Annotated in this window: 66 protein-coding genes, 1 tRNA gene and 1 pseudogene (1 of these 68 running past the window's edge); 52 read left to right on the top strand and 16 right to left on the bottom strand. The window is 40.7% G+C overall.

Annotated elements, in window-relative coordinates; translation table 11 throughout:
- The 16 genes from rplE to rplQ all read left to right on the top strand — a co-directional run.
- A protein-coding gene (gene rplE, locus G6W43_RS05010) for a 50S ribosomal protein L5 (protein WP_002941643.1) crosses the window boundary here: on the top strand, window positions 1-378 show its 3' portion. 168 nt of this gene lie to the left of the window's left edge; only the last 378 of its 546 coding nucleotides appear in the window; its start codon lies off the left edge, out of view; it ends in the stop codon at window positions 376-378.
- A gap of 1 nt (window position 379) precedes the next feature.
- The gene (locus G6W43_RS05005) at window positions 380-565 is read left to right on the top strand and encodes a type Z 30S ribosomal protein S14 (RefSeq protein ID WP_002941532.1); all 186 of its coding nucleotides are present in this window, start codon (window positions 380-382) and stop codon (window positions 563-565) included.
- A gap of 9 nt (window positions 566-574) precedes the next feature.
- On the top strand, window positions 575-970 hold the full coding sequence (gene rpsH, locus G6W43_RS05000) for a 30S ribosomal protein S8 (RefSeq protein ID WP_009295261.1): 396 nt from the start codon (window positions 575-577) through the stop codon (window positions 968-970).
- A 197-nt stretch (window positions 971-1,167) separates the two neighbouring features.
- Window positions 1,168-1,704, top strand: coding sequence for a 50S ribosomal protein L6 (gene rplF, locus G6W43_RS04995; RefSeq protein WP_002941606.1), 537 nt, complete (start codon window positions 1,168-1,170; stop codon window positions 1,702-1,704).
- Window positions 1,705-1,714: 10 nt separating this feature from the next.
- Complete coding sequence (gene rplR, locus G6W43_RS04990; protein ID WP_002941658.1) at window positions 1,715-2,071, top strand: 50S ribosomal protein L18; 357 nt, start codon at window positions 1,715-1,717, stop codon at window positions 2,069-2,071.
- 15 nt (window positions 2,072-2,086) lie between these two features.
- On the top strand, window positions 2,087-2,530 hold the full coding sequence (gene rpsE / locus G6W43_RS04985) for a 30S ribosomal protein S5 (RefSeq protein WP_002941646.1): 444 nt from the start codon (window positions 2,087-2,089) through the stop codon (window positions 2,528-2,530).
- 15 nt (window positions 2,531-2,545) lie between these two features.
- Window positions 2,546-2,947, top strand: a complete 402-nt coding sequence (gene rplO, locus G6W43_RS04980) for a 50S ribosomal protein L15 (protein ID WP_103576381.1) — start codon at window positions 2,546-2,548, stop codon at window positions 2,945-2,947.
- The gene (gene secY / locus G6W43_RS04975; RefSeq protein WP_009295263.1) at window positions 2,947-4,209 is read left to right on the top strand and encodes a preprotein translocase subunit SecY; all 1,263 of its coding nucleotides are present in this window, start codon (window positions 2,947-2,949) and stop codon (window positions 4,207-4,209) included. The genes rplO and secY overlap by 1 nt, the downstream gene beginning before the upstream one ends.
- Window position 4,210: 1 nt before the next feature.
- Window positions 4,211-4,969 carry a type I methionyl aminopeptidase gene (gene map, locus G6W43_RS04970; RefSeq protein ID WP_103617600.1) on the top strand — a complete coding sequence of 253 codons (759 nt, stop codon included), beginning with the start codon at window positions 4,211-4,213 and terminating at the stop codon, window positions 4,967-4,969.
- A 32-nt stretch (window positions 4,970-5,001) separates the two neighbouring features.
- Complete coding sequence (gene infA / locus G6W43_RS04965) at window positions 5,002-5,220, top strand: translation initiation factor IF-1 (RefSeq protein WP_002848031.1); 219 nt, start codon at window positions 5,002-5,004, stop codon at window positions 5,218-5,220.
- A 189-nt stretch (window positions 5,221-5,409) separates the two neighbouring features.
- The gene (gene rpmJ, locus G6W43_RS04960; RefSeq protein WP_002941545.1) at window positions 5,410-5,523 is read left to right on the top strand and encodes a 50S ribosomal protein L36; all 114 of its coding nucleotides are present in this window, start codon (window positions 5,410-5,412) and stop codon (window positions 5,521-5,523) included.
- A gap of 3 nt (window positions 5,524-5,526) precedes the next feature.
- Window positions 5,527-5,895 (top strand): 30S ribosomal protein S13, encoded by a 369-nt coding sequence (rpsM, locus tag G6W43_RS04955; protein WP_012140556.1) that lies wholly within the window; start codon window positions 5,527-5,529, stop codon window positions 5,893-5,895.
- A 22-nt stretch (window positions 5,896-5,917) separates the two neighbouring features.
- Window positions 5,918-6,310 carry a 30S ribosomal protein S11 gene (gene rpsK, locus G6W43_RS04950; protein WP_002941551.1) on the top strand — a complete coding sequence of 131 codons (393 nt, stop codon included), beginning with the start codon at window positions 5,918-5,920 and terminating at the stop codon, window positions 6,308-6,310.
- A gap of 25 nt (window positions 6,311-6,335) precedes the next feature.
- A complete protein-coding gene (gene rpsD / locus G6W43_RS04945; RefSeq protein ID WP_002941501.1) occupies window positions 6,336-6,962 on the top strand; it encodes a 30S ribosomal protein S4 in 627 nt (208 codons plus the stop codon).
- Between the two features lie 14 nt (window positions 6,963-6,976).
- Complete coding sequence (locus tag G6W43_RS04940; RefSeq protein WP_002941564.1) at window positions 6,977-7,993, top strand: DNA-directed RNA polymerase subunit alpha; 1,017 nt, start codon at window positions 6,977-6,979, stop codon at window positions 7,991-7,993.
- A gap of 11 nt (window positions 7,994-8,004) precedes the next feature.
- Window positions 8,005-8,361 carry a 50S ribosomal protein L17 gene (gene rplQ, locus G6W43_RS04935; protein ID WP_002941584.1) on the top strand — a complete coding sequence of 119 codons (357 nt, stop codon included), beginning with the start codon at window positions 8,005-8,007 and terminating at the stop codon, window positions 8,359-8,361.
- A 1,006-nt stretch (window positions 8,362-9,367) separates the two neighbouring features.
- Here the strand turns inward: rplQ and G6W43_RS04930 are convergent.
- Window positions 9,368-9,508, bottom strand: a complete 141-nt coding sequence (locus tag G6W43_RS04930) for a hypothetical protein (RefSeq protein ID WP_194169298.1) — start codon at window positions 9,506-9,508, stop codon at window positions 9,368-9,370.
- A 23-nt stretch (window positions 9,509-9,531) separates the two neighbouring features.
- On the opposite strand from G6W43_RS04930, the gene G6W43_RS04925 reads away from it, so the two are divergent.
- A complete protein-coding gene (locus tag G6W43_RS04925; protein WP_103617601.1) occupies window positions 9,532-9,780 on the top strand; it encodes a hypothetical protein in 249 nt (82 codons plus the stop codon).
- 13 nt (window positions 9,781-9,793) lie between these two features.
- On the opposite strand, the gene G6W43_RS04920 is transcribed toward G6W43_RS04925, so the two are convergent.
- Window positions 9,794-10,720, bottom strand: a complete 927-nt coding sequence (locus G6W43_RS04920) for a formylglycine-generating enzyme family protein (protein WP_103617602.1) — start codon at window positions 10,718-10,720, stop codon at window positions 9,794-9,796.
- Window positions 10,721-11,117: 397 nt separating this feature from the next.
- Here G6W43_RS04920 and G6W43_RS04915 point away from each other — a divergent pair, with 397 nt between their 5' ends.
- The 14 genes from G6W43_RS04915 to G6W43_RS04850 all read left to right on the top strand — a co-directional run bounded on the left by G6W43_RS04915 (window position 11,118) and on the right by G6W43_RS04850 (window position 22,518).
- Window positions 11,118-11,729 (top strand): hypothetical protein, encoded by a 612-nt coding sequence (locus G6W43_RS04915; protein ID WP_194169297.1) that lies wholly within the window; start codon window positions 11,118-11,120, stop codon window positions 11,727-11,729.
- 23 nt (window positions 11,730-11,752) lie between these two features.
- Complete coding sequence (locus G6W43_RS04910) at window positions 11,753-12,475, top strand: ABC transporter permease (RefSeq protein ID WP_242040039.1); 723 nt, start codon at window positions 11,753-11,755, stop codon at window positions 12,473-12,475.
- Window positions 12,472-13,164 carry an ABC transporter ATP-binding protein gene (locus G6W43_RS04905; protein ID WP_194169295.1) on the top strand — a complete coding sequence of 231 codons (693 nt, stop codon included), beginning with the start codon at window positions 12,472-12,474 and terminating at the stop codon, window positions 13,162-13,164. The genes G6W43_RS04910 and G6W43_RS04905 overlap by 4 nt, the downstream gene beginning before the upstream one ends.
- A gap of 74 nt (window positions 13,165-13,238) precedes the next feature.
- Complete coding sequence (locus G6W43_RS04900) at window positions 13,239-14,159, top strand: ABC transporter substrate-binding protein (RefSeq protein WP_194169294.1); 921 nt, start codon at window positions 13,239-13,241, stop codon at window positions 14,157-14,159.
- Window positions 14,160-14,296: 137 nt separating this feature from the next.
- Window positions 14,297-14,572, top strand: a complete 276-nt coding sequence (locus G6W43_RS04895; protein ID WP_009295267.1) for a NifU family protein — start codon at window positions 14,297-14,299, stop codon at window positions 14,570-14,572.
- A complete protein-coding gene (locus G6W43_RS04890) occupies window positions 14,559-15,113 on the top strand; it encodes a hypothetical protein (RefSeq protein ID WP_009295268.1) in 555 nt (184 codons plus the stop codon). The genes G6W43_RS04895 and G6W43_RS04890 overlap by 14 nt, the downstream gene beginning before the upstream one ends.
- Window positions 15,091-16,374, top strand: a complete 1,284-nt coding sequence (locus G6W43_RS04885; protein ID WP_103569883.1) for a UDP-N-acetylmuramoyl-L-alanyl-D-glutamate--2,6-diaminopimelate ligase — start codon at window positions 15,091-15,093, stop codon at window positions 16,372-16,374. The genes G6W43_RS04890 and G6W43_RS04885 overlap by 23 nt, the downstream gene beginning before the upstream one ends.
- Window positions 16,375-16,392: 18 nt before the next feature.
- On the top strand, window positions 16,393-16,962 hold the full coding sequence (locus G6W43_RS04880; protein WP_103569882.1) for a hypothetical protein: 570 nt from the start codon (window positions 16,393-16,395) through the stop codon (window positions 16,960-16,962).
- A 17-nt stretch (window positions 16,963-16,979) separates the two neighbouring features.
- Window positions 16,980-17,327, top strand: coding sequence for an aspartate 1-decarboxylase (panD, locus tag G6W43_RS04875; RefSeq protein ID WP_002941539.1), 348 nt, complete (start codon window positions 16,980-16,982; stop codon window positions 17,325-17,327).
- 3 nt (window positions 17,328-17,330) lie between these two features.
- The gene (locus G6W43_RS04870; RefSeq protein WP_002941513.1) at window positions 17,331-17,645 is read left to right on the top strand and encodes a YbaB/EbfC family nucleoid-associated protein; all 315 of its coding nucleotides are present in this window, start codon (window positions 17,331-17,333) and stop codon (window positions 17,643-17,645) included.
- Entirely contained in the window at window positions 17,642-18,751 is a 1,110-nt protein-coding gene (locus G6W43_RS04865) for a DUF7488 domain-containing protein (protein ID WP_194169293.1), read from the top strand. The genes G6W43_RS04870 and G6W43_RS04865 overlap by 4 nt, the downstream gene beginning before the upstream one ends.
- On the top strand, window positions 18,748-19,647 hold the full coding sequence (locus G6W43_RS04860; protein ID WP_149712527.1) for a polyprenyl synthetase family protein: 900 nt from the start codon (window positions 18,748-18,750) through the stop codon (window positions 19,645-19,647). Before G6W43_RS04865 ends, G6W43_RS04860 begins: the two co-directional genes overlap by 4 nt.
- A 108-nt stretch (window positions 19,648-19,755) precedes the next feature.
- Window positions 19,756-21,666, top strand: a complete 1,911-nt coding sequence (gene tkt, locus G6W43_RS04855) for a transketolase (protein ID WP_194169292.1) — start codon at window positions 19,756-19,758, stop codon at window positions 21,664-21,666.
- Between the two features lie 57 nt (window positions 21,667-21,723).
- Window positions 21,724-22,518: an undecaprenyl-diphosphate phosphatase gene (locus tag G6W43_RS04850; RefSeq protein WP_103598708.1), complete on the top strand. Its 795-nt coding sequence runs from the start codon at window positions 21,724-21,726 to the stop codon at window positions 22,516-22,518.
- Window positions 22,519-22,587: 69 nt separating this feature from the next.
- On the opposite strand, the gene G6W43_RS04845 is transcribed toward G6W43_RS04850, so the two are convergent.
- The 3 genes from G6W43_RS04845 to moaC are packed head-to-tail and all read right to left on the bottom strand — an operon-like array spanning window position 22,588 to window position 24,553.
- The gene (locus tag G6W43_RS04845; RefSeq protein ID WP_194169291.1) at window positions 22,588-23,826 is read right to left on the bottom strand and encodes a hypothetical protein; all 1,239 of its coding nucleotides are present in this window, start codon (window positions 23,824-23,826) and stop codon (window positions 22,588-22,590) included.
- A 9-nt stretch (window positions 23,827-23,835) separates the two neighbouring features.
- On the bottom strand, window positions 23,836-24,102 hold the full coding sequence (locus G6W43_RS04840) for an HP0495 family protein (protein WP_103617612.1): 267 nt from the start codon (window positions 24,100-24,102) through the stop codon (window positions 23,836-23,838).
- The gene (gene moaC, locus G6W43_RS04835; RefSeq protein WP_180997186.1) at window positions 24,077-24,553 is read right to left on the bottom strand and encodes a cyclic pyranopterin monophosphate synthase MoaC; all 477 of its coding nucleotides are present in this window, start codon (window positions 24,551-24,553) and stop codon (window positions 24,077-24,079) included. The genes G6W43_RS04840 and moaC overlap by 26 nt, the downstream gene beginning before the upstream one ends.
- Window positions 24,554-24,970: 417 nt before the next feature.
- Between moaC and G6W43_RS04830 the strand changes: the two genes are divergently transcribed.
- From G6W43_RS04830 to G6W43_RS04765, 14 genes and pseudogenes are all read left to right on the top strand, one after another.
- Complete coding sequence (locus G6W43_RS04830; RefSeq protein ID WP_194169290.1) at window positions 24,971-25,789, top strand: hypothetical protein; 819 nt, start codon at window positions 24,971-24,973, stop codon at window positions 25,787-25,789.
- A gap of 12 nt (window positions 25,790-25,801) precedes the next feature.
- Window positions 25,802-28,390 (top strand): Sec-dependent nitrous-oxide reductase, encoded by a 2,589-nt coding sequence (gene nosZ, locus G6W43_RS04825; protein WP_194169289.1) that lies wholly within the window; start codon window positions 25,802-25,804, stop codon window positions 28,388-28,390.
- An 80-nt stretch (window positions 28,391-28,470) separates the two neighbouring features.
- Window positions 28,471-29,226, top strand: coding sequence for a cytochrome C (locus G6W43_RS04820; protein WP_103579332.1), 756 nt, complete (start codon window positions 28,471-28,473; stop codon window positions 29,224-29,226).
- Entirely contained in the window at window positions 29,219-30,475 is a 1,257-nt protein-coding gene (locus G6W43_RS04815; RefSeq protein WP_194169288.1) for a nitrous oxide reductase family maturation protein NosD, read from the top strand. The genes G6W43_RS04820 and G6W43_RS04815 overlap by 8 nt, the downstream gene beginning before the upstream one ends.
- Window positions 30,468-31,145, top strand: a complete 678-nt coding sequence (locus G6W43_RS04810; RefSeq protein ID WP_149703985.1) for a 4Fe-4S dicluster domain-containing protein — start codon at window positions 30,468-30,470, stop codon at window positions 31,143-31,145. The genes G6W43_RS04815 and G6W43_RS04810 overlap by 8 nt, the downstream gene beginning before the upstream one ends.
- A complete protein-coding gene (locus G6W43_RS04805; RefSeq protein ID WP_194169287.1) occupies window positions 31,142-31,693 on the top strand; it encodes a c-type cytochrome in 552 nt (183 codons plus the stop codon). The genes G6W43_RS04810 and G6W43_RS04805 overlap by 4 nt, the downstream gene beginning before the upstream one ends.
- A complete protein-coding gene (locus G6W43_RS04800; protein ID WP_194169286.1) occupies window positions 31,690-32,151 on the top strand; it encodes a c-type cytochrome in 462 nt (153 codons plus the stop codon). The genes G6W43_RS04805 and G6W43_RS04800 overlap by 4 nt, the downstream gene beginning before the upstream one ends.
- A 2-nt stretch (window positions 32,152-32,153) precedes the next feature.
- Complete coding sequence (locus G6W43_RS04795) at window positions 32,154-33,053, top strand: NapH/MauN family ferredoxin-type protein (protein WP_009295289.1); 900 nt, start codon at window positions 32,154-32,156, stop codon at window positions 33,051-33,053.
- 9 nt (window positions 33,054-33,062) lie between these two features.
- The gene (locus tag G6W43_RS04790) at window positions 33,063-33,716 is read left to right on the top strand and encodes an ABC transporter ATP-binding protein (protein ID WP_194169285.1); all 654 of its coding nucleotides are present in this window, start codon (window positions 33,063-33,065) and stop codon (window positions 33,714-33,716) included.
- The gene (locus G6W43_RS04785) at window positions 33,709-34,536 is read left to right on the top strand and encodes an ABC transporter permease (protein WP_009295293.1); all 828 of its coding nucleotides are present in this window, start codon (window positions 33,709-33,711) and stop codon (window positions 34,534-34,536) included. Before G6W43_RS04790 ends, G6W43_RS04785 begins: the two co-directional genes overlap by 8 nt.
- Before the next feature lie 133 nt (window positions 34,537-34,669).
- A complete protein-coding gene (locus G6W43_RS04780) occupies window positions 34,670-35,077 on the top strand; it encodes a tetratricopeptide repeat protein (protein ID WP_002941585.1) in 408 nt (135 codons plus the stop codon).
- Between the two features lie 1,094 nt (window positions 35,078-36,171).
- On the top strand, window positions 36,172-37,278 hold the full coding sequence (locus G6W43_RS04775) for a PepSY domain-containing protein (RefSeq protein ID WP_194169284.1): 1,107 nt from the start codon (window positions 36,172-36,174) through the stop codon (window positions 37,276-37,278).
- Window positions 37,263-39,384, top strand: a pseudogene (locus G6W43_RS04770) (TonB-dependent siderophore receptor). The gene G6W43_RS04775 and the pseudogene G6W43_RS04770 overlap by 16 nt, the downstream one beginning before the upstream one ends.
- Window positions 39,385-39,480: 96 nt before the next feature.
- Complete coding sequence (locus G6W43_RS04765; protein WP_103581798.1) at window positions 39,481-39,993, top strand: chemotaxis protein; 513 nt, start codon at window positions 39,481-39,483, stop codon at window positions 39,991-39,993.
- On the opposite strand, the gene G6W43_RS04760 is transcribed toward G6W43_RS04765, so the two are convergent.
- The 6 genes from G6W43_RS04760 to G6W43_RS04735 all read right to left on the bottom strand — a co-directional run bounded on the left by G6W43_RS04760 (window position 39,923) and on the right by G6W43_RS04735 (window position 45,189).
- Window positions 39,923-41,563 carry a Na+/H+ antiporter gene (locus G6W43_RS04760; protein WP_242047616.1) on the bottom strand — a complete coding sequence of 547 codons (1,641 nt, stop codon included), beginning with the start codon at window positions 41,561-41,563 and terminating at the stop codon, window positions 39,923-39,925. The two genes, G6W43_RS04765 and G6W43_RS04760, sit on opposite strands and share 71 nt — an antisense overlap.
- Before the next feature lie 141 nt (window positions 41,564-41,704).
- Entirely contained in the window at window positions 41,705-42,022 is a 318-nt protein-coding gene (locus G6W43_RS04755) for an NAD(P)H-binding protein (protein ID WP_242040034.1), read from the bottom strand.
- A gap of 190 nt (window positions 42,023-42,212) precedes the next feature.
- Window positions 42,213-42,300: transfer RNA gene (locus G6W43_RS04750), tRNA-Ser, on the bottom strand.
- A gap of 43 nt (window positions 42,301-42,343) precedes the next feature.
- On the bottom strand, window positions 42,344-42,826 hold the full coding sequence (locus tag G6W43_RS04745; protein ID WP_021087238.1) for a GNAT family N-acetyltransferase: 483 nt from the start codon (window positions 42,824-42,826) through the stop codon (window positions 42,344-42,346).
- A gap of 2 nt (window positions 42,827-42,828) precedes the next feature.
- Complete coding sequence (locus tag G6W43_RS04740; RefSeq protein ID WP_103613225.1) at window positions 42,829-43,632, bottom strand: M48 family metallopeptidase; 804 nt, start codon at window positions 43,630-43,632, stop codon at window positions 42,829-42,831.
- Window positions 43,633-44,220: 588 nt separating this feature from the next.
- The gene (locus G6W43_RS04735) at window positions 44,221-45,189 is read right to left on the bottom strand and encodes a putative transporter (protein WP_107832134.1); all 969 of its coding nucleotides are present in this window, start codon (window positions 45,187-45,189) and stop codon (window positions 44,221-44,223) included.
- Between the two features lie 109 nt (window positions 45,190-45,298).
- Here G6W43_RS04735 and G6W43_RS04730 point away from each other — a divergent pair, with 109 nt between their 5' ends.
- A complete protein-coding gene (locus tag G6W43_RS04730; RefSeq protein ID WP_103611511.1) occupies window positions 45,299-45,745 on the top strand; it encodes a DUF411 domain-containing protein in 447 nt (148 codons plus the stop codon).
- A gap of 39 nt (window positions 45,746-45,784) precedes the next feature.
- Here G6W43_RS04730 and G6W43_RS04725 read toward each other — a convergent pair whose 3' ends face one another.
- Window positions 45,785-47,098: a sodium-dependent transporter gene (locus G6W43_RS04725; protein WP_087583659.1), complete on the bottom strand. Its 1,314-nt coding sequence runs from the start codon at window positions 47,096-47,098 to the stop codon at window positions 45,785-45,787.
- 170 nt (window positions 47,099-47,268) lie between these two features.
- On the opposite strand from G6W43_RS04725, the gene G6W43_RS04720 reads away from it, so the two are divergent.
- The gene (locus G6W43_RS04720) at window positions 47,269-48,609 is read left to right on the top strand and encodes a hemolysin family protein (RefSeq protein WP_021086551.1); all 1,341 of its coding nucleotides are present in this window, start codon (window positions 47,269-47,271) and stop codon (window positions 48,607-48,609) included.
- Between the two features lie 434 nt (window positions 48,610-49,043).
- Here G6W43_RS04720 and G6W43_RS04715 read toward each other — a convergent pair whose 3' ends face one another.
- Genes G6W43_RS04715 through G6W43_RS04705 form a run of 3 tightly spaced genes read right to left on the bottom strand, consistent with a single transcriptional unit; the run spans window position 49,044 to window position 51,189 of the window.
- Complete coding sequence (locus tag G6W43_RS04715) at window positions 49,044-49,715, bottom strand: sugar transporter (protein WP_194169283.1); 672 nt, start codon at window positions 49,713-49,715, stop codon at window positions 49,044-49,046.
- A 9-nt stretch (window positions 49,716-49,724) separates the two neighbouring features.
- Window positions 49,725-50,615 carry a DUF3137 domain-containing protein gene (locus G6W43_RS04710; protein ID WP_194169282.1) on the bottom strand — a complete coding sequence of 297 codons (891 nt, stop codon included), beginning with the start codon at window positions 50,613-50,615 and terminating at the stop codon, window positions 49,725-49,727.
- A gap of 10 nt (window positions 50,616-50,625) precedes the next feature.
- Window positions 50,626-51,189 carry a LemA family protein gene (locus tag G6W43_RS04705; protein WP_194169281.1) on the bottom strand — a complete coding sequence of 188 codons (564 nt, stop codon included), beginning with the start codon at window positions 51,187-51,189 and terminating at the stop codon, window positions 50,626-50,628.
- A 158-nt stretch (window positions 51,190-51,347) separates the two neighbouring features.
- Here G6W43_RS04705 and G6W43_RS04700 point away from each other — a divergent pair, with 158 nt between their 5' ends.
- Genes G6W43_RS04700 through G6W43_RS04690 form a run of 3 tightly spaced genes read left to right on the top strand, consistent with a single transcriptional unit; the run spans window position 51,348 to window position 53,345 of the window.
- Window positions 51,348-52,193, top strand: coding sequence for a fumarate hydratase (locus G6W43_RS04700; RefSeq protein ID WP_009295312.1), 846 nt, complete (start codon window positions 51,348-51,350; stop codon window positions 52,191-52,193).
- Between the two features lie 9 nt (window positions 52,194-52,202).
- Entirely contained in the window at window positions 52,203-52,763 is a 561-nt protein-coding gene (locus tag G6W43_RS04695; RefSeq protein ID WP_002942950.1) for a Fe-S-containing hydro-lyase, read from the top strand.
- 42 nt (window positions 52,764-52,805) lie between these two features.
- The gene (locus G6W43_RS04690; protein ID WP_194169280.1) at window positions 52,806-53,345 is read left to right on the top strand and encodes a hypothetical protein; all 540 of its coding nucleotides are present in this window, start codon (window positions 52,806-52,808) and stop codon (window positions 53,343-53,345) included.
- Here the strand turns inward: G6W43_RS04690 and G6W43_RS04685 are convergent.
- On the bottom strand, window positions 53,323-53,796 hold the full coding sequence (locus tag G6W43_RS04685; protein ID WP_194169279.1) for a cysteine permease: 474 nt from the start codon (window positions 53,794-53,796) through the stop codon (window positions 53,323-53,325). The two genes, G6W43_RS04690 and G6W43_RS04685, sit on opposite strands and share 23 nt — an antisense overlap.
- A 95-nt stretch (window positions 53,797-53,891) precedes the next feature.
- Between G6W43_RS04685 and G6W43_RS04680 the strand changes: the two genes are divergently transcribed.
- Together G6W43_RS04680 and G6W43_RS04675 are read left to right on the top strand one after the other, a co-directional pair.
- The gene (locus G6W43_RS04680) at window positions 53,892-54,266 is read left to right on the top strand and encodes a RidA family protein (RefSeq protein ID WP_021090165.1); all 375 of its coding nucleotides are present in this window, start codon (window positions 53,892-53,894) and stop codon (window positions 54,264-54,266) included.
- A gap of 86 nt (window positions 54,267-54,352) precedes the next feature.
- Window positions 54,353-55,256 (top strand): retention module-containing protein (locus G6W43_RS04675; protein ID WP_194169278.1); only part of this gene is annotated, 904 nt, incomplete at its 3' end.

The raw sequence follows: 55,256 nt of genomic DNA, 5'->3' as shown, positions 1-55,256 counted from the left end.
ATTTCACTTATCGCTGGACAAAAAGCAGTTATCACTGATGCTAAAAAATCAGTTGCTGGCTTTAAAGTTCGCGAAGGTTTCCCTGTTGGTATCAAAGTAACTTTGAGAAAAGAGCAAATGTATGCTTTCTTAGATAAACTAATCAGCGTTGCTCTCCCAAGAGTTAAAGACTTCCGTGGTCTTCCAAAAAATGGCTTTGACGGACGTGGAAACTATAACTTCGGTCTTAGCGAGCAGCTAATGTTTCCAGAGGTTGAGTATGATAAAATTTTACGAACTCATGGTATGAATATTACGATTGCTACTACGGCTAAAAACGATAAAGAGGCATTCAAATTGCTAGAGCTATTTGGTGTGCCGTTTGCAAAAGGAAAGTAAAATGGCAAAGAAATCAATGATAGCAAAAGCTGCACGCAAGCCAAAATTTGCGGTTCGCGGCTATACTAGATGCCAAATTTGCGGTCGTCCGCACTCTGTTTATAAAGATTTTGGAATTTGCCGTGTTTGCCTAAGAAAAATGGCTAACGAAGGCCTAATACCTGGTCTTAAAAAAGCAAGTTGGTAAGGAAGAGAAATGTTGAACGATTTAATATCAGATGGATTAACACGCATTAGAAATGCAAGTATGAGAAGACTTGAGACTGCGAAATTGCTTCATTCTAAGGTTGTTGAGGCTACTCTTTCTATCCTTGCAGCAAAAGGCTATGTAGAGAGCTACAACGTTATCGAAGAAGGTAACAAGAAATTTATAAATGTAGTTTTAAAGTATGATGAGTACGGCAGAAGCGTTATAAACGAGCTTAAAAGGGTTTCAAAACCTGGTCGCCGTGTTTATCAAGGCAAAGACGACATTAAGCGTTTTAAAAATGGTTACGGAACAGTTATCGTTAGCACAAGTAAAGGCGTTATGAGCGGTATTGAAGCAAGTAAAGCTGGCGTTGGCGGCGAGGTTCTTTGCACAGTTTGGTAATAAACTGCGTTAAAAACGCTATTTTGACCTTATAGCTTAAGGTTAAAATTTCTTTTTAGCTAGGTGAAATTTTATATTTTGCCAAAGCTAAATTTAGAAATTCAAATGAAGGTTTCGTCAAATTTGACGATCAAATTTACGGCATTGTGGTGTTTATTCGTAAATGTAGGAACACCCTAGACAAGTAAAGGAAAAAAATGTCACGTATTGGAAAACAGCCTATCGCTATCCCAAGTGGTGTAGACGTTAGCGTTGAAAATAATGTCCTAAAATTTAAAAAGGGCAATCACTTAAAAGAGCTTGACACAAAAGGTCACGTTGATGTCAAGATAGAAAATGGCCATATAGTTTTTGCTCCAAAGGGCGAAGATCGCCAAAGCAGAGCTTACTGGGGAACATATAGAGCACTTGCTAACAACATCGTAACTGGTATCACTCATGGCTTTACTCGCCAGCTTGAGATCAACGGCGTTGGTTACAAAGCAGCTGCAAAAGGTAAAATTTTAGAGCTTTCTCTTGGCTTTTCACACCTTATCAACTATGAGCTACCAGCAGGCGTTGAAGCTAGCGTTGATAAAAACGTTATTACTATCAAAGGTGACGACAAACAAGTAGTAGGTCAAGTGGCTGCTCAAGTTAGAGGATTTAGACCACCTGAGCCATATAAAGGCAAGGGCGTTAAATATCTAGAAGAACGTATCATCCGCAAAGCGGGCAAGACATCTAAGAAGTAAGGAGCGGTAAATGACAGCAAAAGTACTAAAAAGAAAAATCGCTCTTAGAATTAAGAGAAAAAGAAGAATCAGAGGTAAAATTTCTGGTGTTGCAACTTGCCCAAGAGTTTCTATTTTCAAATCAAACAGAACTCTTTATGTTCAAGCGATTGATGACGTTACAGCTACTACACTAGCTGCAGTTGATGGTAGAAAAATAGGCATAAAAGCAAATAAAGAAGGTGCGGTCACTTTAGCTAAAGAATTTGCTAAGGCTTTGAAAGCTAAGAAGATAGATGTTGCAATTTTTGATAGAAATGGTTATTTGTATCATGGCGTTATCGCAGCATTTGCTGAAGCTTTAAGAGAAAATGGCATCAAGCTATAACCCAAAGGAAAATCGATGGAAAAATATAATAGAGAAGAATTTGAAGAAGTAATCGTCGATATCGGTCGGGTTACAAAGGTTGTTAAAGGTGGTCGTAGATTTAGATTTACAGCTTTAGTTGTTGTTGGTAATAGAAATGGCCTAGTTGGCTTTGGATATGGCAAAGCTAAAGAGGTGCCAGATGCGATGAGAAAAGCGATTGACGACGCATTTAAAAATATTATCCACGTTAAGATCAAGGGCACAACTATCCCTCACGATGTAGAGGTAAAATACAACGCAAGTAGAATGCTACTTCGCCCAGCTAGCGAAGGTACTGGTGTTATTGCTGGTGGTAGTGCACGTCCTATTATCGAGCTTGCAGGTATTAAGGATATCCTTACTAAATCACTTGGCTCAAACAACTCAGCAAACGTCGTTCGTGCTACTATAAAAGCACTTAGTTTGCTAAAAAGCTAAGAGAAAGGAGTTAAGATGGCATTAGAAAAATTAACACCTGCTGCAGGTTCAACTCATGCAACTAAAAGAATAGGTCGTGGTCAAGGCAGTGGCAATGGCAAAACTGCTGGCAAAGGTAATAAAGGTCAAAGAGCAAGAAAAGGCTACAATGAAAAAAGAGGTTTTGAGGGCGGACAACAACCACTTCAAAGACGTCTTCCAAAGGTAGGCTTTGCTTCTAAATTTGAAAAACCTTATGTTATCAATGTTGAAAAGATCGCAGCTATAAAAGAGCTTGCGGAAATTTCAATCGCAACAATAGCTAGCGTTCATAAAATTTCAAAGAGCGTTACTAAGATAAAACTAATCGGTGCAAGCGCAAAAGCTCTTGCTTCTAAGGTCAAAGACGAGAACGTTAGCGTTAGCGGAACAAAATAATGGATAAAACACTGACCAACAAGATTTTAATCACGTTGGCATTTTTGTTCGCATACAGGATACTGGCTTATGTGCCAGTTCCTGGTGTTAATGTCGACGTAATTAAAGAATTTTTTAATTCAAACAATAGCAACGCCTTGGGTCTATTTAATATGTTTAGTGGTAAAGCCGCTGAGCGTTTAAGCATCATATCTCTAGGCATCATGCCTTACATCACAGCTTCGATCATCATGGAGCTTCTAGCAGCGACATTTCCAAAGTTAGGTCAGATGAAAAAAGAGCGCGACGGTATGCAAAAATATATGCAAATCATACGTTATGCAACTATCGTTATCACTCTTGTACAATCAATCGGCGTCTCTATCGGACTTCAAAGCTTAAGCGGTCGTGGTGGCGAGCAAGCTATCATGATAGATATGAATTTATTTATTGCGATCTCTGCTGTATCTATGCTAACTGGCACCATGCTACTTATGTGGATAGGTGAGCAGATCACGCAGCGCGGTATAGGCAATGGTATAAGTCTTATCATCTTTGCGGGCATCGTCTCTGGCATACCTAGTGCGATCGGCGGAACTGTAAATTTGGTAAATACTTCTGAGATGAATTTCCTAACAGTCATCGCTATTTTGGTAATTATTTTAGCGACCATTGGTGCTATTATCTTTGTCGAGATGGGCGAAAGACGTATCCCTATTTCTTACTCAAGAAAAGTGATAATGGAAAATCAAAACAAGCGTATAATGAACTATATACCGATCAAAGTAAATTTAAGTGGCGTTATCCCACCGATATTTGCTAGCGCGATTTTGATGTTTCCAAGTACTATTTTACAAGCTAGTACAAATCCAGTAATTCAGGCTATCAACGACTTTTTAAGTCCAAATGGCTATATGTTTAACGTTTTGACATTTTTATTTATCATCTTCTTTGCGTTTTTCTACGCATCTATCGTGTTTAACACAAAAGATATAAGTGAAAATTTGAAAAAACAAGGCGGATTTATCCCAGGTGTTAGACCAGGTGAGAGTACAGCTAGCTATCTAAATGAAGTAGCTGGCAGGCTAACTTTAGGTGGTGCTTTGTACTTGGGTATCATTTCAACACTACCTTGGGTACTTGTAAAGACTATGGGCGTACCATTTTATTTTGGTGGTACATCAGTTCTTATCGTGGTTTCAGTAGCACTTGATACTATGAGACGTATAGAAGCTCAGTCTTATACAAACAAATACCAAACTCTAAGTGCAGTAGGTCTATAAAATGTCTATCACGCTAAAAAGACCAGCTGAGATAGAGAAAATGAGAGCGGCGAACAAGATCGTCGCTCGAACACTTGATCATGTTTCTACGATCATAAAACCTGGAATTTCCCTTCTTGAGATAGATAAAATTTGCGAAGATATGATAAGAGCCGCTGGAGCAAAACCTGCCTTTAAAGGGCTTTATGGCTTTCCAAATGCAGCTTGCATAAGCGTCAATGAAGTGGTAATACACGGAATTCCAAACGAATACAAACTAAAAGAGGGCGATATCGTTAGTGTTGATATTGGCTCAAATTTAGATGGTTATTTTGGCGATTCGGCTAGGACATTTGGAGTTGGTAAAATTTCAAAAGAAGACGAAGCTTTGATCGCTTGCTCAAAAGACGCGCTTTATTTTGCGATTGATTTTATAAGAGCTGGTATGCATTTTAAAGAGATTAGCTACGAGCTTGAGAAATTTATTCTTGGTAGAGGATATGTACCTTTGCGCGGATATTGCGGTCATGGCATAGGCAAAAGGCCACATGAAGAGCCAGAAATTCCAAACTATCTTGAAGGAAACAACCCAAAAGCTGGACCAAAGATAAAAGAGGGAATGGTTTTTTGTATAGAGCCGATGATCTGCCAAAAAGATGGCACGCCAGTTTTAGGAAGCGATAACTGGAAAGTAACCTCAAAAGATGGTTTGAGAACTAGCCATTATGAGCATTGCATGGCGATAGTTAATGGCAAAGCCGAAATTTTAAGCCAAGCGTAAAATTTATAGCAAATTTAAAGAAAGGAGAGTTTGTGGCAAAAGACGATGTCATTGAGATTGATGGAAATGTTGTTGAAGCACTGCCAAATGCAACTTTTAAAGTTGAGCTTGACAACAAACATATAATTTTATGTCATATCGCCGGAAAGATGAGAATGCATTATATAAAGATAATGCCTGGCGACCGCGTAAAAGTAGAACTTACGCCATATAGCCTAGACAAGGGCAGGATCACTTATAGATATAAGTAAATTTGATTTTGTGGCAAATATGCTAAGTAAATTTAAAGCTGGTTTTGGGTAAAATCCAAGCTTTGCGAAAAGCTGTATGAAGAATTATTTTCAAAGTTCCCCACTTATTTTGAAAATAGTTGGTTTAAATTATTTCTTTAGACCTGATGCAGCCCCTAAAAAAGTGGAATAAATTTTTAGGAGACTAAAATGAAAGTTCGTCCTTCTGTAAAGAAGATGTGTGACAAATGTAAAATTGTCAAACGTAGTGGCATAATTCGTGTTATCTGCGAAAATCCAAAACATAAACAAAGACAAGGATAAGGCATGGCACGTATTGCAGGTGTAGATTTACCAAACAAAAAGAGAATCGAGTATGGTTTGACTTATATCTATGGTATAGGTCTTTATAAATCTCGTCAAATCCTTGACGCAGCTGGAATTTCTTACGACAAGAGAGTTTATGAGCTTAGCGAAGACGAAGCGGCAGCTATCCGTAAAGAAATTCAAGAGCACCACGTCGTTGAGGGTGATTTAAGAAAACAAGTTGCTATGGATATCAAAGCTCTTATGGATCTTGGAAGTTATAGAGGTCTTCGCCATAGAAAGGGTCTTCCTGTTCGTGGTCAAAAGACTAAAACTAATGCTAGAACCAGAAAAGGCAGACGTAAAACTGTCGGTGCGGCTACTAAGTAAGGCAAGGGTTAAAGGATAATAAATGGCGAAAAGAAAAATTGTTAAGAAAAAAGTAGTTAGAAAAAGCATAGCCAAAGGTATCGTTTATATCAGTGCAACATTTAACAACACTATGGTAACTGTAACTGATGAAATGGGAAATGCTATTGCATGGAGTAGTGCAGGTGGCTTAGGCTTTAAGGGTAGTAAAAAATCAACTCCTTATGCAGCTCAACAAGCTGTAGAAGATGCTTTAAATAAAGCAAAAGAACACGGCATTAAAGAAGTTGGCATCAAGGTTCAAGGTCCAGGTAGCGGACGTGAAACGGCTGTTAAGAGTGTAGGTGGTGTTGAAGGCATAAAAGTAACTTTCTTCAAAGACATCACACCTTTACCACACAATGGTTGCAGACCGCCAAAACGCCGCCGCGTATAATTAGATAAAATTAGGAGAAATTATTATGGCTAGATATACAGGACCTGTTGAAAAATTAGAAAGACGTCTTGGTGTGTCTCTTGCGTTAAAAGGCGAAAGAAGACTTGCTGGTAAAAGCGCTTTAGAAAAAAGACCTTATGCACCAGGACAACACGGACAAAGAAGAGCAAAAATAAGTGAATATGGCTTACAACTTCGCGAGAAGCAAAAAGCTAAATTTATGTATGGTGTTTCAGAGAAACAATTTAGAAGATTGTTCCAAGAAGCAGCACGCCGCGAGGGCAACACTGGTGCTCTTTTGGTTCAACTACTAGAGCAGAGATTAGACAATGTTGTTTACAGAATGGGCTTTGCAACGACTCGTCGTTTTGCTCGCCAGCTTGTAACTCACGGACATATTTTAGTAAATGGCAAGAGAGTAGATATCCCATCTTACAGAGTAGAGCCAGGCTCTAAAGTAGAAGTTGCTGAGAAATCTAAAAACAATCCACAAATCGTTCGCGCGATCGATCTTACAGCTCAAACTGGCATCGTTGCTTGGGTAGATGTGGAAAAAGAGAAAAAATTTGGAATTTTCACTAGAAATCCAGAAAGAGAAGAGGTTATCATTCCTGTTGAGGAAAGATTTATAGTAGAGCTTTACTCAAAATAATAGAGGGTATAAAGATGAGAAAGATTACTACATCAGCTTATATGCCAACTGAAATAGAAGTTAAAAGTGTTAGCGAAAATGTCGCTAACATTACAGCATATCCTTTTGAAGCAGGTTATGCTGTTACTTTGGCTCACCCACTACGCCGTCTTCTTTACACAAGTACGGTAGGCTTTGCTCCTATAGGTGTCAAGATAAAAGGCGTTAGTCACGAATTTGATAGTATGCGCGGCATGCTTGAAGACGTGGCATTTTTTATTATAAATTTGAAAAAGATCAGATTTAAATTAAAAAGCGGCAGTGAACGTGAAGTTATAGAGTATAGCTTTAAAGGACCAAAAGAGATAACTGGAGCTGACCTAAATAACGACCTAGTTGAGATCGTTAATCCAGACGCATATCTTGCAACCATCAACGAAGATGCTGAGTTAAATTTCTCAGTTATCATCCAAAAAGGTATCGGATATGTTCCTAGTGAAGAGATCAGAGAAGAGATCGAAGACGAGTATATCGCACTAGACGCTTTCTTTACACCTGTTAAAAAAGCAGTTTATGAGATACAAAATGTCTTGGTTGAAGATGACCCAGACTACGAGAAGATCGTATTTACGATAACAACAGATGGTCAAGTTGGTCCAGTAGAAGCTTTTAAAAATTGTTTAGAAGCTATGTATCAACAAATGTCAGTATTTAAAGGAATTTTAGATATTGATGTCAGCGCCCCAGTTGCTAGTTCAAGTGCAAGCGGCGAGTTCTCAAAGCTACTTTCTAGTGTAGAAGATCTAAATTTAAGCGCTAGAAGTTTTAACTGCCTTGATAAAGCCGATATTAGATTTATCGGTGAGCTTGCGTTGATGGACGAAAATGAGCTTAAAGAGCTTAAAAATTTAGGTAAAAAATCTCTTGAAGAGATAAAAGCGGTTATGGAAGAGATAGGCTATCCAGTTGGTGTCGATGTGTTAAAAGATAGCAAAGAGCAACTCAGAAAGAAAATAACCGAGCTAAAATCACAAATGAGTGCAAAAGAATAAAAGGACAATAGATGAGACATAAACACGGATATCGCAAACTTGGTAGAACGTCATCTCATAGATCTGCATTGCTTAAGAATTTAGCGATAGCTATCATCAAAAGCGAAAAGATAGAGACAACTTTACCAAAAGCAAAAGAGCTTAGAAGCTATGTTGAAAAGCTTATCACAAGAGCTAGAAAGGGCGACTCTAACGCTCACAGAGCAGTATTTGCTTCATTGCAAGACAAAGAGACTACAAATAAGCTAGTTACTGAAGTGGCTCCAAAATTTAAAGAGCGCAACGGTGGCTATACAAGAATCATCAAAACTCGCGTTCGCAGGGGCGACGCAGCTGAGATGGCTTATATAGAGCTAGTAGCTGAATAATCCCCAGAGAGCCTATCTGGCTCTCTTTTATTTCTAAAATTATCTTTTTACGTTTTTTTAAAAAAATTTTGTTTTAAATTTATCCATCTTGGACTGTGGCAAATTTACAAGTCGGAGCATTATAAATTTTTATTTCGTGGCTTTTAGATGAGCTGCTGCGATAGGTTAAAATAGTTGATGTAAGTAAATTTATAGCGGTTTTAAAGCACAAAAACGCAAGCAAACACTCTTAATTTATGCCAAAAACTTCCAAAATGAGGTTTTAAATTTCTAGCTCAACTTATCTATTAAATTTCAAAGCTAACACCATAAATTTCTAAATTTAGAGCTAGTTGGTTTTTAAATTTTGCTTCGTTGATTTTTCGTGATATTTGCTTTAGAAAGTATTTGTATTTTGAGCGGTTGTGGGTCAAATTTAAAAGCTAGTTTGCGAAGTTTATTTATGATGCAAAAGCAGAGCAAATCATCCAGGCAAACTATCTCAAATTTAATTTATTCAAAAAACAAATTTAAAATTTATGCTCCAAAAAGTTTCAAAATTCTAAATTTTGATAGACTACAAAAAGGGCTTGGCCAATGTAACTAGGGTGGCGGATAAGATGACATAAATTTGATCCGAAATAGCCTATGATGTGACAAATATACGGAGTTGTATATGATAAAACCAAACCAAAATATATGAACCAGATATAATAAAAAACCGATAGACGCAAATTTTTACAAAGCAAATTTTAAATTATCCAAATTTATCCAGACCCAAGCTAACCTAAATTTACAAGTCAAACTCTACAAATTTCTAAATTTTACACTAAAAGGGACGATCTTGGTTTTAACTATCTCAAAGGATATGAGATGATAGGTGACGTAAACGGAGCAATATAAATTTATATAGCAGCTTTCAAAATATTAAGGAGCAAAGCGCTAGCTGTAGTAAGCCCAGTGCAGACGAAAATTCCTTAAATTTCTCATCTTAGAATTTAGTCAAAAACGCCAACCAAAGCAGCGATCAGATAAATTTAAACCAGATAAATGAGAGTAAATTTAGCAAAGATGATGAGCCGCTAAAATTTGCTAAAGACAACTCGCTCACAGGCATGGCTGCTAATGGCAAGATAAGCATCTGGGGCAAGCTCATGGGATACGACAAGCAAATGAGCCAAGACGAGATAGATGAAGCTTAAAAGCTTTGTTAGCCAGACCGAGACGCTTGGCTTTGGAAGACTTTACGAATCGATCATCAGATACTATCCAACAAACGTCGATCTCTTCGCGAAAGAGTACACGTCAAAAGATGATAGCGGCACCTTGCTCGGACTTGGACACAAGAGCCATGTGGAGGGCTTCGAGATACTTGATAAGGACATGAGTGTAGAAGAATTTAAAGATAGGTGGCTGGACTATGCGCTGAGGCAAAAATAAAGTAGGCAAATGCCTACTTCTCCCATACCAAACGAAATCCTAAATCATCATAAGATTTATGAATGTTTCTAATTTCGTCTCTATTTTCTGTTCTACACTCAGTTTTTGCAGATTTAAAAGAGCCGCCCTTTACGATAATGTCATCTGCATCTTTAAAAGTCGAAGTCATCTCCCAAACATTTCCCCACATATCGATAGCTCCAACAGCCGACAACGTCTTTTTATTGGCGTAAATAGATAGAGGTTTGTCTGATTGTTTTGCTGTATTCATCTGGGCATCTTTTGGCATGTGACCAGCCGCCAACTCCCACTCCTCCTCTGTTGGCAATCTTAAAGTTATCCTTTTTTTATTAGATAACCATTTAGCATAAGCCATGGCATCATCGTAACTGATATTGTTAGCTGGGGTATCACTGCCACCTTTATTTAAACATTTTCTATCTGTTTCTCTACAAAATAGACTATATTCTTCGTTGGTAACTGGAGCATAAGAGATATAAAGATTTTCTTTTGCACCTATAATAGGTAAAAATCCATTAACAGGTGTTCTTGCATTTGGCAGCAATCTTGGATCACCAAATCTAGCCATAGTAGTATCAATCCTATGCTCTCTTTCAGCAAGCATATCATCAACTATTTTTTGCATCTCATTCACCAAAGATTTGTCTTTAGCTGTCTCTTTTAGCTCTTCTAATTTTGCTCTCTTTTTAGCAATTACCGCATCATAATTAGCCCCGACCTTGGCTCTTAATCTATTATAATTCTCTTTTGATGGAGTTTCTCTATATATCTTAATGAGCTCTTGAGTCTCTTTGTCTAAGGCTGGTCTCTCTTTTTCTATAAAGCTGCTACGACTATACATATTTGAGCCATTGTCGCCTGCAAAAAGTGAAGCTGACAAAGATAAAGCCAAAGCTAGAATTAAAATTTTTTTATTCATATAAAATCCTTTTAGATATTTTGTGGCTCAATCCTAGTGCGAAATTTACAATAAAAATACAATGTTAGTTAATCACACTCAAACTACAATGTGCACAATACCGATAAGCTTGACGGCAACAAAGTCTATGTCTAGGTGATCGGCCGAAGCGGAGAAGCTAGCGACCTTTGATATCGATAAAGATGAGAAATTTGCCTACCTTAAAGAGCTGATGCGCCTTGAAAAAAAGCGGCATAGATATACTAAAATTGATGGAGAAAAGCCAGAAAAAGCGAAATTTAGACGTAAAAGTCTAGCTGTTTTATAAATTTAACTCCCAAAGCCATCTTTTTACTTTCAAGTGATACAATTTTGATTTTAATTATTACATTTTGCTTTAAATTTGACGGGAGCTCTTATGAAAAAAGTGGTTTGGTTAAATCCTGTTGTAAAAAACATCTACGACTTTGCAGCACTTAAAGAAATTTTGCAAGATAAAGGCTTTAGCGTAGTAGAGTGCGAAAAAGACCACGTTAAAAGCGTAAAAAACGCATACAAAAACGCTCTTGCGCAAAAGGAGCTTATTTACGATAGCCGCTGTCCGAGGGCTGTAAATTTCATTAGGGCAAATTTCAAAGAGCAGTCCGCATTCATCTCAAATTTAAACCCCATTTTAATAGAAAGCGCGCTTGAGCTTAGCGCAAAGCTAAAAGAGGACGAGTGGCTTTACGTGACGACGCCTTGTGAGGACTTAGCAGAGCTTGGTAGAGGGCTAAATTTGGAGCGAACCACATTTTTGACGTGGAGAAGTTTTAGGGAGCAAAACGCTATAAATTTAAAGAAGCGCAACATCGAGCAAAGTCCGGTACCACCGGGGTTTTTCGCAAATTTGGGCGTAAAAACACTAAGTCTTAGTAGTAAGGAGAAGATAGAAAACGCCCTTTCATATAAATTTAGCGAGCTTAAAAACTACCAGATCATCGAGCTTTTATACTGCGAAAACGGCTGTCACAACGGAGATGGGCTGTGAGGGAGATTTTTAAAAAGAGTGTTTTGATCCTAGCAATCTTTGCCATCTGGCAGGTCGTTTGCGAGCTAGAAATTTTCACACCGTATATCTTGCCAAGTCCGCTAGCTACGATAAAAACGATGTATGGCATGAGCCTAAGTGGCGAGCTTGCTGCGCATACCATTATCAGCTTTAAGCGTATATTTACAGGATATGCTCTCTCGTTTGCCCTAGCGCTCGTGCTTGGCGGTATAGCGGCACTTTTGCCAAAGATCAGTGTTTATTACGAGTGGATACTGGAGTTTTTTAGAAATATCCCGCCGCTTAGTTTGATCGCCATTTTGGTGCTTTGGTTTGGTATAAACGAGACGCCAAAAATTATCATTATCATCCTAGCTTCGTTTTTCCCGATGTTTTTAAGTATCCAAAAGGGGCTAACGAGCTGCGACGTGAAGCTCATCGAAGTCGGTAAAATTTTTGGTTTTAACAAATTTGAAATTTTTTACAAGATCATCTTAAAAAGCGCCCTAAAAGATATCTTTGTTGGCATGCGAATAGGCTTTGGCTACGCCATGCGAGCGATCATCGGAGCTGAAATGATAGCGGCCTCAAGCGGGCTGGGCTACCTAATCCTTGACGCCGAGGAGCTCTCACGCGCAGATAGGATATTTGTGGGCATTTTTACGATCGGCATTTGCGGCGTGCTTATAGATAGGCTCTTTTTGCTTTTGATAGCGAAATTTAGCCTTTTGCGAGGTGAGAAATGATAGAAATTTCAAATTTATCCAAGCATTTTTTTATAGGCGAAAAGCGGATCGACGTTTTAAGAGAGCTAAGCTTAAACATAAAAAAAGATAAGATCACCGTCATACTTGGCAGAAGCGGATGCGGTAAAACTACGCTTTTACGCCTTATCGCTGGCCTTGAGAGCGTGAGTCAGGGCGAGATAAAATTTAAAGAGCAAGCAAAGATCGGCTTTGTCTTTCAAGAGCCCCGTCTCATGCCATTTCTAAACGTCTATGAAAACATCGTTTTTGCGCTTAAAAAGCAGGATATCGAGGCTGAAAAGATAGGTAGCTTGATATCTATGATAGGGCTTAGCGACTTTAAATTTGCCGCAGTTTCGCAGCTCTCTGGCGGTATGAGCTCGCGCGTTTCGCTTGCAAGAGTGCTTGCGTACGAGGCAAATTTGATCCTCATGGACGAGCCATTTGCCGCACTTGACGCATTTACTAGAGCTAGCATGCAGGCAGAAATCCTAAAAATACAAGCTGATAAAACCATCCTTTTTGTCACTCACAACATCGATGAGGCGCTATTTTTGGCTGATGAGATCATCTTGCTTGAAAAGGGCGGGATAAAGTCAAACTACGAGCTATCAAATTTAGCAAGGCCAAGAGATCTACTAAGCGATGAGCTAATAGCGATAAAACGCAAAATTTTGAGTGAAATTTAGACAAATAAAATGATAATTAAAACCAAAATGAAGCAAAAAATTATATAATCTTGAAAATTTTAAAAGGAGTAAGTATGAGAAAGTTTTTTAAGGTTTTGTGTGCGGCCTCTTTGCTTTGTCTAGTCGCAAATGCAAGCGAAGGGCTAGATAAGATCGGCATGACCTACGTCAAATCGCCGCTAAACGTCCCATCGATCGTCGATAAATTTAAAGGCTTTTACGCGAAGTCTTTTGGCATGCCTGTTGAGTACTCTGAGATCACCTCGGGTGCGAAGCAGACGCAAGCGCTCGCTTCAAATTCGCTCCAGTTTTTAAACTGCGTGGGCGGCACTTCGGTCATACTTGCAGCTGCAAATAAGGCTGACATAAAGATCATAAGCGCCTATTCAAGGGCACCAGAGGCCTTTGTCATATTTTCTAAGGACCAAAACATCAAGTCGCCAAAAGATCTAAAAGGCAAAAAAGTAGCAGGCCCAAAAGGCACTATCCTAAACGAGCTTTTGGTGAGATACCTAGCACTTGGCGGGCTTAGTATAAACGACGTAGAGTTCATCTCTATGGGTATCCCAGCTGCGCAAGCCGCAGTTGAAAATGGCAGCGTCGATGCAGCGCTTCTTGCAGGACCAGCAGCCTATAACGCTCAAAAATCAGGCCTAAATGTAGTGACAACTGGCAAAGGAGTCATCACACCAGTTATCGTCACGGCAACAAGCGGAGAGTTTTATAAAAAGCACAAAGACGTAGTTGAGAAATTTAAAAAGGCTCAGGATGAAATTTTAGCCTACATCAAGGCAAATGAGGATGAGGCGCTTAAATTTACAGCCGAAGAGACTGGGCTTAGCATAGAGGCGGTAAAGAGCATGTATCCTCAGTACGACTTTAGCTCAAAGATCACGGCTGATGATATAAAAGCTCTTGAAGCTACGCAAGAATTTATGCTTGAAAGTAAGATGATAGAGCATAAAATAGATATAAAATCACTTCTACTAAACTAAACTTAAAGGGCAAATTTGCCCTTTTTCTCCACGAAAAACCACCAAAATTTAAAGCCAAAACGCCCCCCAGCAAAAGCCTAGAAAACGTTTGTTTGAACTTTATCTGCTATAATAGCTAAAAAATTTAAGGAAAAAATATGATCCCATTTAGTGATGAAGAGCTTTTAAAACCAGTGACTGCGAGTTTGCAAAAGGTGCTGCCTATGCTTGAAAATGACGGCGGCGGCATGGAGCTACTTGGCATAAAAAACGGCAAAATTTACGTAAGACTCACAGGACATTGTCACGGATGCGCAGCTAGCACAACCACGCTAAAATACGGCATCGAAAGGCAGCTTCGCATAGATATTCACCCAGAGCTTGAGGTCATAAATGTTCCGATCGGCGAGGAATTTGACATTGATAGATTATAAAAAAATAGGCATAAAATATTTCAAACGCTCTAAATTTAAAGACGCGATCTTTTACTTTTCACTAGCCTACGAAAAGACGCAGGAGAAAAATTTACTATTTTTGATACAAATTTGCTCTCTTGGCGAGGAAAATGCCGAGGAGGCAAAGCTCTTGTTTGACTACTACATGGCGAAAGTAAGAGCTGGCGAAGACGACGAGGGCGTGGAGGAAATTTTAAAGATTTTAGAGTCCAGAGATGAGGAGAGCGAGTATTTTGAAGAGCAAGACGCGATCAGCTACGAGGACTTTAAAAGGGCTGTTTATAAGGACGGCAGCTTTAAAAAGGTCTTTGAAAACATCATGTTCTCAACAAAGGTGATGATCTCAAATAAAGACGATTTTTTGGAATTTTTAGGAAATTTGATAAAAAATGACTTCATCGATATGAGCATGAACTACCTTGAGAGTGCGGCGGTGATGTTTGGCGGCGACGAGCGTATAGATCAGCTTTTTAAAGAGATACAAAAAAGACAAAACGATGAAAATATCAGTAGAAAATAGCTTCATAACAGATGACTCAAACGAGTGCGAGCAGGGTGCATACTTTGTGCAAACTACTGCAAATGCGAAATTTGTAGAACACGCGGCAAAAAAAGGCGCTAAGATAATCACTCTTGAAGAGTGCAAAAAGCTTTTAAAGATCGATGAAAGCTTAAAAATAGTTGGCATCACAGGGACAAATGGCAAGACCACAACGGCTGCGGCTATCTACGAGACTTTGCGAAATTTAGGCAAAAAATGCGGTCTAAGTGGCACCAGAGGAGCTTTTATAGAGGGCGAGCAGATAGACGACAAGGCGCTTACGACAAGTGCTATTTTAAAGACGCTCTCATACCTAAAAGTAGCCAGCGAGCAGGGCTGTGAGTACTTCGTGATGGAGGTTAGCTCGCACGCGATCGCTCAAAAGCGCATAGAGAGCTTAAAATTTGCCCTTAAAATTTTTACAAATTTAACTCAAGACCATCTCGACTACCACAAGAGCATGGAGGAGTACGCTAGGGTAAAATCAAGCTTTTTTGACGATGAGAGCGTAAAACTCATAAACATTGACGATGGCGGCGTTAAATTTAACCCAAAAAACGCTTACACATACGCACTCAAAAAGCCAGCCAGCTTTGCGCCGATAGTTTATGGGCTAAAGGACGGCATAGACGCAGTTATCAAGACGCCAAATGGCGATGTGGAGATAGACTCAAGCCTTCAAGGCGAGTTTAATCTTTACAACCTAATCGCAGCCCTTGGTGCCGTTTGCTTACTAGAGCGCCCAGACGCAGCCGCACTTTCAAAGGCGATAAGTAAATTTAAAGGTGTGAGCGGCAGGATGGAGGTCGTTAGCAGTGATCCGCTAGTCATCGTGGACTTTGCCCATACGCCAGATGGCATCGAAAAGGTGCTAAACTCGCTTAGACATCTAAATTTGATCGCAGTCTTTGGCGCAGGCGGCGATAGAGATAGGACAAAGCGCCCTAAAATGGGAGCGATAGCCCAAAAATACGCAAGAATTTGCATCGTCACAAGCGACAATCCAAGAAGCGAAGAGCCAGAGAGCATAATCGATGAAATTTGCGCTGGCATGAGCCAAAATGAAAATTTGATACGAAACGCCAACCGCAAAGAGGCGATCGCTCTAGCCATTAGCAAGCTAGAGCCCGGCTGGGCGCTTGTCATACTCGGCAAAGGCGACGAGCCATATCAAGAGATAAAAGGCGTCAAGCACCCATTTAGCGACAAAGAAGTGGTGCTTGAAATTTTATCTAGATAACTTACGAAAGGAAAAACGATGAAAATTTTAAATTTAGCCTTTACGGCTACTTGCGTTGCACTATTGCTAGGATGTACCACTGCTCAAAAAGAGCCGCAAAAGCTACAATCTAGCGCAAACCAAAAGAGCTATCTGGTGAGCAACCTACCTCAAAATATAGAGTATGACGGCCAAATTTATCACCAAAAATACCAAAATGAATTTACGGTGGAGTATTATTTGGAAGATGAGGGCGGCTATGGATGGAGTAAGCTAATCAGCGTTACCTATGCGCCAAGCATCAAAAACATAGATGATTTTATAACAGCGATAAAAAAAACCACAGATCCAAAAAAGGGCAAATTTAAGATAGAAAAGATAGGTAGCGACAGCTCTTACCGTGAGGAAATTTACTATCCAGAGCCAAATAATCCAAAATTTAACAGCTACGAGATAACACTAGATGTTACAAAAACGAGTGAGTGTGGGCTAGTCGGCGTATCTTTTGCCAGAAATTTCAAAACTCTTGACGAGCTAGAAAAGACGCTAAAGGCAGAGAAATTTAACGAGAAATTTTTAGCAAACAGACCAGTGATAGAGTGCAAATAAACTAAACAAGGCAGAAAATGAATATAGAAATTTTAGCTAGCAAGATCCACAGAGCTGTCGTAACAGACGCAAATTTAAACTATGTTGGCTCGATCAGCATCGGCGAGGAGCTTATAAAGGCTGCAAATTTGATAGAAAATCAAAAGGTTGAAATTTTAGACGTAAATAACGGCGAGAGATTTGCCACCTACGTGATAAAGGGCAAAAAAGGCGAAATTTGCCTAAACGGCGCAGCTGCTAGAAAGGTCTGCGTTGGCGACGTGGTCATCATCGTGGCTTATGCTAGTATGAAATTTAAAAAGGCTAAGAAATTTAAGCCAACCATCGTGCATGTAAATAACAAAAACGAGATCATAAAGGAGTAGGCGATGTTTGAGGGATTTGACTTTTCAAAGATGGGGCAGATGCTTGAGGATGTGCAAAAGCAAGCCAAGCAGATGGAAGAAGAGAGCAAAAATAAAGAATTTGGAGCAAAAAGCGGCGGCGGACTGGTAAGCGTTAGAGCAAACGGCAGCGGCGAGATACTTGATATCAGCATAGATGATAGCTTGCTTGAAGATAAAGAGAGCATGCAAATTTTGCTAATAAGCGCCGTAAATGACGTGCTAAAGTCAGTTGAGGCTGATAAGAAAAACACCGCTTCAAGGATGCTTGGCGGCCTTGCTTCGATGGGGATAAAATGAGACTAAATTATAAATTTGCCCTTGCTTTTTTGCTATCAGCGCTTTGCCTAAACGCCGATCCTAGGCCTACGCAAGAGGATTTTAACGCCTGCTTTGAAAAGAATAAAAACTCAATCGTCTCGGTAAATAAACACTTTGGCGTGGCTATCACTAAAAATTTGATCGCAGTGCCAAAAAGCGAGGGAGCGCCACTTGGTGAATATGTCAAATTTGACCCGTATTTGCAGCTCTTTTTGGTCCGCTCTAGCAAGGAGCTAAGCCCTGTAGTGATGGCTGATGAGACTAATGAAGAGCGCATAAAAAAGAGCACCTGGGTTGGCATCTTAAATGACGCAAACAACACTGTCATGGGTCATATCAAGTCTTTGGGGCAAAATTTAGGCGACTTTGACACGCTAAGCTTCGAGTATAACGCAACTGGCGAGATAAACACGCCTTGTTGTAAGATGATAGGCATAGCTGTTGGAGCTGATAAATTTATACCAAATCGCTATTTAAAGCACTTTGTATCTTACGATGACGTATATTACGGCGATATCGGCGTGAAATTCTTACAAAAAGATGATAAATTTTTTGTGGGTCTTGTTGATCCACTAGGCCGAGGCAAGATGATGATGGTTGATGATGAGCTTGTTACGATAAATGGCATCAAGCCAAAGAGCCTAAGAGAGCTAAATGAGATGGTGCTTTTTGCTCCAAAGGGCGCAAAACTGGACATCATCGTGAAGCGTGATAGGCAGGAGCTACTCTTTCAAGTGCCAGTAAGCGGGGATGTGAAATTTAACCAAAGCCTTGATATAGACGCTCCTTCGAGCCTTGATCTGCCAAATTTAAATGTCATGCCAAAGTCGCCTGAGAGCTTGCTAGATGATAAAGTTTTGGTGGATTATGGTATCACGGTTGATAAAAATTTAGTCGTTACTAAGGTTGAGCCAAAGTCAAATGCTGACATCTTTGGCATCAAGATCGGCGATAAAATTTTAGGCTACAACAAAGAGAGTGTGAATAGCCGCGAGGAGCTTTTAGAAAAGATCAGCGATCTGCAAAATTTCGTGCTTTTATTTACTAGAAATGACTTTCAGTTCTTTGCAAGAGTGCCAAAATGAGCCTGCTTGAGGACTTCGTAAAATTTCTAAATGCAAATTTGCCAAAGGCGTCTAGCTTTCACCCTTACTATGAGGAGGCGCTTGGCGTTATGCTAAAGGCTGGAGGCAAGCACTTTAGGGCGCTTTTGCTTCTTGGTGTGGTGGAAAATGTCGATAAAAGCCTCACGCAAAAGGCTATGAGAGTGGCTTTGGGGCTTGAGATGATGCACACATACTCGCTCATCCACGATGATCTGCCTTCGATGGATAACGCAAGCCTTAGGCGCGGCACACCAACGCTTCACGTCACATACGACGAGACGACTGCGATACTTGCAGGAGATGCGCTAAATACGCATGCTTTTTATGAAATTTCACGTGCCAAGTTGCCAGCTGACACTCGTATAAAGTGCGTTGAAATTTTAAGCCAAAATGCTGGCGTTAGCGGCATGGTGCTAGGGCAGGCACTTGATTGTTTTTTTGAAAATACAAACAAAGAGGACATCAAAAGAGCAAAGGCTAAATTTGGTCTCTCTGGCAAGATGCTAAGCCTTGATGAGCTAGTCTTTTTGCATATCCACAAGACCGCAAAGCTCATCGCTGCTAGCCTAAAAATGGGCGCTATGATAGTAAATTTAGACGAAACAGAGTGCGAGAAAATTTATGATATCGGGCTAAAGCTTGGGCTTGCTTTTCAGATACAAGATGATATCATCGATCTTACAAGCGACGAAGCGGCCGCTGGAAAGCCCGTGCATAACGATCTAGCTAAAAACTCATTTACAAATTTACTTGGCCTATCTGGTGCAAAAAAGAAAAAAGATGAGCTTATTTGCGAGATAGAAGAGGCACTAAAACAGATAGATGCAAACATTGCAAAAATGATCTTAGAGCTTACAGACAAGCATCTAAGATAAGTGCGTAAATTTCGTAAATTTATATCACTTTTTAGACATTTTGGGCAAAAATGCAAGGCAAGTTTTAATCACTTTTTTGTATAATCTGACGCAATAAAAGGAGATCATATGCTAAAAAAACAAGCCGATACTATAAGATTTTTGTGCGCTGATATGGTGCAAAACGCTAACAGCGGACACCCAGGTGCTCCTATGGGCCTAGCCGATATCATGGTGGTTTTAAGCAACTTTTTAAAACACAACCCTAAAAATCCAAAATGGCTAAACAGAGATAGGCTCGTTTTTAGCGGTGGTCACGCATCAAGCTTGGTTTATAGCTTCTTGCACCTAAGCGGCTACGATCTAAGCCTAGATGAGCTCAAAAATTTCCGCCAACTTGGCTCAAACACTCCAGGACACCCAGAAATTCACACTCCAGGCGTTGAGATGGCTACTGGCCCGCTTGGTCAAGGCGTAGCAAATGCAGTTGGCCTAGCAATGGCAGAAAAATACGCTGCAAACGTGCTAAATGAGCCAGATAATAAAATAATCGATCATAAAATTTATTGCCTTTGCGGCGACGGCGATCTTGAAGAGGGCATAAGCTACGAGGCATGTTCAATCGCTGGAAATTTAAGACTAGACAACCTTGTTCTCATTTATGATTCAAACAACATCACGATCGAGGGCGACACAGCGATCGCATTTAGCGAGGACGTCAAGGCAAGGTTTGAGGCGCAGGGCTGGGAGGTCGCACGCATCGACGGACACGACTACAACCAGATCGAATTTGCTCTTGAGCAAGCAAACGAGAAAGAGTCGCCATATCTCATCATCGCAAACACGCACATAGCACGCGGCGCAATGGAGCTTGAGGGCAGCCACCACAGCCACGGCGCACCGCTTGGCGAAGAGATCATCAAAAAGGCAAAGGCCGCAGCTGGCTTTGACCCTGAGAAGAAATTTGCTATCGACGAGGACGTGCTTTTAAGATTTAGAGGTGCAGTTGAAAAGGGCGATCTTGAAGAGGCGATGTGGAACAAAAAGGTTGAGGCGTTAAGCATTGAAGGCAAAAATTTATTAAACTCACTTCTTAATCCAGACTTTAGCAAGATCGAATTTCCAGACTTTAGCGACAAAAAGCTAGCCACAAGAGATACAAACCACGTCATTTTAAACGAGATAGCGAAAAAACTCCCTGGCTTTATCGGCGGTAGCGCTGATCTTGCTCCTTCAAACAAGACCGAGCTAAAGGGCATGGGCGACTTCCCAAATGGCAAAAATATCCACTACGGCATCAGAGAACACGCCATGGCAGCTATCAACAATGGCATCGCCAGATACGGTCTTTTCTTGCCATTTTCAGCGACATTTTTCATTTTCAGCGACTATCTAAAGCCAAGTGCAAGGATAGCAGCGCTAATGGGCATCAAGCACTTTTTCGTCTTCACACACGATAGCATCGGCGTTGGCGAAGATGGTCCGACACATCAGCCTATCGAGCAGCTTAGCACATTTAGAGCGATGCCAAATTTCTACACTTTCCGCCCAGCTGATGGCAACGAAAACGCAGCTAGCTGGCAAGCGGCTCTAAATTTAAACGCTCCAAGTGCATTTGTACTTAGCCGCCAAGGGCTTGACCCACTTGCAAAAGGCGAATTTGGCGAGGTTGGCAACGGCGCATATCTTTTAAGCTCGGCAAAAGATGCAAAGATCACATTTATAGCAAGCGGCAGCGAGGTCTCACTCTGCGTAAAAGCAGCCGCACTTTTAGCTGAGCAAGGCATCGGTGCAAATATCGTATCAGCGCCTTGTTTTGATCTGCTTTGCGAGCAGCCAGCTGAGTATGTTGCTAGAATTTTAGATAAAAATACAACCATCATCGCAGTTGAGGCAGCAACTGGCTATGAGTGGTATAAATTTGCTGACGCAGTTTATGGCATGAACAGCTTTGGCGCCAGCGGCAAGGCAAATGAGCTATTTGATCACTTCGGATTTACTCCGCAAAAGCTTGCAAATTTTGCTAGCGAACTTATATAAAATTTAACTTTGGGGAGTAAAATCCCCAGCTACAATCTAAAATCAAAAAGGCATTTTATGGAAATTTCTCACGTTATCGTTTTGGCCTTGGTGCAAGGCATAAGCGAGTTTTTGCCGATATCAAGCTCGGCTCATCTCATCTTGGTGCCAAAGCTACTTGGCTGGCCAGATCAAGGGCTTGCTTTTGACGTGGCAGTGCATGTTGGTACGCTAAGCGCGATACTTTTTTATTTTAAAGATACGATTTTTAAGCTACTTCACGACTTTTTTGCCTCGATCGCGCAAAGAAAGATGGTGGGTGATAGCTTGCTTGTCTGGTGCGTGGGATTTGCCACTATCCCAGTTGGCATCTTTGGGCTTTTGTTTAACAACGTGATCGAAGAGTACGCAAGAAGCGGCGTTGTGATCGCAGTTACAACGATCATCTTTGGCATCGCACTTTACTTTGCTGATCTTCGCTCAACAAACAAAAGCGAATACGAAATGACCATAAAATTTGCTCTCATCATAGGCTTAGCGCAGGCTGTGGCGCTCATCCCTGGCGTCTCAAGATCAGGCATAACGATGACAGCGGCACTTTTTTTAGGATTTAGCCACAAAGGCAGTGCAAATTTCTCATTTTTACTTTCGATACCTGTCATCATCCTAGCTGGCGGACTTGAGAGCATCAAGCTTATAAAAGATCCAAACGCCTTGCCATGGAGCGATATCGCCCTTGGCGTCATCATAAGTGCAGTTAGTGCTTATATCTGCGTGAAGCTATTTATGGGGATCATCTCAAGGATCAGGATGCTACCTTTTGTCATCTACCGCTTGATCTTGGGTGCGTTTTTACTCTATCTATTTTTATAAATTTAAGTTATAAGAGGGCTAGGCTAAGACCTAGCCAAAATGATAAATTTGCCAAAAAGCTTGGCAAATTTACTCCTCTTTTTTATCTTTTTTTATGACGTTTATGAAGTCTTTTGCGGCTTGATATGCTCTGTCGCCAAATTTCTTAGCTTCTGATTTTATATCCATTTGTTTGATGTCTTCAAGCTTGTCGTTCGCCTTTTTCTCAAACTCTGCGATATCTTGCTTGAGGCCTTCAAGCTTATCGTTTGCGTCAAAATTTAGCTTTAGCTTTTTGCTCTTGTCGTTTAGCTCTTGCTTTAGGGCTTCAAATTTATTGTTCGCCTCGCTCACAAACTTTGCAACGCCGTTTGACTTTAGCTCTTCAAGCCTTGAGCTGATCTGCTCCATCGCTTGATCGCTTATGCGTTTAAATTTTGCTAGATTTGTGTCAAGCTCGCTATTTATCACGCTTTCGATCTCGCTTTTAGCCACGCCGTCAAATTCATTTTCAAGCTCTTTAAGAAGCGCTATAAACTCTTCATCCACGTTTTTTAAATTTAAAAGCTGTGAGTTTAGCCTTAGCTCGTCTGGAGCAAATTTCGCCTCATCTTTTAGCTTCTCAATAGCTCTTAAGATGCCATCTCTTGTGCCATTTATCGCACCTTTTATGAGCTCTTTTGCAAATATATGCCCCTCATTTGCTAAATTCCCCGCTGCACTGATGATATTTTTTGAAATTTCAAACATTCGCTCTTTGCTAAACTCCCCGCCTCTTATCGCAGCGTAGGTCATATTTTTAGCTATTGCACCAGCGGTCTCTTCTACGTCCTTTGCGCCTTCAAGTGTCGTTAAAAAGGCGATTTGAGCGCTCTCTTTTAAGATACCAAGCATCCTTGTTTCTCTGATAATGGCGTTATTTAAAAGCTCTAAAATTTCCTCTTTTTCGCCAAAATTTCTATCTTTTACGACCTCTTCAGCCGCTTCAAATGAAATTTTTAGCCTATTTTTTATCTCTTCTCGCTTTGCCTCGATCGTTCTATTTATCTCATCTCTTTTATCAAATAGCTCATAAAGCTCCTTCTCTTCGCCGCTAACTAGGGCCTGATTTATCCCCTCCATAGCGCTTTTTAGGTTTTTAGCATTTATGAGGCTCTCTTTATCCATCTTGTCGTAAAGCTCGTTCATCTTTTGCTTCAAAAGATCAGGCAATGTGTTTTCGTCTTTGTCTGAGACGTCCCTAAAAAAGTCGTTGCAAAGAGCCTTTATGCTAGTTAGTAGCCCCTCGCTATCTTTATAATCACGTAAATTTTGTTCAAGTTTATCCATATTTTTGCCTTATAAAACGTATTTTGCTTCGTGTTTTAGCGCTGAAAATATCTCCAGCCTCTCTTCTTCGCTTAAAACTAGCACGGCTAGATCGTAGCTAGCGTATTTTTTATCCTTGCTAAATTTTGAAAAAACTAGCTTAAATTCTCTATCTTTTACTATCTCTTTTACCTTCTCTTCGGCATTTACGCCAGCGTCAAAGATCGCCTTATACTCCCAGTGTGTTGGGTAGTCGATTTTTGCCTTTTTGTTATTTAGATCGCATATATTCGCCACTTTTGCCTCCTGTTTTGCTCTCTAGCACGATGTTACTGATCTCCATACCTTTATCTATGGCTTTTACCATGTCGTAAATGGTTAAAAGTCCCACGCTCACGCCTGTTAGCGCCTCCATCTCAACGCCTGTTTTGCCCTCGATCTTTACGCTCACGTAAAGCTTAAAAGCGCAAATCTCAGGCAGCTCCTCGATGTCACAATCCACACCCAAAATGGCCAGTGGATGGCACATAGGTATTAGCTCGCTTGTCTTTTTAGCGCCCATTATCGCAGCGACAACGGCTGTTTGGATGACTGGGCCTTTTTTGCCGGTATTTTCTTTGATCGCCTTAAAAGCATCTTTGCTCATTTTGATGATCCCGCTAGCAGTTGCTACTCTTTTAGTGGGATCTTTTGGGCTTACATCGACCATCTTTGGACGGTCTTTTTCATCTAAATGTGTTAGCATTATCTCTCCTTTTTTTGGCAGATTATAGCCTATTTAAGCAAATTTAAGTTATCAGCAAATTTAAGCAAAAAAATATCAAAAATCTAAAATTTAAGCTTTGCTCAAAACGCAAGAGGATTTTTTCATTTCTTAATATAATTATCTAATTTAAATAATTTTTTTAAAAAAATATTTATAATTTAAATTTTAATGCATAAGATACCTAAAATACGAACTTTTATAGATAATAAATTTTATCAAAAGTATATTTCTATCCATTAAATTCCAAAGTCTATTTATTGTAAATAGCAAAATTTAAAAAAAATTATTGATATTTTTCTTTAAAAGCTTAAGAAAGCAAATTAACTTCTAATTTGCTTTTAAGATATGAATATGTATATTTTTGTTAATTTTAAATTTACGATGAAAGCAACCTAGATAATGAAATTTCTGCTATGTCTTAGCTTATCTTTGATGGCGCTTTTTGCTGAGGATAAAGGCTGTTTTGTCGATGAAAATAGTCAAAATATCATCTTTGTAAAAGATGGCGAGACAAAAAGCCTAGGCTTAAAGGAGAAAATTTACAAAGATCAAAGATGCGCTTTTGATGAGAGCTCTTTTTACGTTGCAAATTTAAACAACCAGATCGTAAAGGTAGCTAGCGAGAAGGAATTTTTCTTTGCACTGCCAAATGTTGGCTGTAAGGTTTCAAATATCTTGCTAGAAAAAGAGAAAATTTACGTCGCTTGCGATATGGCAAATGTCGTAACAATCGCCATTTTTGACAAGAGTTCTAAAAAATTGATATCAAAAAATTTTAACAATGTTTATAAAATTTCTAGCTTTTTACCGCTTGGTGAGGGAGTGTTTTTTACAAGCTTTAATGGCAAGGCATTTTTGCTTGATAACAAGCTTAACGCAAAAGAGCAAAAAAGTGTTGGCTTTGCGCCGATAAGTGCCTGTAAATTTAGCGATGATGAAATTTTCATAGGCTTTAGAAACGGAGAAATTTTAGATCTTAAAAGTGGAGCTAAAAAGCAAGTTTTAAGATCTAAAATTTCAGCTCTTGCTTGCGCGGGAGATGAGGTTTTGGTAGCTAGCGAGGATGGAGTGATCTATAAATTTGACAAAAGCTTCAAGCTAAAGGGTAAAAAAGAGCTTTTTAGCGGCGAGATAAAAGAAATATTTATAGATAAAAACGTGCTTGTTGGCGTGGATCTAGGCAATAAGACAAAGAGTTTAGAGATAAATTCATTTTAAAAAGGAGAGTAAATGCAAAAGTTATTTTGTGTCGCAAGTGCTGCACTGCTTGGGCTATCTTTAACCGCTGCTTGTGCTGCTAGTAGTGACCTTGAAAAAGTCATGAAAGAGCGCGGGCTAAGCGAAAAAGATGTCCTTGCAGCTGCTAAGACTTACCAGCCAAGCGGTAAAAAAGATGATTTCATCGTCTTTTCATCTGGCGGGCAGAGTGGTCAAGTGCTAGTTTATGGCGTTCCGTCGATGAGAATTTACAAATACATCGGCGTTTTCACCCCAGAGCCTTGGCAAGGATATGGCTATGACGATGAGTCAAAAGCTGTTTTAAAACAAGGCAACATCAGGGGCAAAGAGATAACTTGGGGCGATACACACCACCCAAATTTCACTGAGAAAAATGGTGAGTATGTTGGCGATTATCTATTTATCAACGACAAAGCAAACCCAAGGATCGCTGTTATAAATTTAAAAGACTTTGAGACAACTCAAATGGTCGTAAACCCTATCATGAAGAGTGAGCACGGCGGTAGCTTCATCACTCCAAACAGCGAGTATGTCATCGAAGCTAGCCAGTACGCAGCTCCACTTGATGATAACTATCACTCAATGGACGACTACGAAGCCGTTTATAGAGGCGCTGTGACATTTTGGAAATTTGACTATCCAAAAGGCAAGATCGACGAGAAAGCATCTTTCTCACTTGAGCTTCCTCCATACTGGCAAGACCTAAGCGACGCTGGTAAAGGCGAGAGCTACGGCTGGGGCTTTACAAACTCGATAAATAGTGAGATGTATACAGGCGGTATCGAAAAAGGCCTTCCTCCATTTGAGGCAGGTGCAAGTAGAAATGACACCGACTTCTTACACGTTTATAACTGGCAAATTTTAGAAAAACTTGCACAAGACAAGAAAAACTACAAAGTTATAAATGGTCACAAAGTGGTCACGATAGAGGCTGCTGTAAAAGCTGGAGCACTATTTTTGATCCCAGAGTCAAAGAGCCCACACGGTTGTGACGTAACTCCAGATGGCAGATACATCATCGTTGGCGGCAAGCTTGATACTCACGCATCAGTTTATGACTTTAAAAAGATCAAAGAGCTAATCGACAAAAAAGAGTACGCTGGCACTGACCCGTACGGCATACCTATCTTAGATAGAGAAAAGACAATGCACGGACAAGTCGAACTTGGCCTTGGACCACTGCATACATCATTTGACTCACAAGATGGTGTAGTCTATACTTCACTTTACGTTGATAGTCAAATCGTAAAATGGGACTACAAAAATTTAAAAGTGCTTGATAAAGTAAATGTTCATTACAACATCGGTCACCTTGACACAATGGAGGGCAAATCAGCAAAGCCAGTTGGAAAATATGCAATCGCACTTGATAAACTTTCAATCGATCGTTTCAACCCAGTTGGCCCACTCCATCCACAAAACCACCAGTTAATAGACATCAATGGTCCAAAAATGGAGCTAATCTATGATATGCCTATCCCACTTGGTGAGCCACACGACGTTGTTTCAATAGCTGCTAGCAAACTAACTCCAGCGCTTACTTACAACATGGGTACAAACTCAAGAACAGGTGAGGCTAGCCCATATGTAACTCTAGCTGGTCAAGAAAGAGTTGAGAGAAACGGCAAAAACGTAACTGTCTATGCAACAATGATCAGAAGTCACATCAACCCAGAGCACATCGAGGTAAATAAAGGCGATAATGTAACAATTCACCTAACAAACCTAGAGCGCGCTCAAGATGAGACTCACGGCTTTGGCATCGACCTTTACAACATCCACGCTTCACTAGAGCCTGGCAAAACTGCTTCAGTAAATTTCGTAGCTGATATGGAAGGCGTCTTCCCATACTACTGCACCGAGTTTTGTTCAGCACTTCACCTAGAGATGATGGGTTATTTGCTTGTTAAAGATCCAAATAAAAAATATGAATCTGCAAAAAATAGCAAGCTAAAAACTCTAAGTCCAGAGGCTTTAAAAGCTGAGTACGACAAAGTAATCGCAACTAACAAAGCTACTGATGATGTTATCCAAGAGGTTGTTAAATACCTAAAAGAGAAACATTATGAGAAATATCCAAAAGTAAAAGCTTTGGTTGATGACGCACTTGATCAATACGGCCACATCAAAGAGGTAAAAGCTAAAGCTGACGAAGCTTACAAAAAAGGCGACGTAAATGGCGCTATCCTTTGGGAGTACCAAGTATGGCAATACATGGTAAAAACTGCCGACGTTGGTCTAAGAGCTAAAAACAACCTAGCTAAAGAGATCGCAACTCCGATGAGCCCAGCTGCTGCAAAAGGCGAAGAAGCTTATCTAAAAGGCGGATGTAATGGTTGCCACGTCATCGGTCAAGTAAGCTCAGGTCCAGATCTAACTGGCGTCTTGCTAAGACATGAAAACGGCGAAAAATGGGTAGCAGACTTCATAAAAGATCCTGCTAAATTCTATAACGACGACTACGTTAAAGCGATGATTGATTTCTTTAAACTTAGAATGCCAAATCAGCACATGAACGACGAAGAGATCAAAAATATCATCCAGTATCTAAAATGGATAGACGAAAACGCAGGCATGTAGTTTTAAGGGGCATTTTGCCCCTTTTAAATTTTAAAATTTAACTTTTGCTAGGCTAAATTTTAAAATTTAAAGGAGAGATTATGAGTAAATATAAAATTTATACCATTGTTGCACTTATCATCATGAGCGTTTGTTTTACTCTGCCAGTTCTTGGCTGGCACGGAGCAAAAGAGCGTATAGCTAATGGCGACGAGCTACCATCTTATAGTTACACTATCTATGATCTTTATAGCTCATTTCAGTATAAAAACCACCTTTTGCCAAAAGAGGTAGCAAGCGATCTTCATAAGATGATCGAGCAAAAAGCAGAGATCGGCACACCATCTCTTCCTATCTGGTACGTATCTCTTGAAGCGCCAAACTATCCAAAGGCAGCCTTTCCAGATGGCATACCAGTATATTTTCACGTAGATGGATATAGTGGCGACGTGCACGAGATGAATACGATAAACCACTACATCGGCATGTATCCTATGGAGCATGGCGGAAATTTAGAGCGAGCGATCGCACCTTATTATCTACTTATCGCCACACTTTGCATGCTTGCGTTTTTATACTATGACGGTAAATTTAACTCACTTTTAATGGTGCCAACCATCATCGCACCGGTGCTATTTATGAGCGCATTTGTGGGCTGGCTATACTGGTACGGACACAACATGCAAGAGTGGGGCGCCTTTAAGATCAAGCCATTTATGCCAACGGTCTTAGGCGATGGTAGCGTGGCGCACTTTACAACGCACTCATACCCAACTATTGGCTTTTGGGTGATGATGGTGATGAGCGTGCTTTGCATACTTGCGGTATTTTCAAAGAAAAAAGAGCTAAATGCGTAAATTTTCTAAATTTGCCCTTGTTTTTTTACCACTTTTTGGCTTTGCAAACGTCCTTCAAGATGCGATAAATAACGCTAGCCCTGGCGATGTGATAAAGCTGGGGGATGCCGTTTATGAAGGTGGCATAACGATAAATAAGCCTCTTACGATTATTGGCGAGGGCAAAAACGCCCATATAAAAGGGAGTGGTAAAGGTAGCGTTATAAAGATCATCGCTTCAAACGTGACACTTAAAAATTTAAAGATAAGTGGCAGTGGCAACGACCTTGGCGAGCTAGACGCTGGCATAGGCTGTGACAAGGCAAATAACGTTGAAATTTCTAAAAACGACATAAGCGATGTGCTTTTTGGGATTGACTTTAAAGAGTGCAGTAGCTCAAAGATCACTGAAAACAACATCACCTCAAAAAAGGGCGCTAGCCTTGGCTTTAGAGGCGATGCGGTGAGACTTTGGTATAGCCATGAAAATTTGATCGAGCACAACAACATCCGTGACAGCCGTGACATGGTCGCATGGTACGCAAGCCACAATAAATTTCTAAGCAACAAAGCAGTTGGCAGCAGATATTCGCTGCATTTTATGTATGCGAATCAAAATTTAGTCGAAAATAACGAATTTATCGGCAACGCTGTTGGTATGTTTTTTATGTATTCAGCTAGTTCAAGTATAAAAAATAACCTCGTTATGGATAGTGATGGCACCTTTGGCATCGGCATCGGGCTAAAGGATGTGTCTGACTTTACGATAGAAAATAACACCCTTGTCTATAACGCGCGTGGCATCTTGCTTGATAACTCGCCGTTTCAGCCGGGATCAACTATAAATTTTATAGGCAATAAAATTTTACACAACGTAGTTGGCGTCTATTTTCACGCCACGCAAGGCACAAGTATCTTTGAAAACAACGACTTCATCGGCAACATGGACATCGTCGTAAACGACACCCCAGGCGAAAAGATGCTACTAAATAGATGGAGCAAGAACTACTATGATGAGTATGAGAGCTTTGATAGAGATAAAGATGGCTACGGCGACACGCCATTTTTGCACCTCTCATACATCGATCAGCTTTGGCAATACTATCCAAATTTGCAGTTTTTCTATGGCTCAAGCGTCTTTAGCGTCTTAAATTTCTTAGCCAAACTAGCTCCATTTTCTGAACCGATAAAGCTACTTGAAGATAGTTCGCCAAGGATAAAACCGCTTGATGTTTCAAATTTCAACGCTTTAAAGGCGAAACGTGGATAGAAGAAATTTTATGATAATAGGCTCAGCCGCAGCGGTGGCTGGATACGCCATAGGTAAGTTTTTGCCAAAAAGTAGTGGCGACAAACTCTATCTTAGACCGCCAGGTGCTGTTGATGACTTTGATGATCTTTGCGTAAAATGCGGTCAGTGCGTGCAAGTCTGCCCTTATCACAGCATAAATTTGCTTGACATAGAAGATGGCTACTCAAGTGGATCAGCTCACATCGACGCCAAAGAGCGAGGCTGCTACTTGTGCGACCTTTTCCCATGCGTGCTAGCCTGTCCTAGCGGTGCGCTCGATCACGCCACAAAGGTCGTGGGCGATGTCAAAATGGGCGTTGCAGTTTTAAGTGACACGGTGGCCTGTTTGAGCGTGAAAAGAGAAAATTTAAGCGAAGCCGGCGTTAAACATCTGCTTGATCGCAAAGCCTATAACGACAGAGAAGAGGCGCTAAAAGATAAGATAAAAGGCAAGATCGGTCAAATTTGCGATCTTTGCGTCACGCTTTGTCCAGTTGGCGATAGCGCGATAGCAATGAGCGAGGCAAATTTGCCGCTTATAAAAAATGGCTGTGTTGGTTGTGGTGTTTGTGCTGAGGTCTGCCCAGCAAAGATCATAAATATCGCCCCAAAGATGAGTTATGATGAAATTTACAAGGAGAAAAAATGAGAGTAATAATACCTTTAATAGCTGCTGCGTTGATATTTGTCGGCTGTGAAAAGAGCGAGGACAAAGCGCAAGAGGCTGCTAACGAGCAAGGCGCAAAGGTAGCGACAAGTGCTAGCATAAAGGTCGAAAAAAATGAAAACAACGAGAGCGCAAATAAGCAAAATGAATTTATAAAATACGACATGCACGGCGAAAAAAGCGTCAAATTTGGTCTTGAAGACAACAACGTAAGCCGCCAGATCGGAGCGCTTGCCATGGTAAAAAGCCCGCTTCAAACTATAAATTTAAGGCTTATAAAGGGCAGACTTAGCAAGGACTTCATCACTAAGTGCTCAGCCTGCCACGACGACTACGCAAATGGCATCATCGGACCATCTCTTCTAACAAAGAGCGAGGATGAAATTTTCAAGATGATAAACGCTTATAAAAACAAAGAGAAGGTAAATGTGCTAATGCGTGATCTTGTTAAAAAGATGGATGAGAGTGAGATTAGAAAACTAGCCAAAGAGATAAGCGATTTTAATGCGCAGTTTAGGAGCAAACAATGAAAATCGGAAAAATCATAACGATCATTTTAGCGGTGCTGATATGCGGCATCATGGTGTTTATGCTAAGTCAAACTCCGCCTAAAAAGGAGAAAGCAGAAGCTAGCGTTCAGCCAAAAGTGGAGCAAAATATCTCAAAAGAGCAGTCAAAGTCTAGCGAGGAATTTGCCAGCGAAGATGAGCTAAAAAAGGTAAAAGAGCTAAGCCTAAGCGTGGCTAAGACGCAAAATGAAGGCGTTAGCAAGCAATACCTTACCTCTTGCGCTCCGTGCCACGGCGCAAATGGCAAAGGCATAGTAGCGCCTGACATCACTCATCTAAGCAAAGAGGACCTGCTAAAAAAACTGGCTGATTATAAGGCTGGCAAGGTGCAAAACACGCTTATGAAGGGCTTGCTGACAAATGTTAGCGACAGCGATCTAAACAGCCTTGCTGATGAAATTTCTAAATTTAAAAAGTAAAAATGGATAAATATAACGTTCGTGCGACCGTTAGAAATGTAAGCTTTCTAAGCACGCTAATAACGACCACAAAAGATGGCAAAAAGCGCCCAAGCATACGTTTTTGGCGAATTTTTACTATCGTGCTGGTTCATCTTTTATTTGTGCTCTCTTACAGGGTCGATGTGCAAATTTTAGAGGGCGACATCAGCGCCTCAAGGATACTTGGCTTTCACCTAGCAGATGCATTTATGAGCTTGCAAGTCTTTTTAGCAACGCATGAAATTCATGTAAATTTACTAATCGGCTCGCTTAGCATCCTAGCCTTTTACATCATTTTTGGTGGCAGGGGCTTTTGCTCGTGGGTTTGTCCGTACTCACTTATAAGCGAGATAGCTGAGAAAATTCATGAAAATTTGCGCGCCAAAAAGATAGTAAAGCCGCGAGTTTTTGACACAAAGTGGCGATACGCTTTTACCATTTTGTTTTTGGCTCTTAGCTTTGCTAGCTCAAGCCTAGTCTTTGAAATTTTTAACGTCGTTGGGATATTTTCAAGATTTATCATCTATGGCTACTTTCACGCTATCTGGCTTGTTGTAGCTATGCTTGTGGTTGAGATTTTCTTCTCACGTAGGGCATGGTGCAGATATGTTTGCCCTATTGGAGCGACATATTCGCTACTAGCTAAGCCAAATGCGATAAAGGTCAGCTGGGATAAAGAAAAGTGCGATCACTGCTTGGTTTGCACCGATGTTTGCCTAGTGCCACACGTGCTTTTTATGACAAAAAAGGGAGCAAAAACTGATGATAGTAAAAAGCTCTTTAGGATAGCAGGGGCTGACTGCACGCTTTGTGGCAGGTGTATCGATGTTTGCCACCAGGATGCGCTTAAATTTGACAACGGCTTTAAGAAACTCATATAAGGAAATTTTTTGATAGATATAAAAGAAGTAACGAAAATTTTTGGCTCACAAAAGATACTTGATAGCGTCAGTCTAAATGTAAATGCTGGCGAAAAGATAGCGATACTTGGGCAAAATGGAGCTGGCAAAAGCTCGCTCATGCGTATCATCTTGGGCGAGTTTGTGCCAAATAGCGGAAGTGTCGCGATAAATGGCGTAAATACCCTAAAAGATAGAAAAGAGGCGCTAAAGTTTATCTCATTTGTGCCGCAAACCCCGCCACCACTTAAATTTAGCCTGCGTGAGCTTTGCGAGTTTGTCTGCAAAAGCTCAAATGTCAAATTTGAAGATATTGAGAAATTTAGCAAGCTTTTAGAGCTTGACCTGCATGCAAATTTAAACAAGTCCTTTTACAAACTCTCTGGCGGCATGAAGCAAAAGATGTTAATAGCCATCGCATTTGCCAAAGATAGTGAAATTTTGATGTTTGACGAGCCAACGGCAAATTTAGACGTAAAAGCAAGGGAGTCTTTTAAAAATTTGCTCGATAATTTCACGCAAAAAAAGACGCTAGTTTTCATCTCGCACCGCATAGATGAGATCGCTCATTTGCTTGATAGATGCGTCTATATGGACCTTGGCAAGATCATCAAAGAAGAAAATTTAAGGAGCAAGAGTGAATAACCTTTTTTTAATAGCAAAACTAGACGTCAAAGAGTCGTTTCGCTCGAGGTGGTTTGCGATCTATGCGCTTCTTTTTTCTGCTTTGATGATAGGATTTTTATTTAGCGGAGTGACCGACTCGCGCGTGCTAGGCTTTTCTGGGCTAACAAGGGCGCTACTTTTGTTTATACAAATTTGCGTCATCATCGTGCCGATATTTATCCTAATTTCAACCGTTAGAAGTATAAATCAAGACAGAGATACAAACCTGCTTGAATACGTGCTAAGCTTTCCACTAAGCCTTAAAGAGTACTACTTTGGCAAGGCGCTTGGGCGGACATTTGTCGTTTTTGTGCCGCTTTTGTTCTCGCTTTTGCTTTGCGTGGTGGTTGGCTTTATAAAGGGCGTGTCGATACCTTGGGGCGTGCTGGTGCTCTACTTTGGCCTGCTTTTTAGCCTAAGTATCGTCTTTTTATCGCTTGGCTTTTTCATCTCAAGCCTTATTAAAAACCAAGAAACTGGCCAAGGCGTGGCGTTTTTGCTCTGGCTTATCATGCTAGCTTTTATCGACCTAGCGCTCATTGGGCTACTTATGCGAAGCTCAGTCGATGAGTACGTCATCTACTCTATCGCGATGTTAAATCCGATCGAGCTTTTTAGGATAGCAGCGCTTAGCCTTTTTGATCCAAATTTAGCAGTCATCGGCACTGCGTCTTACTTTATCTTAGGCACATTTTCAAAAGCGACCTTCGTAGCTTATGCGATCATCTATCCTTTGGTACTTGGCGCGATTTTGCTAGTTTGCGGCTATTTGGGCTTTAGCAAGAGAGATCTTGTTTGATTGTTTTTTGTTAAATAAGAGTTGGCTTTAAATTTAGACGAGGCTTGTATTATTCCACTTGTCCAACAAGAAACCTCCTTTTTGTAATGACCCCCTTTCCCCCAAAGGGGGTTTATCTCTCTCAAGGAAATTTATGAAAAAATCTATTTTATTTTTAGCCTTTGCCGTTTTATCTCTAAGCGCAAACTGGGATGAAAATATGCAAAACTGCATCAACAAAAGTGACGCAAAAGCTTGCGAGAGCTTTACTAAAAAGCTTTCAAGCGAGTGCGAAAACAAAGACAAAACTTCTTGCTTTTTATATGCTGATATGCTAGGGCGAGGTCTTGGCGTTGAAAAAGATATGGTTAGATCTTATGAGATATTTAAGTCGCTTTGTGAAAATGGTAGCAGTGAAGCTTGCTACGAGCTAGCTACAAAATATCTACAAGGAAACGGCGTAGAGCAGAGCTTTGATCTATCTGCAAATGCCCTTGATAAGGCTTGCAAGATGGGCAGCAAACGAGCCTGCAACGTCCTAGAGCTTGTGCCTAAGAATTGAAATTTATCTAACATTTATATCTATGACGAAGTAAATTCGCAAATTTTAAACTTTCATTCACTCGCAAGAATTGACTACTAAAATTTGGCTTCGCTTGCAGCTAAGCTCAAATTGTCGAGCCGAAATTACTCGTTCATGAAATTTTAAAATTTACTATAAATTCTCTCACATAAAACTCATGCGGCACGACAGTGCTATCGCATGCACTTCTAACGTCGTCGGGGTTAGGGGATTGTTAAGGGGGAAGGGAGCGACTTCGTAATTCAAGTCCCCTTGTCTCCCTTTTGGATAAAAGAGTTTATAAATTTAAAGTTGAGATTTCAAAAATAGAAATTTGCTATTTTACAAATTTTAAAATTCCATTCACTCGCAAGAATTGACTACTAAAATTTGGCTTCGCTTATAGCTTAGCTCAAATTTTAGAGCCGAAATTACTCGTTCATGCAATTTTAAAATTTACTTGACACTTATATGAATTGACGAAGCAAATTTGCAAATTTTAAAACTTTACTCACTCGCCTTAGCAACTTACTAAATTTAGGGCTCATAACTATTCGCCACTAAATTTAGAAGCGTGATATGCTCGCTCATAAATTTTAAAATTTGATAGAACTTTTGAAAAAAAATAAAATAACTTTTGAATAAACCACGTTTAGCAGTAATAAAAATGAAATTTCAAATGTGATTTTTTCTTTCACGCAAAGCATATATTTTTACCATTTTAAAAGAGAAATTTCTTTAGAAAATGCCTAAATATCGTGATTTACTTTAGTATTACGCAGAATTTCTTTTTTATTAACTAAAATTTCATTAAAATTTATATTTAAATAATAACATTTCATCGTCCTAAACGGGCCCTCCTTTTTGTAGCGGTTAAGACTTTGCTTCCCCCTTTTCTGGCTTTTCCGCTTACACAAAGAGGAGTTATCTCTCTTTTTTAAATCAAATTTTTACCTTTCTAAACTCAAATTTCACAAACGTCACTTTCTTTTTAAAATTATATTTTGATAATGGTTTTAAAAATTATAAAAGCAAAAATCTTATAAAATTGCGAGCTGTTATCAAAACTAATTTTTAAAAAGGTGGCAAAAGGGGTGAAATTTTTAAATTTAAAGCTTTTTTACAAGGTGCATGCATATTTGTCGCTTCTCTTTTTTATCCCGCTTGTTGTAGTTTGCTTTAGCGGCGCGATCCTAGTTTATAAAGACGAGCTAAACAGCCTTTTTCACCCAAATATCGTAAATGTAAATTTAAACAAAGAAAATTCGAGCAAAAAGATCAGCTTTGATGAGCTAAGAGATATCGTCGCAAGCGAGCTTAGTGGCTACGAGATGGTTGGCATAAACATCGATGCAAACCCTAAAAAGTGTGACAAAATTTGGCTAATCGAGCATAATGACAGCAAAAAAGAGTGGAAATTTATCTATTTTGATGCTTTTAGCGGCAAGATAAAGAGTGAGCCACTTGCGCATGATGAGGGATTTTTCGGGGTTTTGGCGCATATCCATGAGGAGCTTTTGCTTGAAAAAAGTGGCAATATCATCCTCTTTTTAACAGCTATTTTTACATTTTTTATCTGCATAAGCGGCTTTGTGATCTACCGTAAATTTTGGCTAACTCTGCTTAGATTGCGCGTAAATGGGCTAAATGTTTTTATGAATGACATCCACAAGATAATAGGAATTTTTTGCACGCCAGTTTTACTGCTCATTTGTATAAGCGGCGCTTGGTGGGAATTTAGGATGGCACGCATGCCAGAGTTTAAAAATGACTTCGTAATAGACGCAAAAATTTATAACAAAAGTTTATCCCTTGATGAGCTGGTCACTAGATCGAAAAAGGACATAAAAGGCTTTGAACCACACTTCATCTCGCTGCCTTTCATGCAAGGGGCAAACATCCGCATCTTTGGCTACGTGATATGGCAAAGTTTCGTGCATAACGAATACTCAAGCGTGATCACTTATGACAAAGATAGCGGGGAGCTAGTTAGCGTCCTAGACATAAAAAATGCAAATTTAAGTGAGAAAATCCTCTCGACCTTTAGAAGATCGCACTTTGGAAACTACAACCAAACTACAAAATTTATCTGGTTTATAGTGGGTATCTCGCCGTTAGTTTTGAGCATCTCAGGGCTTTATTTGTGGATTAAAAGAAATTTTAAAAGGAGAAAAAATGAAAAAAAATTTTACTTAGCTTAGTTGCTTTAAATTTAACATTGCCTCAAATTTACGCTAGTGAAAATGACAAGGTTTTGGAAGCGGTCGATGTCGTGGAGAGTGAGCGAAGAGACGACGCAAACTACTTTGCAAAAGAGCTTGTAAAGAGCACAACTAGGCTAAATTTAACCTCTCGTCAAACGCCCCAGTCGCTAACTGTGCTAACAGAGGCCAGGCTAAAAGATCAAGGCATCAAAGACTATCAGGTGCTTCTTAGAAATATCCCGGGCATCACGCTAAACAAATGGGACGAGCGCGTATATCCGACAGCTCGTGGCTTTAAGATAGATTATTACTTGCTTGATTCGATGCCTAGCTTTGGTGGCTTTAGTCTTGGTGCAAATGATATGAGCTTGCTGCCTTATGAAAGAGTTGAGGTGGTAAAAGGGGCAAATGGCCTACTTGCAGGCGCTGGCAACCCAGCTGCAAGCTTAAATTTCATAAGAAAAAGGGCAGACTCAAAGGAGCTAAAAGGAAATTTTGGTGTAAGTGCTGGCTCATACGATAGATACGGCGTAAATGGCGATGTGCAAACGCCCGTAAATGAGAGCGGAAGCGTCAGAGCGAGGCTTTCTTTTATGAATGAGAAGTCGCACTCTTATATGGATTATTACAACCGCAAAAATAGCGCGATTTACGGCGTAGTTGATAGTGACATAGGTGGATAGCTCATGGCTTAGTCTTGGTGCGTTTTACCAAGAGCTAAGACGCCGTGGCATTAGGTGGGGAGGTATGCCAGCTTTTTACGCAGATGGCTCTAGGACAAATTTTAGTAAAAATGAAATTTTCTCTCAGCCTTGGACTAGGTGGGATATAAAGACGCTTGATTTTTACGCTGATTTTAAGCACTACTTTGAAAATGAAGCTAGCTTAAATTTAAGCTACTCATTTAGACGAGCAAATACTGATTCGAATTTACTCTACTACGGCGGACAAGGTAGCATAGGAGAAGTAAATTTAGATAACACCGGCAACATAGGTGGTCTTAGCGCTTATGCAAACAAAAGAGAGGAGAACATCCACAACGTCGATGCATACGCAAATATCCCTTACGAGATAGCAAATTTATCTCATGAGTTTGTCTTTGGCGCTATGTATAACAACTATAAAAAAAGTAGCGATAAGGTAAGTAGCTACTGGCTGCAAAGGACTACGCCAGCTGGGCTTGCTTATACGGCAAGAAGCAGGATTGATTTTAAAAACTTACACCTTGATGATCCAAAATTTCCTTACGAAGATCAAAACAATAAAGATAAAACGATACAAAAGGCATTTTACGCGGCAAATAAACTATCAATCACCGATGAGCTTAAATTTTTGCTAGGTGCTAGGGTGAGCTACTACAAATACGAGATCGAAGGTGGCAAAGACAATAGAAATTTCACAAATGAGATCACGCCATATCTTGGCATCACTTACGACATCGGAGCAAACCACACTCTATATGCTAGCTACACGAGCATATTTAAACCCCAAAGCTTAAAGGACGCAAACGACAAATATCTTGATCCGATCCAAGGCAAGGACTATGAAGTGGGCATCAAAGGCGAGTATCTTGACGGGGCACTTCAAGCAAGTCTTGGCGTCTTTAAGATCGTGCAAGACAAGCTTGGCATAGATACTGGCAAGATAAATCCAGCAACAAATGCCAAAATATATGAATCTGGCAAAGGCGTGACAAGTAGGGGCGTCGAGCTAGATCTAAACGGCGAGATCACTAAAAACTTAAGCCTAAGCTTTGGTGCAACGCACTTTAACGCAAAAGATGCTAATGGCGAGAAATACGCCACCGACTCATCAAGAAGCACAGCAAATTTATTTGCAAAGTATGAATTTAGGGACTTTAGAGTAGGAGCTGGGGCTATGTATAAGAGCAAAATTTACACTGGCAAAGGCGCAGGTGAGATCACACAAAAGGGCTACACCTTGGCAAATTTGATGTTTGGATATAAATTTGCTAAAAACTTTGACGTGCAGCTAAATATCGACAATCTCTTTAATAAAAAATACTACGAGGGCATTGGCAAAAACATGATGGTTTATGGCGATCCACGCACCTTTAATCTCAGCTTTAACTACAAGTTTTAGCTAAATTTACTCTAATGCGCCAGCTAAATTTTTAGTTGGCGCTCTTCATTTTTTGCATAGTAGGTGTATAATTTCAAGAAAACTAAGGAATTTGCATTGCTTAAAGTAGAAGTGATATATAAATTTTGTCTTGTTTGCGCTCTTGCTTGTGGGATCTGCCTGCTTGCATTTACTGGGCTAAATTTCGCCATGGGTGATTATAGTGAGTGGATGATGAGCGCGCACAAATTTGCAGGAGCTTTGATCGTTTGTGCCGTGATCTTGCACCTTTTTAACCGCAGAAGAAAGCTAGTAAAGCTCGTAAATGAGATAATCGATGTCACCACACACCGCAAAAATCCAACTATATGTAACATGGACCGCATCATCGCTTCGCTTGAGCCTTACACGATCAGTGAAATTTCACGCATGCTTGGCTTTGACGAGACTGAGTTTTGCAAGAGTTTGCGCGAAAATGATGTTAAATTTAATAACGCCAGCCAGACCCTGCGCCAGATCGCACGGCTAAACGATGAGAAGATATTTTTCGTGCTTGTGCTCATCGTCGAGGCCAAATTTGGTAAGAGATTTTGCGGTGCGGTAAGCTGCAGCGTCGGGAGAAAATTTTAGTGCTCGCTATGCGCACGCCACCTCTGCTCTTCAAGGTCGATGTGATATAAAACGTCCTAATGACCTCTTCATCGATCTTTGGGTCTTTGTTTAGCTCGCAAAGCGCCTTTCTTTGCTCCTCTAAAATTTCAAAATACCTCTGTCTAGCCTCGTCGCTGATCTCAAAATTTTCGCTCTCAAGCTCGAAATTCCAAACCTCTTCAAGCTTTTGAAATAAAAAATGCTCATCGCCCACAAATTTCTCTTTTTTAAATTTAAGCGAAGCCTGCGCAAGTGCCTTTTTGATCTTGATCCTTGCAAGCTCATTTGGCATGTGGTCGTTAAAGTCTGGAAATTTCACGCTTTTAATGAGCAGTGGCAAGCTTAAGCCCTGAACCACAAGCGTTAGCAAGATCACGACAAAGGTGATAAACAAGATGAGGTCTCTGTGCGGAAAGGGCTCACTCCCAGCCATGGCAGGGATAGAAAGTGCCGCAGCCAGCGAGACAACGCCCCTCATGCCAGCCCAGCCGACGATAAAAGGTGTGGCTTTGCCTGGGTTACGATCGTCCGCCACGCTGATATAGCGCTTCATAAACATCGTGATATAAACGGCGCCATAAGATGCCATGAGGCGGATAACGATGAGCACGGCAGTGACCAAAACGCCGTAAGAGATCGCCTTAAAGAGCGAGACGCCGCTACGCTTGAGGCCTGATAAAATTTCAGGCAGATCAAGGCCGATCATGGTAAAGGCAAGGCCGTTTAGCAAAAATATAAAGTTGTTCCAAACGGGCACTGCGTGGATCCTTGTTGAAGCGGTGAAAATTTCATTTTTCTTAGTCGAGAGATAAAGTCCGCCACAAACCACCGCCAAAACGCCGCTAGCACCAAGCTCTTCAGCCAAGATATACATGATATAAGGCGTCGTGATCGTCATTATCGTGTCGCTGTTTTCATCAGTTGGCAAAATTTTATGTAAAAAATAAGCCGCAAGTGCCACCACAAGACCGACCAAAACACCGCCAGCCACCATCCAGACAAAGCTTGCAGCCGCCTTGTACCAGATAAACTGCCCAGTAGTCACTGCCACTGCGGCAAAGCGAAAGATGATGAGCGATGATGCGTCATTTAAAAGGCTCTCGCCTTCTAAAATAGCGCTGATCCTGCGCGGTGCTTTGACAAATTTAAAGATCGCAGCCGTACTCACCGCATCTGGTGGTGAGACGATGGCGCCAAGCATGAAGCCAAGGGCGAGCGAGAAGCCAGGGATCACTAAATTTGCTATCACGGCAATAGCTGCTGCGCTGATAAAAACCACGATAAAGGCGAAACTGCCAATCACTCGGCGCCATTTATAGAGCTCTTTTAGTGAGTTTGCCCATGCGGCCTCGTAAAGAAGCGGCGGTAAAAATATGATGAAAATAAGCTCTGGATCGATCCTGATGGTGGGTAAATTTGGCACAAAGCTAATGGCCAGCCCGCCAAGGACTAATAGCACTGGATAGGCGACTTTTAGGTGGTTTGAGACCATCACCAAAGCGATGATGATGGCTAGCAGTGCAAAAAACAGTAGCAAATGTTCGATCATTTTGATCCTTTAAATTTCTTTTTTATTGATGCCAAGACTATCTTTTATGCCAAAGCCATCTAGCAGGCATCTTTTAACTAAATTTGCGATAGATCTTCTTGAAATTTGAGCATTTTCATTTTTAAATTTCTCGCCTTTGCTTCAGCTCGTGACCTCATAGTCTATCTCGTTAGCATCACTAAACCACTGCGGACGTATCAGCGTGTAGCAAAGACCAGAGTTTTCTATGATCTTGGCTGAGTTTATGTAAGAGCTTGGAGCGCGCCTGCCACTAGGCACTTCGCCCTCGTAAATGCCATAAGATGTTATCCAAACTAGCCTCTTTACTCCAGTCTCTTTCATGGCGCTAACTAGTGAGCTAGCCATAGCCTCAAGCGAGCCAGCAAGCCCAGCATATACGCTATCTACGCCGTTTAAAGCTTCTTTTAGCCTAGTCTTATCTTGGACATCGCCTTGCATTAGCGTGGTTTTGTCGCTTCTAAAATTTTCTAGTTTTTAATATCTCTAGCATAAAGGCGTAAATTTACACCCTCAACACTTAAAAGCTCGTCTATAACGTAGCTACCAAGGCTCCCACTGGCACCTAAAAGTAAAATTTTCATATCTATCCTTAATGTTGCTAGGTAAAATTTAGCAGATAAGCTTAAAATGGCGGGTAGAGAGAGATTCGAACTCTCGGTGAGTTGCCCCACACACGCGTTCCAGGCGTGCTCCTTAAACCGCTCGGACATCTACCCAAGAAGAAGGTGATTATATCTTCATTTGCTTAATGCTTGGCTTTTAGAGCTTTAGCCCCAAGATAACGACATCTTTATATTCGCCATCCATCAGGCAAACGCCAGGCAGTTCGCCCCATTTTTCAAAGCCAAATTTCAAAAATAGCCCAAGGCTTGCTTCGTTTTTGCTAAAGATTAGCGCGATGATGTTTTTTAAATTTAGCCCTCTAGCTTCATTTAGGCTGTGGGCTAAAAGCTGCTTGCCGATGCCCTTTTTAAGGGCTTTTTTAGCGACATAGATGCTTATCTCTACGCTTATATCGTAAGCGATCTTGGGGTTAAAGTCACTTAGCGAGCAGTAGCCTAAAATTTCATCATTTTCTTTGTAGATAAAGATAGGGCGCGAGCCGCCGTGGGCGTTAAACCAAGGCTCTCGCTCCTTTGTGCTAACTGGCCGCATATCAGCAGTCGCACTTCTTTCTAAGATGTAGTCATTATAAATTTGCGTGATCGCTTCAAGGTCGCTTAAATTTGCTCGCTCGATCAAGCCTAACCTTTTTTGGTTGCTTGATATACTGGCTCAAGCTTTGCTGCGACCTCTTTTAGATCCTTGATCCTGCTCTCGTTTGATGGGTGAGTGCTTAAAATTTCAGGTATTTTGCCACCGCTCATCTTGCTCATCTTAACCCAAACTTCGACCGCCTCTTTTGGATCATACCCAGCTCTTGCCATTAGCTCAGTGCCGATGTGATCGGCCTCGGTTTCGTGTGAGCGAGAAAATGGCAGTGAGATGGTGTATTGGCTGGCTAAGTTTAGAGCGCTTGCGCCAAGATCGCCAAGTCCTGTGGCGGTCGCGACTGCGAAGATGCCGATGTTTTTGAGTTGGTCGGTGCTCGCTTGCTCCCTGCTGTGCTCTCTAAGCGCGTGGGCGATCTCGTGACCCATGACCGCCGCTAGCTGTGCATCTGTCAAATTTAGCTTTTTAATAATACCGCTATAAACGACGATCCTGCCGCCTGGCATGCACCAAGCATTTAGCGTATCTTCGTTTATGACATTTACTTGCCACTTCCATTTTAAGGCATCATCTCTAAAAACGCCAGTTTGCGCGATCAGCCTTTTTGCGATATCTTGAACCCTTTTTGTGAGGATCGGATCGACATTTAGCTCGCCCTTGCTTCTAGCAGCTGTGAGCGTCTTGACATAAGCTTGAGCCGAGCTTTGCTCCATCGCTTCAGCCGATACTAGCATAAATTGTTTTCGGTCTATGCCGACAGCGCCTGATTTTGTGACGCTCGTGCAGCCTGTGATAAGCAAGCTAGCTGTTAATAACGTAAGTAAAATTTTTTTCATTTTCATCCTTTTTGGATTAAAATTTGGCGTATTATAGCCTGAGTTGGATATGCATTGTTAAACGAAGTGCGAAATTTAAATTTTGCGATTTCAAAAATAGAAATTTACCACTTTTGCAAATTTTAAAACTTTCACTCACTCGCAAGAATTGACTACTAAAATTTGGCTTCGCTTATCGCTTAGCTCAAATTTTAGAGCCGAAATTACTCGTTCATGAAATTTTAAAATTTGTTAGAAATTTCTTAGAAGCAAACCGCATGCAGTGCGCCAGCACTAAGGCATGCACCTCTAACGTGCGATGGGTTTGGGGGATTTAAAAAGGGGGATAAGGGGACGGCTTCGTAACTTGAGTCCCCTTGTCTCCCTTTTTGGTAAATTTATACTACAAAGCAAATTTTAAAATCTTACTCACTCGCCTTAGCAACTTACTAAATTTAGGGCTCATAGCCATTCGCCACTAAATTTAGAAGCGTGATATGCTCGCTCATAAGTTTTAAAATTTGCCTGACAATAAAGCGCATATTGTGTGCTGCTTGATTTATGACCGCATAAATTCAAAATTTAGACACTATATCCCAAATTTAACCCCTACGCCTTGTAGTCTATATTTCTCTCAAATTCTCTCAAACGTTTATTGACCGACCTTAGCTCAGTTATCGTTGTCCAGTTATCGATAAAGACGCTAAAGCTCTCTCTGACCTGCGAGAAGGCATTGCTAGCTTGGATCAAAACTCCAAGCGTGATGACGCCGCTAAATAGGCCATTGCCCATGATGATGTAAGGCACGATGACTAAAATTTGCGAAAATGAGATGAGCCAAAGATTAAAGTAGCCGTAGTGCAAAAATAGCTTATAGTAGTTTAGCTTCACCCCTGTAAAAAGCTCTAGCATGACGTTTGGCTGGCAAAATTTGAGCTTATTATCCTCGCCATAAACTAGCTCTTTTCTAAAGGCTGCCTCCGCTTTTTGGTTGTTATACTCAAGGTGTGGCAGCTTTATACCCACAAACCACGATACGATGAGGCCTCCGACGCTAATTAGTAGCGCGATATAAACTAGCGAGCCCTCGATATCCTTGATGAAAGGCAGGCTCACACTCTTGCTTAGCTCCCAAAGTACTGGTATAAAGGCGATGAGCGTCATAAACGCCTTTAAAACCTGCACGCCAAGGCTCTCCATGATCTTAGCAAAGCGATAAACATCCTCTTGGATACGCTGCGAGCTGCCCTCGATGTCGTTTTGGCAGTTTCGCCAAAATTTGAGATACTTAAAGGTCATCGCCTCCCTCCAGCGAAAGACCCAGTGGCTCGCAAAGAACGATATCACCGTGTAGGTCACGACGTATGGCATGGCGATCTTTAAGAAATTTAATATCCCTTGCCAAAACTCATCTACATTGTGATCTTTTGAGTTTTGCATGATGTCGTAGAAATTTTTATACCACTCGTTGATGCGGACGTTTAGATGCGTTTGATAGACAAGCAGCAAGATGATAAATATCGCTCCGCCGTAAGCCCAAAGTGCCCATTTTTTATCTTTGAAAAATGATGAAAACATAAAGTGCCTTTTGTAAATTTTGGCAATTATAGCAGGCAAGGTTTAAGCATTTATATAAAATTTAAAACCAAACTATATCATTTTGCAAATTTTAACGTAAAGGAAAATGATGAAGAAATTTGCATTTTTAGCTCTTAGCCTTTGTGCGTCCTTAGCGCTTGGGGCCGATATGAAGGTCTATAAAAGCCCAACTTGCGGTTGTTGTGGCAACTGGGCGAGTGCTATGCAAAAGGCTGGCTTTAGCGAAGAGACCATCAAAGTAGATGACTTGGTCAAGGTTAAAAAAGAATTTCATGTGCCACTAGAGCTTTCAAGCTGCCACACAGCTATCGTTGATGGCTACGTCATCGAGGGTCACGTGCCAGCAGATGAGGTCAAACGCCTGCTGGAGCTTAAACCAAAAGATGCCGTTGGTATCGCAGTGCCTGGCATGCCTATGGAGAGTCAGGGCATGGAGCAAGGCGGCAAAGCCGAGCAATACGACGTCATACTCTTTAAAAAAGATGGCTCACAAGAGGTCTTTGCTACTTACATCGGCTCTAAAAAGCTAAAATAACTTCAAATTTAGACTTAGCTCGTCTTTTGATGGGCTAAGTTAAAAAGAAATTCCCTTGCTAATGGCGATGATGCAGAGCAAAAAGGCTATTGGCACATAGATAAATTTACCCACAAAGTACCAAAATGAGCCGTAAGTTTTATTTGCTCCGGAATTTACTTCGTCTAAAATTTCTTCTTTTTTGATGATCCAAAACCAAGATATTGCACCGATGACTGCGCCGATCGGGATGATGTAGATAGAGACAAAGTCCATCCAAGGTCCCCAACTGCTAATAGGCTCCATAAACGCTCCAAAGCCAAAGCAAACCACGCAAAGTAGCGCAAGCACCCAAAACCTGCTAAGGCGCGGGAATTTATGCATGAGCGACTCAGCGACCACCTCAAACATATTTTGAAGCGATGTGATACCGCCAAAGATGACTGCAGTAAATAGTATGATCGCAAAAATTTGACCGCCGATCATATTTTGTAAAATTTTAGGAAGCGTTACGAAAAGTAGCTTTGGACCCTCAGCTGGATCCATAGCGTAGGCAAAGACCGCTGGGATCATGACAAGTGCTGCTACAAGGGCTGCAAGCGTGTCAAAAAATGCCGTAGTTTTAGCACTTTCTACGATGTCTTCATCCTTTGAAAGATACGCTCCATAAACTATCATGCCAGAACCCGTGATAGAGAGTGAAAAAAAGGCTTGACCCATCGCTGTGACCCACACCATCGGATCTTCAAGCTTGCTAAAATCAGGGATAAATAGAAATTTATACCCCTCAAATGCGTTTGGAAGCATCGCGACATTTATAGCCAAAATGGCAAATAGCACGAAAAATAGCGGCATCATTATTTTATTAGTCTTTTCTATGCTTTTTGCTCCAAAAAATAGCGTAAGAAGCGTGCCAACGATCACTATAAAGTGATAGGGCAAGACTGAGTACTCAGCAAGAGCAAAGGAGTTAAACCAGACATTTGTATCAACGCTCATAAACGAGCCAGTAAGCGCCTGTGTAAGGGCTTTTAGCACGTAAGCGATGATGACAGCGTAGCCGATGGCTATGCAAAGCGAGCCAGCAAGTGGAAGCCAGCCGATGATACTGCCTATGACGCCTAAATTTCTACTTTGCCAAGCAAATTTATATGATCCTAGCGTGCCAGTCTTTGCGCGTCTGCCGATCGCATACTCAGCGCTTAAGCCAACGTAAGAAAAAAGTGCCACAAAAAAGATGTAGATGAGTAAAAATGCTCCACCACCATTTGTGCCAAGCTTGTAAGGAAAGCCCCAAACATTTGCCATACCAACGGCTGAACCAACTGAGGCTAGTATAAAAGCCCAGCGTGATGAAAAATTCTTTTTGCTCATTGTAAAATCCATAAATTTAGTGATGAAAATAATGTTACCAAAATATGATTTAAGAACTTTTTATAAATCTTAAATTTAAGAAACGTTGTTACTTTTGGGCGCGGCTAATTTGACCGCTAAATATAAATTCGCTATAATCAGCCAAAATTTTTAACTCTTAAGGATCATAATTGTACCCCAGTAGCGATAACTCGCTTTTAATGGTAATACTTGCCATTATATTCATTTTACTAAACGCATTTTTTGTTTTGTCGGAATTTTCCCTTGTTAAGGTTCGCAAGTCTAGACTTGAAGAGCTTATCAAAGAGAAAAAGCCAAACGCCCAGCTTGCCTTTGAGATGTCAAACAAGCTTGATACCTATCTTAGTGCCACTCAGCTTGGCATCACGCTAAGCTCGCTCGCCCTTGGTTGGATCGGTGAGCCAGCAGTCGCAAGGCTCATAGAAGCCCCACTTAAAAATGTTTTCAACCTTAGCGATATCTTAGTTCATACAGTCGGCTTTGCGATCGCATTTACGCTTATCACGCTACTTCACGTCGTTATGGGTGAGCTTGTGCCAAAGTCAGTCGCCATAGCCAAATCAGAATCAGCAGTGCTTAAAATCGCTCGTCCGCTTCACTTTTTCTGGATACTATTTTCGCCTATCATAAAGCTTTTTGACATCCTAGCTACATCTGGACTTAAAATTTTAGGCATCCAGCCAGCAAAAGAGAATGAGCTAGCGCACTCTGAAGAGGAGATCAAGATCATCGTTGGCGAGAGCTTGAAGGGCGGCGTGCTTGATAGTTTTGAGACTGAGCTTATCAAAAATGCAGTTGATTTTAGTGACACGGTCGCAAAAGAGGTTATGACGCCAAGACGCGACATGATCTGTATAAATAAACAAAAGAGCTTTGAAGAAAATTTACAAGTCGTTTTTGAGTCAAAATATACTCGCTATCCTTATATAGACGGCTCAAAAGATATCATTTTGGGCATGATACACATTAGAGATATCTTGCAGCTACACTTTAGCGAGGATAAAGAGAAGAGCTTTGATGCGATCGTGCGTAAATTTGTCATCGTGCCTGAGAGCCTTTCTATCTCAAAGGTACTTGTGATGATGAACAAGGAGCAAATTTCAGCGGCACTTGTCGTTGATGAGTATGGCGGCACGGCTGGACTTCTTACTATGGAGGATATCATGGAGGAGGTGCTTGGCGACTTTAACGACGAGCACGACGAGGTCGATCAACACTACAAAAAGATAAATGAAAACATCTATGAATTCCAAGGCAGATACGATCTAGAGAGTGTTGAGGAGCTTCTTGGCATAAGCTTTGATGAAGAGACCGATCAAGTCACGATCGGCGGATATGTCTTTAACCTTATCGGTCGTTTGCCAGTCGTTGGGGACAAGATCGAGGATGAAAACTGCTACTACGAGGTGAGAAAGATGGATGGAGCCAGCATCTCACGTGTAAAAGTTAGAAAAAAGATAAAAGAAGAAGAGGAGCCTGCTCAGGCTTAGTTTATAAATTTAATGGCTTTTTTGAGCCATTAAATTTAACCTCACATAATAAAAAATAGGGCAAATTTAAGTGGCATTGCACTTTTTAAAAACTCTAAGCCATTAAATTTAGCCTCACAAAATCACAAAATTTAAAGTCACCTTTTTAAATAGCTCTCTAAAACGTTACCATCGCTTTTTTATAAATTTGGTTATAAATTTTAAAATGGCTTGCTAGTTTTAAATTTATTATCTGCTTGCAAAAGTAGCCGAGTAATATTGCTTGTGATATTTAAATTTACTAAAGTTTATTAGCCTTGGCGGGGAGATATGATGTCACGAAATTTCGTCATAAATTTCTCTATCACGCTCATCTAGGCTGCAGCAAGAAAGTCAAATTTCTTTTGTTAAATTTTAGCAGCACCTCTTAATAGCTCTTTTGTAGCCAAATTTGCTTATTTATTTTTATGTATAAATTTATCTTGATAAAAGCGTGCCAGATCTTTGCCATGCTTTAATGCTAGCTCGTAGTAGGGCATGTCTGGATCCTCTCCTATCATCTCATATATCTTTTTACGAAGCTCTGGCAAAAGGCGAAGATCGCTATAGTCTATATTCTTTTTATACGCTGGCAAGCCTTGTAAAAGCAGGGCATTTGAGTAGTTTATGCCACCAGTTTTGCTGCCAGTAATGTTAAATTCATTCTCATATTGCGTGCGAGTTAAGCCAGTTGGTATGCTAAGCTCTCCCCGCTCTAGGCAAATTTTATCATTGCTACTTACGATATACTCTGGGAATTCTAGCTCTTTGTAGTTGATATCTTCGTGATCATAATAGACCCACTTTATGCCGTCTTTATTTTTGCGGTTGAAACTGCTTTTGTAGATGAAGCTACCTGGGATGATAAATTCACGGCTTTTTAGCATCGGCGCATCTGCTATATCTTTATAAACAGCAACCAAGTAGCAGTCACTAAAAAAATCAAGCGGCCAAAGAAGCCCCTCATTCGCTCGCTTTATAAAACGGTTCATGATATCAGCTAAGATCTTGCCAAAGAAATATCTCTTGTAGTAATCATTATAGACGTAAAAAATGTCGCCTTCTTCGAGCTTTGTCTTATCTGGCATTTTATAAATTTAGCTCTTCCAGATGTTTTTATTTAGCTCCAGATCACGCACGATCTCTACAAAGTCGCTAACTCCTGCGATGTAGTTTTGCACGCTCTCGTTGCTGTTTATCGGCTTTTTAAGATCAGGCTCAAAGCTGTCCTTTCTAAGATCGATCGCGATGAAAATTTCATTTTTTAAAAACGCTGCCGAGAGTGGGGCATTAAATTTAGTTCTTAGAGTGGTTAAATTTTCCATCAGCTTTGGCGTCAGAGCATATCTTGCAGCGATCTGATCGGTCGTGTAGGTCTTAAAAAGCTCATTAAATTTAGGATTATCCATCACAGCTTGCTCGCCATCGCTTCTTAGATCAGAAGTTCGCTTTTTATCGCAGACGTAGATCGTGGCGCTTAGCTCTTTTTTAAACTCAGCCTTTAGCAAAATGCCTTGAAATTTCACCGTTGTTGTGGTGCGTTTCTCACCTTTTACCTCTTTTGCCGCATAAAAATCGCAAAGCTTAAACTGCGTGTTATCGATCTGTCCGTAGATCATATCTTCTGCGTAGTGTCTATTTACATCAGCGTCATAAATTTTTAAAAAATCGTTCAAACTTAGTCCGCCATTTGCGCTGAAATTTAGACCATAGTTTTTTACGATGACGCCAACTACTTTTTGTTTAAATTTTGCTATAAGCTCGTTTTTTAGCCCATTTATCGTCTTGCCAAGATAAAAAACTCCACCGATTAGCAAAAAGAAAAATAAATTTCCAAGGTGCAGTGATGCCAAAAAACCACTTACAACTATGATGCCAAGGAAGCCATAAACGATCATTTTAAAGGCTTTTTTCCCCATAGCAAGGCGCTCTTTTTCAAGCTCGTCAAGGTCGCTTAGATCGATGCCCTTTAGTTCGTCTGCTTGCATTTTTTATGCCTTATTTTTTAAAAAGATCACCGACGTTTGGAGCAACTGCTTCATTTTCAGGGATATCAAAAAATACATCTTTGTGAAAGCCAAACATTGAAGCTACGATGTTTGAAGGAAACATCTGTATGGCGTTGTTGTAAATTTCAACGGCTGAGTTGTAAGCACGTCTGGCAGCTGAAATTTGCTCTTCGACCTCGTTTAGTGTGCTTTGGATGTGAAGTAAATTTTGATTTGCTTTTAGGTCTGGGTAGTTTTCTACGCTCACTCTTAAACCATTTAGCAAGCTTGAAATTTTGTTATTTAGCTCAAATTTCTCCTCATTTGTAGAGGCGCTTCTAGCACTCTCTCTAAGGGCAGTGATGTTTTCTAGTAGGCCCTTTTCATGCACCATGTACTCTTTCGCAGTAGCTACTAAATTTGGTATGAGGTCATATCTTCTTTTTAGCTGTGCGTCGATGCCAGCCTCCACGCTTTTTACCTGGTTTTGCTTTGCAACAAGCGAGTTGTAAAGGCTGATGAAAAAGACAAAAATGACTGCGATAACAAGTATCGCGATGACTAACGAATTCATAACTTTTCCTTTGAAATTTAAGTTTGTTGTAGTTTATCCAAAGTTGCTTAAGAGTATTTAAACACCGAGGTTGGGCGATTAAATTTAATATTATAATTTAATCTTAAATTTTACATATAATTTATATAATTAAAAATTGTTTTTTACGAGGAGGATAAATGAGAACGGTAAACGTAAAAGATATAAAAGAGACTGTTGCAAAGCTTTGCAAACAAGCCTGTTACGTCGTTACACCAGATCTAAAGGCTGCTTTTACAAAAGCACAAACCACTGAGAGCTCATCTCTAGGTAAGGATATCTTGGGCAAAATTTTGCAAAATGCCAAGCTAGCAGAAGAGGGCGTTGCTCCTATTTGCCAAGATACAGGTATGACGGTTGTCTTTGTCGAGATCGGTCAGGATGTGCATATAGAAGGCGGATATATCGAAGATGCGATAAATGAGGGCGTTGCAAAAGGCTACACTGAGGGCTATCTTAGAAAATCAGTCGTTGCTGAGCCACTTTTTGAGAGAAAAAACACCACAAATAACACTCCAGCAGTCATCCACACTAGGATCGTCCCAGGCGATAAGCTAAAGATAAAAGTCGCTCCAAAGGGCTTTGGTAGTGAGAACAAGTCAATACTAAAAATGCTTGTGCCAGCTGATGGCATAGAGGGCGTTAAAAAGGTATTTTTAGAGGCTGTAAAATACGCTGGACCAAACGCTTGCCCTCCAATGACAATAGGCGTTGGCATAGGCGGCACCATGGATAAAGCTGCACTTCTAGCCAAGCAAGCCGCAGTTCGTCCAGTAGATAGCAAAAATGCCGATGCAAGATATGCAAAACTAGAAGATGAGCTTCTTGAGCTTGCTAGCAAAACAGGCGTCGGACCTCAAGGGCTTGGTGGCGATACAACTGCCATAAAAGTAAATGTCGAGTGGTATCCAACTCACATCGCAGGCCTACCAGTAGCCATAAATATCAACTGCCACGCTGCACGCCACGCAGACGCCGAGCTTTAAGGAGATAACATGTCAGAAGTAAAAAGAATAACAGCACCATTTGATAAAGAGGTGGTAAAGAGCCTAAAAGCAGGCGACAATGTCCTAATCTCAGGCACTATCATCGCTGCTCGTGACGCCGCTCACAAGGCACTAACAGAGGCTCTAGCACGTGGCGAGAAGTTGCCAGTTGAGCTAAAAGGCGAGACTATCTACTACGTCGGACCAACACCAGCTAAACCAAACCAAGCTATCGGTGCAGCAGGTCCAACAACAAGCGGCAGAATGGACAAATACACACCAACTATGATAAACGAAGTTGGCATAAATGGCATGATCGGCAAGGGATATCGAAACGACGCCGTAGTCGATGCGATGAAAAAATCATGCTGTGTTTATATGGTCGCTATAGGCGGTATCGGAGCGGTCATTAGCCAAAGTATCAAAAAATACGAAGTCTTGGCATATCCAGAGCTAGGACCAGAGGCAGTCGCAAGGCTCACAGTCGAGGACTTCCCAGCGATAGTCGCTATCGACTGCGAGGGCAATAACTTCTATGAAGTCGGCCAAGCACCTTACAAAAAAATCTAAATTTGATCCGCTAGCTTTGGGGCTAGCGGAATTTCTTCTAAAATGAAAACTTTTTACAACGATCAAGCAAAGCCACTACTTAAATTTTTTACAAGCACCAAAAGCGAGCTAGTAAATTTAAAGCTAAAGCAAATTTTAAACGAGGGCTTTATCTCAAAACCGCAAGGGATATTTTTAAAAGCTGCCATAAGAAAAAGGCAGAAATTTGAGCAAAACAAGACGCAAAATGAGTGGTCGATAAATGAGATAGTAGTTTTTGAAAGCGAGTATGAAAGCTGCGAGGAGTATTTTAGCGACGTGGGGTCGTTTGTAGTGAAGCTGGCTGATAAATTTAGAACAAGTGGCATTAGCGAGGAGATAGTGCTTGCTGTTTCATTTCAGGCGCTGCAGTTTGTCACACTGGATAGCGAGGAGTTTAAATTTATATACGAAGACTACGATGAGAGCACAAACTCAGCTCACATTAAAATTTACGCCAAAAGAGAAAACGACGAAATTTTACTATATAAAGATATGTGTGATGGCTATAAAACTGAGGCGCTAATCGTTTACGAGGTGGCTAGTAGTAGCCAAGACACATAGTCTCAGTCAGTTTTATGCGCTTTTCAAAGGGCGCTGGCGAGAAAAATTTACACTTTTCTATATAAATTCTATACGAGTAGCTAAGCTTAAAATCATCATAAAATTTCTTTAAATTTAAAAATTTGATACCGCAAATTTCATGAAATTCAAAAAGTTCATAAATTTTCGAGCCATTTTTCGCCACGAGGTGTGAGGGAGCAAGCGAGGTAAATGAGCAAAAAACGCCAGTTGGGATGAGGCCATCTAGCTGCGTGCAGGCTTGCAAAGCGTCTGCAAATTTCTCTGGGACGCTCTTTTTTCTAATAAAAACGATGCGTGAGTTTTCAAATTTAGCACTGATCGCATTTTTCCAAAAGAGGTAAGCGTTTGATGAGATGCCCGCGTTTTTGGCAAGCTGAGCGCCAAGCACGTAGTCATCTAAAAATTCGTTTGGTGCAAGGGTTATTTGCATCTTTGTCCTTTTGAAATTTTGCTCATTATAGCCTTTGGTGCCTAAAAATTTAGAAATTTATAGTAGGATTTTGCCAAATTTCAAAAGGAGAAGATATGAAAAAACAAATTTCAACAAAAAACGCCCCACAAGCGATCGGACCATATTCTCAGGCGATTAGCGCGAATGGATTTTTATTTATCTCAGGTCAGCTTGGCGTCACACCAGCAGGTGAGTTTGCAGGCAGTAGCGTAGAGGCTCAAGCCGAGCAGTCACTTACAAATTTACAAAACATTTTGGCTGAGGCTGGACTTAGTTTTGATAATGTCGTAAAGACTACGATCTTTTTAGCAGATATGGCAGATTTTGCTAAAGTAAATGTCACATACGCTAAATTTTTCAAAGAGCCATATCCAGCCAGAAGCACGGTGGCTGTGAAGACTTTGCCAAAAGATGCACTTGTAGAAATTGAAGTTATCGCAGCACAATAATGTCACAACTGTACCCAAGTACAATATACAAAGAGGATTAAAATGTCTTAAAATTACGTAAAATTTATTTTACGATAAGGATAGACATGCAAACTCAAGTAGGAGTAATCAAACAAATCTCAGGCTTAGTGGTAGCTGTAGATCAAAATGGTGTTAGCCGCGTTTTAAAAGTTGGCGACGCTTTATATCTTGGGGAGGTTGTAAAGACCTCTTCAGCTTCTTCTAAAGCCGTAGTTTCAATGGACAATGGCAAAGATGTCACCATCTTGGGTGATGAGTCGTTAAAGCTTGACGAAAATGTAGCCGCAGGAGAAAAACCAAATACTGTAGCGGATGTTAGCGACTTGCAAAAATCGTTGTTAAACGGCGAGGATCTAACAAAACTAGAGGAGACTGCCGCTGGTGGTAACGCAGCCGCAGCTGGTGGCGGAGATGGCGTTAGCCTTGGTGCAGCGTCGTTTGATGAGGGCGGTCACTACTCAAATATCAATGAAAATTTCCGCTCCATAGGTGATCTAAATAGCGCAAGAGGTGCTGAGAGGATAGGCGGCGTAAGCGGCGCAGCTGATAATGCTGGTGGTGACACTGGTTTTGTAGATACTACTATCCCAACAGTAACTCTAGATCCAATTAACAACACTTCAACAGTAGTAACTGGTAAGGTTCCAAATCCAGATCCAAATACCACTGTAATTGTTGAAATTCCTGGTCATACCCCAGTTACAGTTCCAGTAAATCCTGATGGTACATTCTCTGTTCCTACACCAAATAATGAACCATTAAAACCAGGTACTGAGGTAAAAGTTACTCCAAAAGATGATGCAGGCAATGGTACACCAGTTACTACTCCAGTATCAGACGTAACTATCCCAACAGTAACTCTAGATCCAATTAACAACACTTCAACAGTAGTAACTGGTAAGGTTCCAAATCCAGATCCAAATACCACTGTAATTGTTGAAATTCCTGGTCATACCCCAGTTACAGTTC

It is taken from the genome of Campylobacter concisus (assembly GCF_015229965.1).
GTDB classification, from domain to species: domain Bacteria; phylum Campylobacterota; class Campylobacteria; order Campylobacterales; family Campylobacteraceae; genus Campylobacter_A; species Campylobacter_A concisus_BD.
Note: the sequence above shows the minus strand (reverse complement) of the source record. Positions and strands in the feature narration are given on the sequence as shown.

Coding starts and splice junctions, on each gene's coding strand:
- G6W43_RS04820 (WP_103579332.1), top strand. CDS start 28,471: ATGAGTAAATATAAAATTTATACCATTGTTGCACTTATCATCATGAGC.
- G6W43_RS04885 (WP_103569883.1), top strand. CDS start 15,091: ATGAAAATATCAGTAGAAAATAGCTTCATAACAGATGACTCAAACGAG.
- G6W43_RS04725 (WP_087583659.1), bottom strand. CDS start 47,098: ATGAGCAAAAAGAATTTTTCATCACGCTGGGCTTTTATACTAGCCTCA.
- rpsM (WP_012140556.1), top strand. CDS start 5,527: ATGGCACGTATTGCAGGTGTAGATTTACCAAACAAAAAGAGAATCGAG.
- G6W43_RS04815 (WP_194169288.1), top strand. CDS start 29,219: ATGCGTAAATTTTCTAAATTTGCCCTTGTTTTTTTACCACTTTTTGGC.
- G6W43_RS04940 (WP_002941564.1), top strand. CDS start 6,977: ATGAGAAAGATTACTACATCAGCTTATATGCCAACTGAAATAGAAGTT.
- G6W43_RS05005 (WP_002941532.1), top strand. CDS start 380: ATGGCAAAGAAATCAATGATAGCAAAAGCTGCACGCAAGCCAAAATTT.
- G6W43_RS04715 (WP_194169283.1), bottom strand. CDS start 49,715: ATGCCAGATAAGACAAAGCTCGAAGAAGGCGACATTTTTTACGTCTAT.
- rpsE (WP_002941646.1), top strand. CDS start 2,087: ATGGAAAAATATAATAGAGAAGAATTTGAAGAAGTAATCGTCGATATC.
- G6W43_RS04680 (WP_021090165.1), top strand. CDS start 53,892: ATGAAAAAACAAATTTCAACAAAAAACGCCCCACAAGCGATCGGACCA.
- rpsH (WP_009295261.1), top strand. CDS start 575: ATGTTGAACGATTTAATATCAGATGGATTAACACGCATTAGAAATGCA.
- G6W43_RS04705 (WP_194169281.1), bottom strand. CDS start 51,189: ATGAATTCGTTAGTCATCGCGATACTTGTTATCGCAGTCATTTTTGTC.
- G6W43_RS04690 (WP_194169280.1), top strand. CDS start 52,806: ATGAAAACTTTTTACAACGATCAAGCAAAGCCACTACTTAAATTTTTT.
- rplR (WP_002941658.1), top strand. CDS start 1,715: ATGACAGCAAAAGTACTAAAAAGAAAAATCGCTCTTAGAATTAAGAGA.
- G6W43_RS04740 (WP_103613225.1), bottom strand. CDS start 43,632: ATGAAAAAAATTTTACTTACGTTATTAACAGCTAGCTTGCTTATCACA.
- G6W43_RS04755 (WP_242040034.1), bottom strand. CDS start 42,022: ATGCAAGGCGATGTCCAAGATAAGACTAGGCTAAAAGAAGCTTTAAAC.
- G6W43_RS04845 (WP_194169291.1), bottom strand. CDS start 23,826: ATGGATAAACTTGAACAAAATTTACGTGATTATAAAGATAGCGAGGGG.
- G6W43_RS04805 (WP_194169287.1), top strand. CDS start 31,142: ATGAGAGTAATAATACCTTTAATAGCTGCTGCGTTGATATTTGTCGGC.
- G6W43_RS04905 (WP_194169295.1), top strand. CDS start 12,472: ATGATAGAAATTTCAAATTTATCCAAGCATTTTTTTATAGGCGAAAAG.
- G6W43_RS04800 (WP_194169286.1), top strand. CDS start 31,690: ATGAAAATCGGAAAAATCATAACGATCATTTTAGCGGTGCTGATATGC.
- G6W43_RS04915 (WP_194169297.1), top strand. CDS start 11,118: ATGAAAAAAGTGGTTTGGTTAAATCCTGTTGTAAAAAACATCTACGAC.
- secY (WP_009295263.1), top strand. CDS start 2,947: ATGGATAAAACACTGACCAACAAGATTTTAATCACGTTGGCATTTTTG.
- G6W43_RS04865 (WP_194169293.1), top strand. CDS start 17,642: ATGAGACTAAATTATAAATTTGCCCTTGCTTTTTTGCTATCAGCGCTT.
- panD (WP_002941539.1), top strand. CDS start 16,980: ATGAATATAGAAATTTTAGCTAGCAAGATCCACAGAGCTGTCGTAACA.
- G6W43_RS04880 (WP_103569882.1), top strand. CDS start 16,393: ATGAAAATTTTAAATTTAGCCTTTACGGCTACTTGCGTTGCACTATTG.
- map (WP_103617600.1), top strand. CDS start 4,211: ATGTCTATCACGCTAAAAAGACCAGCTGAGATAGAGAAAATGAGAGCG.
- G6W43_RS04925 (WP_103617601.1), top strand. CDS start 9,532: ATGAAGCTTAAAAGCTTTGTTAGCCAGACCGAGACGCTTGGCTTTGGA.
- G6W43_RS04830 (WP_194169290.1), top strand. CDS start 24,971: ATGAAATTTCTGCTATGTCTTAGCTTATCTTTGATGGCGCTTTTTGCT.
- G6W43_RS04700 (WP_009295312.1), top strand. CDS start 51,348: ATGAGAACGGTAAACGTAAAAGATATAAAAGAGACTGTTGCAAAGCTT.
- G6W43_RS04710 (WP_194169282.1), bottom strand. CDS start 50,615: ATGCAAGCAGACGAACTAAAGGGCATCGATCTAAGCGACCTTGACGAG.
- G6W43_RS04760 (WP_242047616.1), bottom strand. CDS start 41,563: ATGATCGAACATTTGCTACTGTTTTTTGCACTGCTAGCCATCATCATC.
- G6W43_RS04795 (WP_009295289.1), top strand. CDS start 32,154: ATGGATAAATATAACGTTCGTGCGACCGTTAGAAATGTAAGCTTTCTA.
- G6W43_RS04780 (WP_002941585.1), top strand. CDS start 34,670: ATGAAAAAATCTATTTTATTTTTAGCCTTTGCCGTTTTATCTCTAAGC.
- G6W43_RS04735 (WP_107832134.1), bottom strand. CDS start 45,189: ATGTTTTCATCATTTTTCAAAGATAAAAAATGGGCACTTTGGGCTTAC.
- G6W43_RS04685 (WP_194169279.1), bottom strand. CDS start 53,796: ATGCAAATAACCCTTGCACCAAACGAATTTTTAGATGACTACGTGCTT.
- rplF (WP_002941606.1), top strand. CDS start 1,168: ATGTCACGTATTGGAAAACAGCCTATCGCTATCCCAAGTGGTGTAGAC.
- tkt (WP_194169292.1), top strand. CDS start 19,756: ATGCTAAAAAAACAAGCCGATACTATAAGATTTTTGTGCGCTGATATG.
- G6W43_RS04860 (WP_149712527.1), top strand. CDS start 18,748: ATGAGCCTGCTTGAGGACTTCGTAAAATTTCTAAATGCAAATTTGCCA.
- rplQ (WP_002941584.1), top strand. CDS start 8,005: ATGAGACATAAACACGGATATCGCAAACTTGGTAGAACGTCATCTCAT.
- rpsK (WP_002941551.1), top strand. CDS start 5,918: ATGGCGAAAAGAAAAATTGTTAAGAAAAAAGTAGTTAGAAAAAGCATA.
- G6W43_RS04870 (WP_002941513.1), top strand. CDS start 17,331: ATGTTTGAGGGATTTGACTTTTCAAAGATGGGGCAGATGCTTGAGGAT.
- rpsD (WP_002941501.1), top strand. CDS start 6,336: ATGGCTAGATATACAGGACCTGTTGAAAAATTAGAAAGACGTCTTGGT.
- G6W43_RS04730 (WP_103611511.1), top strand. CDS start 45,299: ATGAAGAAATTTGCATTTTTAGCTCTTAGCCTTTGTGCGTCCTTAGCG.
- G6W43_RS04920 (WP_103617602.1), bottom strand. CDS start 10,720: ATGAATAAAAAAATTTTAATTCTAGCTTTGGCTTTATCTTTGTCAGCT.
- rplO (WP_103576381.1), top strand. CDS start 2,546: ATGGCATTAGAAAAATTAACACCTGCTGCAGGTTCAACTCATGCAACT.
- G6W43_RS04695 (WP_002942950.1), top strand. CDS start 52,203: ATGTCAGAAGTAAAAAGAATAACAGCACCATTTGATAAAGAGGTGGTA.
- G6W43_RS04900 (WP_194169294.1), top strand. CDS start 13,239: ATGAGAAAGTTTTTTAAGGTTTTGTGTGCGGCCTCTTTGCTTTGTCTA.
- rpmJ (WP_002941545.1), top strand. CDS start 5,410: ATGAAAGTTCGTCCTTCTGTAAAGAAGATGTGTGACAAATGTAAAATT.
- nosZ (WP_194169289.1), top strand. CDS start 25,802: ATGCAAAAGTTATTTTGTGTCGCAAGTGCTGCACTGCTTGGGCTATCT.
- G6W43_RS04895 (WP_009295267.1), top strand. CDS start 14,297: ATGATCCCATTTAGTGATGAAGAGCTTTTAAAACCAGTGACTGCGAGT.
- G6W43_RS04850 (WP_103598708.1), top strand. CDS start 21,724: ATGGAAATTTCTCACGTTATCGTTTTGGCCTTGGTGCAAGGCATAAGC.